31 protein-coding genes and 2 pseudogenes (1 of these 33 running past the window's edge) are annotated in these 57,671 nt (G+C 34.5%); 22 read left to right on the top strand and 11 right to left on the bottom strand.

From position 1 onward, the window contains the following. The 3 genes from ACMX9J_RS25590 to ACMX9J_RS25580 form a co-directional block, all read left to right on the top strand. Nucleotides 1-108 carry the final stretch of a replication initiation protein gene (locus ACMX9J_RS25590; protein ID WP_416226393.1) on the top strand. The gene continues 1,281 nt to the left of window position 1, outside the view, so only the last 108 of its 1,389 coding nucleotides appear in the window; its start codon lies off the left edge, out of view; the stop codon is at nt 106-108. Between the two features lie 184 nt (nt 109-292). Further along, the gene (locus tag ACMX9J_RS25585; RefSeq protein ID WP_416226392.1) at nt 293-1,225 is read left to right on the top strand and encodes a tyrosine-type recombinase/integrase; all 933 of its coding nucleotides are present in this window, start codon (nt 293-295) and stop codon (nt 1,223-1,225) included. Between the two features lie 1,028 nt (nt 1,226-2,253). Continuing rightward, entirely contained in the window at nt 2,254-2,829 is a 576-nt protein-coding gene (locus ACMX9J_RS25580; RefSeq protein ID WP_377559084.1) for a MerR family transcriptional regulator, read from the top strand. 128 nt (nt 2,830-2,957) lie between these two features. Here the strand turns inward: ACMX9J_RS25580 and ACMX9J_RS25575 are convergent, their stop codons facing one another. After that, a complete protein-coding gene (locus tag ACMX9J_RS25575; RefSeq protein WP_416226391.1) occupies nt 2,958-3,662 on the bottom strand; it encodes a hypothetical protein in 705 nt (234 codons plus the stop codon). 53 nt (nt 3,663-3,715) lie between these two features. Continuing rightward, complete coding sequence (locus ACMX9J_RS25570; protein ID WP_411242999.1) at nt 3,716-4,396, bottom strand: hypothetical protein; 681 nt, start codon at nt 4,394-4,396, stop codon at nt 3,716-3,718. Nucleotides 4,397-4,769: 373 nt separating this feature from the next. On the opposite strand from ACMX9J_RS25570, the gene galE reads away from it, so the two are divergent. The 5 genes from galE (at nt 4,770) to ACMX9J_RS25545 (ending at nt 30,499) form a co-directional block, all read left to right on the top strand. Continuing rightward, nucleotides 4,770-5,783 carry a UDP-glucose 4-epimerase GalE gene (gene galE, locus ACMX9J_RS25565; RefSeq protein ID WP_416226390.1) on the top strand — a complete coding sequence of 338 codons (1,014 nt, stop codon included), beginning with the start codon at nt 4,770-4,772 and terminating at the stop codon, nt 5,781-5,783. A gap of 258 nt (nt 5,784-6,041) precedes the next feature. Then, complete coding sequence (locus ACMX9J_RS25560) at nt 6,042-27,296, top strand: carboxypeptidase regulatory-like domain-containing protein (protein WP_416226389.1); 21,255 nt, start codon at nt 6,042-6,044, stop codon at nt 27,294-27,296. Nucleotides 27,297-28,133: 837 nt separating this feature from the next. Then, nucleotides 28,134-29,231 (top strand): polysaccharide pyruvyl transferase family protein, encoded by a 1,098-nt coding sequence (locus ACMX9J_RS25555; protein WP_416226388.1) that lies wholly within the window; start codon nt 28,134-28,136, stop codon nt 29,229-29,231. A gap of 1 nt (nt 29,232) precedes the next feature. Further along, nucleotides 29,233-30,216, top strand: coding sequence for a CgeB family protein (locus tag ACMX9J_RS25550; protein ID WP_416226387.1), 984 nt, complete (start codon nt 29,233-29,235; stop codon nt 30,214-30,216). Nucleotides 30,217-30,364: 148 nt separating this feature from the next. Continuing rightward, the gene (locus ACMX9J_RS25545) at nt 30,365-30,499 is read left to right on the top strand and encodes a hypothetical protein (protein ID WP_416226386.1); all 135 of its coding nucleotides are present in this window, start codon (nt 30,365-30,367) and stop codon (nt 30,497-30,499) included. A gap of 1,583 nt (nt 30,500-32,082) precedes the next feature. On the opposite strand, the gene ACMX9J_RS25540 is transcribed toward ACMX9J_RS25545, so the two are convergent. The 3 genes from ACMX9J_RS25540 to ACMX9J_RS25530 all read right to left on the bottom strand — a co-directional run bounded on the left by ACMX9J_RS25540 (nt 32,083) and on the right by ACMX9J_RS25530 (nt 36,201). After that, entirely contained in the window at nt 32,083-33,057 is a 975-nt protein-coding gene (locus ACMX9J_RS25540; protein ID WP_416226385.1) for a CgeB family protein, read from the bottom strand. Nucleotides 33,058-33,061: 4 nt separating this feature from the next. Next, entirely contained in the window at nt 33,062-34,210 is a 1,149-nt protein-coding gene (locus ACMX9J_RS25535) for a polysaccharide pyruvyl transferase family protein (RefSeq protein WP_416226384.1), read from the bottom strand. Between the two features lie 215 nt (nt 34,211-34,425). After that, on the bottom strand, nt 34,426-36,201 hold the full coding sequence (locus ACMX9J_RS25530; RefSeq protein ID WP_416226383.1) for an FAD-dependent oxidoreductase: 1,776 nt from the start codon (nt 36,199-36,201) through the stop codon (nt 34,426-34,428). 1,224 nt (nt 36,202-37,425) lie between these two features. Between ACMX9J_RS25530 and ACMX9J_RS25525 the strand changes: the two genes are divergently transcribed. The 4 genes from ACMX9J_RS25525 to ACMX9J_RS25510 all read left to right on the top strand — a co-directional run bounded on the left by ACMX9J_RS25525 (nt 37,426) and on the right by ACMX9J_RS25510 (nt 43,637). Continuing rightward, complete coding sequence (locus ACMX9J_RS25525) at nt 37,426-38,391, top strand: CgeB family protein (protein ID WP_416226382.1); 966 nt, start codon at nt 37,426-37,428, stop codon at nt 38,389-38,391. Nucleotides 38,392-40,034: 1,643 nt separating this feature from the next. Continuing rightward, entirely contained in the window at nt 40,035-41,036 is a 1,002-nt protein-coding gene (locus ACMX9J_RS25520; protein WP_416226381.1) for a polysaccharide pyruvyl transferase family protein, read from the top strand. Between the two features lie 342 nt (nt 41,037-41,378). Further along, nucleotides 41,379-42,491, top strand: coding sequence for a non-hydrolyzing UDP-N-acetylglucosamine 2-epimerase (gene wecB / locus ACMX9J_RS25515; RefSeq protein ID WP_416226380.1), 1,113 nt, complete (start codon nt 41,379-41,381; stop codon nt 42,489-42,491). Nucleotides 42,492-42,749: 258 nt separating this feature from the next. Then, entirely contained in the window at nt 42,750-43,637 is an 888-nt protein-coding gene (locus tag ACMX9J_RS25510; protein WP_416226379.1) for a glycosyltransferase family protein, read from the top strand. A gap of 386 nt (nt 43,638-44,023) precedes the next feature. On the opposite strand, the gene ACMX9J_RS25505 is transcribed toward ACMX9J_RS25510, so the two are convergent. After that, nucleotides 44,024-45,085, bottom strand: coding sequence for a polysaccharide pyruvyl transferase family protein (locus ACMX9J_RS25505; protein WP_416226378.1), 1,062 nt, complete (start codon nt 45,083-45,085; stop codon nt 44,024-44,026). Nucleotides 45,086-45,407: 322 nt separating this feature from the next. On the opposite strand from ACMX9J_RS25505, the pseudogene ACMX9J_RS25500 reads away from it, so the two are divergent. The 3 genes and pseudogenes from ACMX9J_RS25500 to ACMX9J_RS25490 all read left to right on the top strand — a co-directional run. Continuing rightward, nucleotides 45,408-46,126 (top strand): annotated as a pseudogene (locus ACMX9J_RS25500) (transposase); the annotation flags it as partial. Between the two features lie 350 nt (nt 46,127-46,476). Beyond that, nucleotides 46,477-46,842: a hypothetical protein gene (locus ACMX9J_RS25495; RefSeq protein ID WP_416226377.1), complete on the top strand. Its 366-nt coding sequence runs from the start codon at nt 46,477-46,479 to the stop codon at nt 46,840-46,842. A 15-nt stretch (nt 46,843-46,857) separates the two neighbouring features. Beyond that, nucleotides 46,858-47,070, top strand: coding sequence for a hypothetical protein (locus ACMX9J_RS25490; RefSeq protein WP_416226376.1), 213 nt, complete (start codon nt 46,858-46,860; stop codon nt 47,068-47,070). Here the strand turns inward: ACMX9J_RS25490 and ACMX9J_RS25485 are convergent. From ACMX9J_RS25485 to ACMX9J_RS25470, 4 genes are all read right to left on the bottom strand, one after another. Next, nucleotides 47,067-48,341: a glycosyltransferase family 2 protein gene (locus ACMX9J_RS25485; protein WP_416226375.1), complete on the bottom strand. Its 1,275-nt coding sequence runs from the start codon at nt 48,339-48,341 to the stop codon at nt 47,067-47,069. The genes ACMX9J_RS25490 and ACMX9J_RS25485 overlap by 4 nt on opposite strands. Before the next feature lie 501 nt (nt 48,342-48,842). Then, a complete protein-coding gene (locus ACMX9J_RS25480) occupies nt 48,843-49,271 on the bottom strand; it encodes a spore coat protein (protein ID WP_043978855.1) in 429 nt (142 codons plus the stop codon). Nucleotides 49,272-49,297: 26 nt separating this feature from the next. Next, nucleotides 49,298-49,849, bottom strand: a complete 552-nt coding sequence (locus ACMX9J_RS25475; protein WP_416226374.1) for a spore coat protein — start codon at nt 49,847-49,849, stop codon at nt 49,298-49,300. 138 nt (nt 49,850-49,987) lie between these two features. Further along, the gene (locus ACMX9J_RS25470; protein ID WP_043978849.1) at nt 49,988-50,203 is read right to left on the bottom strand and encodes a spore coat protein; all 216 of its coding nucleotides are present in this window, start codon (nt 50,201-50,203) and stop codon (nt 49,988-49,990) included. A 302-nt stretch (nt 50,204-50,505) separates the two neighbouring features. On the opposite strand from ACMX9J_RS25470, the gene ACMX9J_RS25465 reads away from it, so the two are divergent. Then, nucleotides 50,506-51,327 carry a YncE family protein gene (locus tag ACMX9J_RS25465; RefSeq protein ID WP_367077632.1) on the top strand — a complete coding sequence of 274 codons (822 nt, stop codon included), beginning with the start codon at nt 50,506-50,508 and terminating at the stop codon, nt 51,325-51,327. A gap of 141 nt (nt 51,328-51,468) precedes the next feature. Here ACMX9J_RS25465 and ACMX9J_RS25460 read toward each other — a convergent pair whose 3' ends face one another. Beyond that, nucleotides 51,469-52,221 carry a hypothetical protein gene (locus ACMX9J_RS25460; protein ID WP_367077633.1) on the bottom strand — a complete coding sequence of 251 codons (753 nt, stop codon included), beginning with the start codon at nt 52,219-52,221 and terminating at the stop codon, nt 51,469-51,471. A 173-nt stretch (nt 52,222-52,394) separates the two neighbouring features. Here ACMX9J_RS25460 and ACMX9J_RS25455 point away from each other — a divergent pair, with 173 nt between their 5' ends. The 6 genes and pseudogenes from ACMX9J_RS25455 to ACMX9J_RS25430 all read left to right on the top strand — a co-directional run. Then, on the top strand, nt 52,395-52,592 hold the full coding sequence (locus ACMX9J_RS25455; protein ID WP_162213331.1) for a hypothetical protein: 198 nt from the start codon (nt 52,395-52,397) through the stop codon (nt 52,590-52,592). Between the two features lie 353 nt (nt 52,593-52,945). Then, nucleotides 52,946-53,602, top strand: coding sequence for a PIG-L deacetylase family protein (locus ACMX9J_RS25450; protein WP_367077634.1), 657 nt, complete (start codon nt 52,946-52,948; stop codon nt 53,600-53,602). Continuing rightward, nucleotides 53,599-54,903 carry a glycosyltransferase family 4 protein gene (locus tag ACMX9J_RS25445; RefSeq protein ID WP_416226373.1) on the top strand — a complete coding sequence of 435 codons (1,305 nt, stop codon included), beginning with the start codon at nt 53,599-53,601 and terminating at the stop codon, nt 54,901-54,903. The genes ACMX9J_RS25450 and ACMX9J_RS25445 overlap by 4 nt, the downstream gene beginning before the upstream one ends. 3 nt (nt 54,904-54,906) lie before the next feature. Further along, on the top strand, nt 54,907-56,082 hold the full coding sequence (locus ACMX9J_RS25440; RefSeq protein ID WP_416226372.1) for a carbamoyl-phosphate synthase: 1,176 nt from the start codon (nt 54,907-54,909) through the stop codon (nt 56,080-56,082). Nucleotides 56,083-56,087: 5 nt separating this feature from the next. After that, nucleotides 56,088-57,143 carry a phosphotransferase gene (locus ACMX9J_RS25435; protein ID WP_286171467.1) on the top strand — a complete coding sequence of 352 codons (1,056 nt, stop codon included), beginning with the start codon at nt 56,088-56,090 and terminating at the stop codon, nt 57,141-57,143. Between the two features lie 271 nt (nt 57,144-57,414). Further along, nucleotides 57,415-57,671: pseudogene (locus ACMX9J_RS25430) on the top strand (hypothetical protein); the annotation flags it as partial.

Raw genomic sequence — 57,671 nt, 5'->3', positions numbered from 1 at the left:
CATGAAGAATTGGGCCTAGAGCCAAGACTTGTTAAGGATTTTAAAAATAAAGAACTAAAGAAAATCTATAAAGAATTTTTGCAAAGTAAAATTTCAAATAAAACTTAGATCAAATATAGAAGAAATCAAAAAGCATGCCTTAAAGGGTATGTTTTTTTTGTTTATTTAAAAAAAAAACGGTAAATTTAATATATCGAATGTAATAAAAGAACTTTCCATTTAGTGAGCGGGTTAATTATTTTTATTATAATAATAGTATATTAAATTTACCTAAAGGAAGGACGTGTTTTATTTGGATAGGTTTCTTCTCCTTCAGAAATTCCTTTGTCATTTGAACGAATCTAAAAAAAAATCTTCCACAATTTCGATGTATAAACATGATTTAAAAAGTTTTTTTGAATGGTTAAGTCATTATCATCCTAATATCCCCCCGGAAAGCTTGCCGCAGGACAAAAAATATTACGATGAGTACTTTAGCTATCTAAAAGAAAAAAACTTATCAGAAGCCAATCTGAGGCGTGTGGCATCACATTTGAATGGATTGTTAAAATATTATAAACTCACAAGTTATATTGGTCTTTTACAAGGAACAAACAAAAAACAACGTGAATTAACGGATACTGACTTTATAACTGAAGCTGACACGTTGCTTCTTTTAGATTCTGTTATAAGCCATAAACACCTGAGTGATATTCAATCCCAAATACACAAATATATAGGGCCTCGTAATCATTCCATGTTTGTCCTTATGATTCGTTACGGCCTAACTGTTAATGAGGTTGTATCTCTCAATATAAAAGACATTAATTTTGGACAAAATACATTAATGGTTAAAAATAGTAAAACAAATCGTATATTAGAGCTTTCTAAAGATGATAAAAAAATCATATATAATTACCTATCAACAATACCTTTGCTATTTAGACCTAAAGACTATACAGATGATCCATTATTTATTTCTTTTCATCCTCAAAAAATGGTTTATTGGTATGATTACAGTTCAGATAAACCTAAAAGGATTAGTGTAATTGGCACAAAACGTATGATTGAAAGAGAAGTTAAACGTTCAGGTATAAAATCAAATGTAAGATCTACTCACTTCCGAAACAGCTGTATTCTTAACAAGATTCATGAGGGATATTCCAACGAACACATTATTTACTACTTTGGATTGTCTAGCCGCCATGCTTTATATCGATTCAAGCGATATTTAAGAGTGAAATAAAAAATAAGTTAAACTTATTTTTTATTTAAATCCTTTTATATCAATAATTATAATTTAACAAGTTAAACTTAAATGCGGATTTTATTCAGCGGATTATAGAAAATAAAACCAAGTTCAACTTTAGTTGAACTTGGTGGTTTACACTTTTAAAATTCACTTATTCGAAAATTAAATTATTATGGCATTGGTTTGCCCGATTAGTATAAATCATTAGCTTAACAGCCATACATCAACATTATAATAACCAAATTTATTTACTATTATCTAGAATGTAATTAGATTTATTAATCTTGATTAAACACTAGAGAAAGTACATTCCAGATTCGGTGTGAATCCTTGATAATCAAAGGTTTGTTGTATTTCTAGATTTCGTTGTGAAATTTAAAAACCTTGAAAATAAACTATAAAAAAGTTAATGTTAGTTTTAACCTAAGAAGATATTTATATAAGGGTTGTTGCACAATCCAAAGAGTATTTCCATTAAATCACTACATTAGAGTAAAATTCTTAAGGATCCATCACTGATATTATTTTATAAAAAACACTTATATAAATCTTGACTTTAAACTAGAGAAAGTACATCCTAGATTCGTCTAAATCCTTTTTGTATCAAGGTTTTAGATGTTCTAGTTTTTGAATTCTAAGAAAAGAATATGTATATTTTTTAATGACAAAAGGAACCTGCTAAGTTATCAAATACATTTATTTGGAGACGCTTGTAAAATAAAGTTAACGTATTTTCTTACATTAATTTTTTGAACTCCATATAACTTGTCTATTATGAAAAAAATCGCTTTACTCTTGCAAAGTTCATCATTTCATCTAGAATTAAAAAGAGAATAAGAGTTGACGTAAAAGAAAAAATATACATAAAAGAACAGGAATTTAAAGTGATTAATAGAATTTTACTAGAAATATAAAACTTGAATAACATCTGGTACAACTACGTTCTAGAATCGCAATTAACATTGATATAACAACTTTAAAGTTTATCTAGATTTTTGTATAGAAAGGAGAAACCTAGAAAAATGTCTAAAAAAAATGAAGATGAAATTGTTTACACGCTGAAGGACACCGTAAAGCTAACTGGTTTAAGTATAGATCTTATTCGTTTATACGAGAAAGAATTCAACCTCCAAATTCAACGCACAGAAGGCGGACATAGAAGATATAACAAACAAAACATTGATTTATTAACCGAAATAAAAAAAAGAATTCAAGAACAAAATTGGAGCTATAAGATGATAAACCAATGGCTTCAAGGTGAAATTGTGCCCGAAGCAGTTGAAGTTCAATCGAATCTTGAGAAGAAAATAGAATCTCTTGAAGATAAAGTTCAAGAATTGCTTAATCGCTCTGAAAAAGATGAGCAATTTCAACTGGCACTTATCCAACGATTAGATGAACAAGGGAGTCTTATAAAGAAACTTACAGAAAAGCTAGACCACCAAGACAAATATATTGAAAACAACCTAGAAAAACGAGACGAAAAATTGACTAGTGCCATACGTGAAATTAGCGATACAAAAAAACTAATCGCGGCCGCTCAAGAAAATCTAGATTCAAAACCAAAAGGATTCTGGAGTAAGATTTTTGGCGGTTAATATGTAAATTAAACTATAAAAGCAGCAGGATTTTTTGTACATTACAGAAAATCCTGCTGCTTTTATAATTTATTTTTAGTGATTAAATATTGAATTTCGAAACTTTATGGTTAGTTGCCAGAAAAAATTTATGATTGGTAAACAATTCTATAAGGTCTCGAAGGGGAATTTACAGGTGAGGCAGCTTTTACTAATACAGTTTGTCCATTTGATGGAATCCTATTTTTAAACACATAAACTCTGGTTTCTCCGCCTGGGGCACCACGTCCTCTAGAAGCTTTTCTTGGAACGATATTTCTTTCGTTATTTGGATCAAGTATCCAATGAGAATACCATAGCTGTCGTAGAAACTGTCTATTGGTACTTTGAGGGCGTTCATCAAATACACAGTGATTAATTTGTCCTGTCCAATATAAGTATCGACCATTAGAAATTCTCCATTCGTTACCTGATCGGTATCTAATTCCTACACATTCTCCAGGATAAATAATATTAGGGATGTTATAATGATTAGCCCTTTGGCAATTAGGGTCGTTATATCCATTATAAGGTGTGACCCTGACCATTTGTATCTGATTCCTTCTAAAATAAAGATATTGTTGAGTTACTTGTCCTGTAGAACTATCAACAGCCAAATGACTAAGAAGAATACCATAATAAGATTGAAGTTTTGTAGTATCTATACTTGTAGTGACATTTAGCGTATTAGAATTAGCATTTACAACGCCACCTACCAACCTTCCGTTATGAACACAATATCCATTTCTACATGAAGCGCCACTGCTTGCTCTATATAAAACTCCTACACAAGATCCACGGGTTATTATTGCCAATTGTTATCACCTCCACTATAAGAGATTTTATGATTTCTTTGAAATTATCATCTCTACATATCTCTAGGACCATAGCGATACTGCGGTTCTGTTTGGTAATAATATCCACTTCTCACTTGAGCAATCCAATTTTGAAATATCTCTCTCCATTCAACTCGATTAAAGAACTCATCAAGTGGTTTGGTAGAGTCCCATTCGATGATCTGGAATGGAGTGACAGCTGGATTCCATACACCTACGCTATTGACTCCTTTTTCTTTGATGAGAAGGAGAGGTAATCCTCTTTGATAACTCATACTAGGTTCTATTTGTAAAAAAGGAGCGCCTTCCCATGACGGTTGGGGTAGATTTTCTCCTGTATTTGTTTGTGTATAATTAGCAAAAACTTGCTGCATATTGACTGCAATTAATCCATAACTTGAGAGCACCAACCGTCGTACGCTTGTCAATGTTTTTTCAGGATATTGCTCTGTATCGGGTAAAGTACGTGGAAAAAGTAAAACATTCTCAATTTCTCGAATGAGACGTCGGAGAAATCTCGATTGAATAGTATTAAGAGAGGAGGGGTGGCTCAGAAATACAGGTATTCTAAAAGCCATGTCAGCTGCATTATCGATTCCATTTTCCTCTTGTGCCTCCCTATATTCCTTTTGGGAGTTAGGGTAACGCTCATTTAAATAATAATTGCCATCTCTAGAATTGTAGTGGGTGTAATATTTTTTGATTGTAATCATCCTTTCTTCATGAACTCTCTATATTTTATTCATTTTTATAAAAAAGAAATGTGTGCTTGTCCAAGGTCTTTAGTAACATTTTCACTTAGCTTTTTCAGAGTTAATATTATAGGTTAAAAATTTATAGATAAAGCAAGCCATAATAACGGTTAAATTATCTTGAAAGTGTAGTAAGTTTGTCCAAGCAAAAATACATAATTTAGCATTTAATATACTAGAGAATTCAACGCATAAAAGATAAAGATACACCAGTCTTTTAGAACCTGATATTATAAACAATCAGCACTAATCCTGTTTGTAATAATCTAAGATTGTTAGGTTTACAAACTCTCTTATAACATAAAAAATCAAAGGAGCATACGGAGGAATATCTGTGAGTATATTGGTAACCGGAGGAGCTGGATACATCGGGAGTCACACTTGTCTTGAACTCCTCAATGCCGGCTATGAGATTGTAGTAATAGATAATCTGTCTAATAGTAAACCTGAATCCTTGAAACGGGTATCCGAATTAGCTAAAAAAGATTTCAAATTCTACAATGGAGATTTACTTGATGAAAAAACTGTAGAGAAGGTTTTCTCTGAAAATAAGATTGACGCCGTTATTCATTTTGCTGCACTAAAAGCTGTTAATGAATCAATAGAAATTCCCCTTCATTATTATCATAATAACGTCACTGGGACCTTAATTCTTTGTCAAATAATGAAAAAACACAATGTTAAAAAACTGATATTTAGCTCATCTGCAAACGTTTATGGAATACCAAAACATGTACCAGTTACAGAGGATTCTTCATTAGGACCAATAAACCCTTACGGACGAACAAAATTGATTATTGAGGGAATTTTAAGCGATTTATATATTTCAGATCATAATTGGAGTATTAGCCTTTTGAGATACTTCAATCCAATTGGAGCGCATGAAAGCGGAAGGATAGGGGAAGATCCCTCCGCCATCCCAAATAATCTAATGCCCTATATTAATCAAGTTGCGATAGGAAAAAGAGAAAAGGTTACTGTATTCGGCAAAGACTATAATACGCATGATGGGACAGGGATAAGGGATTACATTCATGTTGTAGATTTGGCTAAGGGGCATATAAAAGCTTTAGAGAGGGTTCTTCGAACTACAGGTATTGATGTATTCAACCTCGGAACAGGAGTTGGATATAGTGTAATCGACCTGATTAAGAGTTACGAAAATATAACGTCTCAAAAAATTTCGTATAATTTCACCCACCGGAGAGCTGGAGATATTGATAAATGTTATGCAGATACGACTAAAGCTAAAGAAATACTAGAGTGGCTACCAACCAAAAATCTCAGCGATATGTGTCGAGACTCCTGGAATTGGCAGAAGAACAACCCCAATGGCTATATAGAATAACACCTTTAACTAACAATTAAAAATATAATTCAAATTATTTCCTGACTTCATTTACAAGAATTTGTATTTTGAAGTCATTTTTTATTTATACATATCTCAATAATTGTTTTAAAGAAAACATCTTCCTGTTAAAAATTGATTTTTGTAAAATCAAGTCTACTTATGCACGGAATTAACATTATATCCTGTTCTAAATTGTAACACCTTAGTTGTTAGCCTAATAAAATGTAAGGTTAATTTATGTAAGGAGGTAATACAATGGCTTTTCCCTCAAACGGCCAATTTCAGCCCATATTAATAGGGGATCAACCTATATTTGATATGGTAGGGGACCAATCTCCTGCTGCAACTGACCTTGTAGGCAACACGCAATTTCCTGCAGCATTCTTTGCATATGATGCAACAAATGTTTATTTTAGAATTCGTGTTAATGAGGATCCGAGAAACTCCAAATTAACCGGATTTGCGAATTATGGTTGGGGAATACTTATTAATACTTCAGGAGATCCTGGAGTTTATGACTGGCTAGCTAATATTAACGGGCTGGATAATACTATAAATTTAATTAAAAATACGACACGGGTTTATAATTCATGGAATGATCCCGCAGAAGGAACAGATGGACGTGGAGCCCCCAATTTTTCACGTCCAATTGTCAATTTTGATGTAGCTCGAGCTACATTAACCAATGATGGATCAAATTTTGGTGGAAACCCTGATTATTTTATAGATTTTCAATTCCCAGTTGCAAACTTTTTCTCACTTCTTGGAATTACCGCTTCAACTCCCATTGGATTAGTCATTTTCACTTCTGCAAATGCAAATAATTACAATAAAGATTCTTTACAAGCTGGTGAGAATTTTCAATTTGTTCAATCAATAACAAATCCAACTCCCCCAACAGCTGTAGATGTTCGAGCAGCTTTGACTGCCACTAAAACAATTACCTCCGGTCCAACCTCTCTCTTAACAGGTTCCTTAACAACATGGACACAAAGGATAACAGTAACAAATACAGGTCGAGACATAGCAAAAAGCGTAGTCGCAAACGATGTCTTTGGTATCGATCAGCTATCAAGTGTAAGTAATATTACACCTTCAAGTGGTTCTGCTACTCTTAATACGACTAATAAGACATTGACATGGAATATCGGCAACCTCACTGCGGGACAGAGTGTTACGCTAACTTATACAGTGGTAGGGACATTTTCTACAGCGGTCACAAGAAGGCTAAACACAGTTACTGTTTCTGCCACTGACAACTTTACCGGCTCTCAACTAACTCCGGTTACGGCTGCTAATGACGTAACGGTAGCTGCAGCTGCAGCAATCACGGGAAAGGTAACCTCTGGGCAGACTGGTTTACCTCTTAGCGGAGTTACTATAGAACTTCGCAACCAAAGCAATGTATTAATATCTACAACTACAACTAACACGGAAGGAAATTATAGCTTTACCCAACTTGCTGCAGCTACCTACAATCTAAATTTTGCAGCTTCAAGCTTTATTACAGCAACCCGTACAACAACGATTACTGCTGGACAAACGCAAGGTTTAAACGTGATTTTACAGCCTCAACCTGGAAATGTTACAGGCACCGTATTATCTCAAGATGGGACGCCAATAAATGGAGCAACAATTAGATTAATTGATCAATTTAACACTGTTATTACGACAGTTACAACTAATACTCAAGGACAATATACAATTCCCAATGTTACTCCAGGACAGTATTCAATAACAGTAAGCGTGTCAAACTTCCAATCACAAAGCCGAGGGGTCACTATTAATTCTGGGCAAACAACTGTTTCAAACTTTACTTTAATCCCTTCACCAGGAACAGTGACAGGAACAATTACAAGTTCTGCAGGTACGCCAATTGAAGGTGCTGTTATAGAAGTACTTGATTCAGGCAGTAATGTGATTTCGACCGCAACTTCAAACGCCCAAGGACAGTATACAATCAACCAACTTGCTCCTGGCACGCTTCGATTAAGAGCGACCGCTCAAAACTTCCAAACTTCATTACTAGGTTTTACTATTCAAGCAGGACAGACGACAACTCAAAATATCGTCCTTCAAGCATCTCCTGGCACTCTGACAGGTACTTTAACTGATGCCCAAACAGGTAATCCTCTTATAGCGGCATCTGTAAACGTGGTGAATCAAGCTGGCGTTACTATTGCAACAGCCACAACCAATGCTCAAGGACAATATACTATTGCAAATCTACCTCCAGGAACCTACACCGTAACATTTGGTCAGCAGGGGTATGCTAGTCAGACCGTTGGTACAGTTATTAAGGCTAACACAACAACAACACTTTCCACAGCTTTAAACCAAAATGTAGGTGTTATCAATGGAACAGTAACAGATAATCAAGGTAATCCTCTTGCTGGTACAGTTATCAGTGTATTCTTAAATAACAACTTAGTAGCATCTGTTAACACCAATGAAGCAGGGACGTATGCTATTCCTAATTTGGCTCCAGGCAATTATACAGTAAATGCACTCGCTCAAAGCTTTCATTCTCAAGTAAAGGGAGCGCAGGTTTCTGCCTTTCAAACAACGACTGTCAATTTTGCTCTTATTCCTGATCCAGGTATTTTAACAGGAACAATTATTGATACAAATGGTAATACAGTTTCTGGGGCAATTATTAACGTACGAACCAACACTGGGGGAGCAGTAATCGGAAATGCGATAAGTGATCAAGGCGGTCTATATACTGTCCCTATTTTAGCTCCTGGAACCTATATAGTAACTGCAACAGCTCCTAATCTTCAAACTGCAAGTCAAGGTACTACTATTCAATCTAATCAAACGACTACTTTGAATTTCACGCTTGTATTTAATCCTGTTACTATTACTGGAATAATTCTCAACCAACAAACAGGAGAATCAATTGCAGGTGCACAAATACAGGTGCGAGTTTTAGATGCAAATGGTGCTGTTATTGCAAATGTATTAGCTAACCAGCAAGGTATTTTTGAAGTTCCTCAACTTGCTCCAGGTATCTATACTATTTTTGCAACGGCTCCTAATTTCCAAACAAACTTTGCATCGGTGAACGTGCCTCCGGGAAGTCAGCCTAACATTCAGATTTCGCTTACCCCAAGTCCTGGCTATATCGTTGGGCAAGTCGTAAATATAATAACAGGTGATCCTATTGGTGGTGCCTCAATAAGTGTTGTTAATCAGAATAACGTCCAATTACAGACTGTTTTAACAGATAGTCAAGGAAATTACACAATTGAAGGCCTTCCACCTGGAAGCTATAACATTGTAGTAAGTGCAACAGACTTTCAATCTAATGTTACAGGTGCAATTATTTTAGCAAATGCTACAACAACTGCAAACGTAGCTTTAGCACTTTCACCTGGGGCTATCGTTGGAAACATTTCTCCAAATCAACCTAATACGGTCGTTGAGCTTTACAATACAAACAATATCTTTATACAAAGTACGGTGGCAGATAATAATGGAAATTATCAGTTTCTAAATCTTGCTCCCGGTAGTTATATTGTGAAAGCACAGAGTCCTAATTTTATAACTCAATCAACTGGAGCTGTGGTTACTCCAAATGTAGCAACTACGGTAAATCTTATACTCCCTCCGAGCCCTGCATCTATTCAAGGTGTTGTTCTAGATGTAAATGAAAATCCTATTCCAAATGCAATAGTTCAAGTGCTAAATGCAAATGAAGTCATTGTTGGAACAGCTGGAACAGATAATAATGGAAATTATTCGATTGGAAATCTCTCTCCTGGTTCTTTTACTACTGTGGTGACAGCTCCAAATTTTGGTACTCAAATTGGCGGCGTTACCCTGCAACCAGGTGATTTCATTAGTGGTGTAGACTTTAGTCTTGTTCCCAATCCTGGCGGAATCAGCGGCCTTGTTACAAACGAGACAAGTGGTGAACCTCTAACAGATGTAGCCGTTATAATTCGACAAACTATTGGCTCAAGTGCTGCAATTGCTACTGTTACTACAGATTCTTCAGGGAACTTTTTAGTTCAAGGGCTTGCACCTGGTAGCTATACAGTAACAGCTTCTTCTCCAGGATTTGGCACGAAAACTGTTGGTGCTATTGTTACTAGTGATTCCACATCAACAGCTAACATCGCACTAAATGAACTGTCTGGTTCAATACGTGGGCAACTCACCGATCCCGAAGGAAATCCAATTAACGGGCAAAACTTACAAATTCGGCTTCTTGATCAAAATGGCGTGCTATTGCTGACAGAACTTGCTCAAAATGATGGAACATTTATATTCTCAAATATTTCTCCTGGTAATTACATTCTTAATGCAACAGCTCCCGAATTTCAATCAAATACAGTTGGTATTCAAGTTTTCAGGGACCAAGAAACTACCACGCTAGTTCCACTTGAACCTTCTCCAGCAACCTTAACGGGCCTAGTGATTAATGAACAAACGCACACAGGTATATCTGGAAGCATTATATCTGTTATTAATTCAAATACTGGGCTACTAGTAGGAAAAGCAACATCCGGTCAAGATGGAACATTTATTCTAGAAAATTTGCCAGCAGGTTCTTTTATAGTAACGGCAAATGCACAAAATTTTGGAACTGACTCCAAAGCCATTATTTTAAATGCAGGGCAATCAACAACTACAACCCTTACGCTTACCCCTAACCCTGGAAGTGTTTCGGGTTTTATCGTTAATCGTATTAATGGAGAACAACTACCAGCTGCAAGTATTCAAATAATTGATCAGACTGGAGCAGCTGTCGTTTCAGTTGTATCTGATCCAACAGGGGAATTTCTTGTTTCTAGTTTGGCACCCGGCCAGTATACAGCAATAGCCACTTCACAAGGGTTTACAAGTGGCATTGTCAGCTTTGCAATTATTGCTGATACACAGTCTATCGCAAGCTTTGCTTTAGAACCAAATCCATCGTCTATTACAGGGCAGGTCATTGATATAGCAACTGGCCAACCAATAGTTGGTGCTGATGTTATCGTTCGTCAGTTCACTTCTACAGGTCCTATTATCTCTACCACACAAACTGATTCTAATGGATCTTATGTTCTTTCAAATCTTCCACAAGGTACTCTTACCGTCATTGTTATTGATCCGGATTACGGTTCCCAGTCATCGTCCGTCACACTTACACCTGGAGAAACGAGTAACCTTAATTTCAACTTGCAACAATTACCTTCAAGCGTTCAAGGAAATATTATTAATCAAGACACCAGTGAGCCATTAATTAACACTCTTGTTCAACTCATTGACAATAATGGAATTCTTATTACACAGGCTCAAACAGACATTAATGGTTTCTATCGAATAACTGGTTTTAATGCTGGACAATATACACTATCCTTTATTAATCCACTATTACAATCCCAGACAGTAAGTTTTATTTCTGAACCGGGTGAAACGTCTGTGGTTAATGTAGAATTAGTTAGCAATCCTGGAGGGATAACAGGGCAAATATATGATTCTCAAACATTAGCTCCATTGATTGGTGCATCAGTTCGTGTTTTCCCTGCTTCAAGCTTAATTCCTATTGCTACATTAGTAACGGATGGTACAGGTCAATACTTTTTAACGGGTTTATCTCCTGGTACCTATACTCTCACTGCGTCATTTGAGACCTATGCCTCTTCGTCTACTGGTGTCACTGTGCTTTCCAACCAAACAATTTCATCAGATATTATTTTGACTCCAGATCCATCAACCGTTTCGGGAACTATTACATCCGACACTGGATCTCCTATTCCAAATGCTACTGTAAGGATACTTGATCAAAATGAAACCGTACTTGCCACAGTCGTTACAGATGAACTTGGAAACTATTCTGTTACTGATTTACCACAAGGAAATCAAAAGATTATTGTTACTGCTCCAGGATTCGCCACTCAACTTGGAGGAGTCATTTTGACTCCAGGTCAAGTAGCAACAGGCACTGATTTTATCTTAACAGCTAATCCTGGTAGTATTACTGGGCAAATAGTAAATGCTTCCACAGGGACGCCAATTGTAGGAGCAATTGCCATTGTCAGAACTGTTGCTGCCATCCCTGTAATTGTAGCCTCAACGGCAACCGATGAAGTTGGAAATTATACCGTAGCAGGTTTACAACCCGGCTCTTACACAATCACTGGATCTGCTACTGACTTTGCCCTTAATACCGTTGGAGCGATCGTAGTCAGTGATCAAGTCACACAAGCAGATATAAGCTTATCTCCTCTGGTAGGAACGATTTCTGGAAGTATAATTGATATTCAAGGAAGCCCTGTCACAGGTCCTAATATTCAAATTCGGGTATTTGATCAAAGCGGTCTATTGCTTCAAACATTAGTCGCACAGTCTGATGGTTCTTTCTTAATAAATAATTTACCGTCTGGATCATACCAATTTACCATCTTAGCACCAAACTTTGAAGCTACTACGGTTGGAGCCGTTGTGACTGCTGACCAAATTACAACGCTTACTGTTCCTCTAACTCCGAATCCAGGAACGATACGCGGTCAAATCATTAACGAAGTAACAGGTAACGCGGTTGCTAACGCAATAGTATCTATTACCAACATTAATGGTCTTCCAATTGGCAGCGCAGTGACAGATAGCAATGGAAACTTTTCTATTCCAAATTTACCGCCTACTACTGTTACTGTTTCAGCATTGGCGCCTGATTTCGGTTCATCCTCGCGTTCTGTTATTTTAACTTCAGGAGAGACTGTAATTACTATATTAAGCCTGGCACCAAATCCTGGTACCATAAACGGCCTGATTACAAGCGAGCAAACTGGCGAAGTCATTGTCGGCGCAACTATCCAGATATTTGATTTCACTTCTGGACTTGTAGCCACTGTTGTTTTAGATAGTAATGGCTTTTACCAATTTGCAAGTCTTACCCCGGGTCTTTATCAAGTAGTTTCCAGTGCTGACAATTTTGGCAGCAGCGTACAAGACGCTCAAGTTTTCTCAAATCAAACAACTGCTGTTAATTTTAGTCTAACTCCAAATCCTGGTTCTATTTTTGGTACAGTAGTGAATGAGCAAACAGGAGAATTTATCGTTGGAGCAACTATTGTTGTTCGACAATTTTCGCCGAATGGACCTATTGTGCAAACAATAGCAACGGATAGTAGCGGCCAATTTACCGTTTTAAATCTTGAGCCTGGCAGTTATACAGTGACGGCATACACGCCAAATTTCGGAACAGAGAGTACTACCCTATTAGTTCAATCCAATTTACTTTCATCTGTTTCACTTGCTTTAACACCGAATCCAGGAACGATAGAAGGGCAGATTACTTCTATCCAAACCGGTACACCGCTTGTCGATACACAAGTTCGCGTTATTAATAATAAAGGAGCTTTAGTAGCAGTGATTCAAACAGATATTAATGGAAACTATAGCCTTCAAGGATTAAAACCAGGCACATATACAATTGTATTTTTAAATGCTGACTTTCAAAGTCAAACATTTGGTTTTACGGTAGGAGCAGGGGATATATATATGCTTAACGCTGCCTTAGAACCAAATCCTGGATTTATTACAGGGACAATTTTTGATAGTCAATCTGGTACCACTTTAACGGGGGCAGCAGTGCAAGTTTTCCCTTCACAAAGTTTGATTCCAATTGCGAGTGCAGTGACAGACCAAACTGGTTCTTATACCATACTTGGCTTGGAGCCAGGAGAGTACACTGTCGTTGCCAATGTTACAAATTACGCAAGAGCAGTGGTAGGAGCTACCGTATTTTTAAATGAAACAACAGTCGCAAATCTTTTTCTCCTGCCTAACCCGGCAACAGTAAGCGGGACTATTAGTACAACTGACGGAACTCCTATCCCCGGAGCTATAATTCGAATTGTTGATCAAAATGAAAATTTACTCGGGACCGGTATTACTGATCGAAATGGCCTTTTCACAATTGGCAACACCCCTCCAGGATTCCAAAATGTTATTATCTCTGCTGACGGATTTAGTAATCAATTAATTGGCATTACTCTTACTCCAGGTGAACTAATAACGGATTTCAGCTCGCAACTTATACCAGATCCAGGATCCCTTGATGGAATAATTACTAATGAACAGACAGGAGAACCAATTGTAGGTGCCAATGTTATCATTCGGCGTGCAGGTGCAACCTCTATTATCGTTGCTAACACAACGACAGATTTGCAAGGAAACTACCGTTTAGATAATCTTTCGCCCGGCTCCTATCTAGTAACAGCTACTGAGTCAGGCTTTGGAACAAACACAGTGGGAGTAATAATTATTAGCGATACTGTAGCTACTGCAAATGTTTTATTAACTCCACTCACTGGTTCCGTTACCGGTACAGTGGTTGATCCACAAGGCAATCCAATTACGGGTAACAATATTCAAATTCAAGTATTTGATCAAAATGGAACACTTCTTAAATCTCTAACAGCGAATAATACCGGTTCATTTACAATATTAGATCTGGCGCCAGGTTCGTACGGATTGACGATTACTGCACCTAACTTTGAAACTAATACATTAAGTGCAAATATAGCGTCTGAACAAACTACAGATGTGACTGCTGTTTTACAACCAAATCCAGCTTCAATATTTGGGCAAATTATTAACCAAACTACAGGAGAGCCTGTCAGCGGAGCCATAGTAACAGTTACTTTACCGAATGGAATTGTTGTTGGAGGCACAGTTACGGATCAAAATGGTTCATTTGTTGTGAATAATTTACCACCTCAAACGCTTGTTATTTCAATTACGGCTGATAATTATGGCAGCAGTTCTCAATCTATTATTCTTACTCCCGGTCAATCAACCGAAACAAATATTGGTTTATTACCTTCTGTAGGCGTACTGAGAGGAACTGTATTTAACGAACAGACAGAACAACCTATTGCCGGAGTAACCCTTGAAGTTTTTGATTTTACAAGAGGGATGATTGCCACAGTTGTGACTGATACGTTTGGATTTTATGAAGTTCCTAATCTTTTGCCAGGTTTATATCGTTTGATTGCAACAGCTAAGGGTTATGGTGCTATTGTTCAAGAGGTAACTATAAGTGTAAATCAAGAAACAGTTTTAAACTTCTTCTTGCCACCTGACCCAGGTACAATTCAAGGAACAATTATCAACCGTCAAACAGGGGAAGCTCTTTTAGGCGTCTCTATCATTATTCGCCAGTTTTCACCTACTGGACCAATTATTGCATCCCTGTCAACAGATCAAAACGGGCAATTTGTTATAAATAACCTAGCACCCGGATCATACGCGGTAGTTGCTCTCAATCCTGATTTTGGAAGTCAAGCTGCTTCCGTTTTTGTGGAGTCAGATGCTGTTTCAGCGGTTTCTATTTCTTTAGTTCCCAATCCCGGTATTGTTCAAGGAATAATTAGCAATGAGCAAACGGGTGAGCCTCTAACTAATGCATTTGTACGGGTTTTAGATAATAACAGAGTGATTATACAGGAGGTTCAAACTGATACAACAGGAGCCTATAGAGTAGAAGGGTTATCACCGGGAGAATATTTATTGGTTGCTGTCTCGCCTAATTTTCAAAGGGAAAGTGTAGGATTTATCATTGCGTCAGGAGATATTAATGAAGTTAATGTAGCCCTCCAACCAAATCCTGGTTTTATCAGTGGAAGAGTTACTGATAATCAAACAGCATTGCCATTAGACGGAGCTACAGTTCAGGTTTTCCCTGCTCAAAGTCTTATTCCTATTGCCAATGCAGTTACCGATCAGATTGGTACGTATCAAATTCCTGGTCTTGCACCAGGTGAATATATTGTAGTTGCCACTGCACGTGACTATACGCGTGCTGCCGTGGGAGCAATTGTGTCCGCTGATCAAACGACGAGGGCAGACCTTCAACTATCATTGAACCCTGCCACTATTAGTGGAACAATAACGGATTCACAAGGAAATCCCATTGAAAATGCCACTGTAAGAGTCATTGACCAAAATGAAACAGTATTAGGAACAGCCTTGACGGATCAAAATGGAAATTATGTAATTAGTAATTTACCACCTGGTTCTCAAACTATTATTGTCACTGCTCCTACCTTTTCAAGTCAAGTTAGTGGAGTCAATCTTGGCGCTGGTGGCTTAGAAAATGTAAGCCTTGGACTCACTGAAAATCCAGGAATTATAACAGGCCAAATTACTAACGGACAAACGGGAAATCCTATAGTAGGTTCGATTGTTCTCCTTCGTACTAGTGGAGGGATTGGCTTAATTGTCGGATTTGATATTACCAATGAAAATGGTAGGTATTTTATTACCGGTGTAGCTCCTGGAATATATACCGTATTGGCAACTGCAAATGGATTTGGTATTTCAAACGTTGGAGCAATTGTCCAAAGCGATATCACAACTAATGCTGATGTTCCTCTAGTACCAAATGTGGGGGCAATCACAGGTGTCATTACAGACTTACAGGGTAGTCCTATTTTAGGAACAAACACGCAAATTGAGGTATTTGATCAGGGAGGGACTTTATTAAAGACATTACTTGCCCAGTCGGATGGGACATTTGCAGTACTGGATTTACCTCCAGGCAGCTATAACTTATTAGTGACAGCCCCTAATTTTGCAGCTCAAACGACTAGTATAGTGATTGTTTCCGATCAAACAAATGAGTTAAATATTTTACTAACACCTAACCTAGCATCTATTACGGGGCAAGTCCTTAATGTTGCGACAGGCTTGCCAATCAACGGTGCGATTTTAACAGTAACGGACTCTAATGGCATCGTTGTTGGATCTGGAACAAGTGGCTTAGATGGCAATTTCACAATTAATAATTTGCCCCCCAATACTTTAATTATTTCAGCAGTAGCTCAAACCTTTGGAAGTGATTCAAAAGCCGTCATCCTTACACCAGGAGGAGCAGGAACAACGACACTTACTTTAACGCCAAATCCCGGAATTCTTCAGGGAACAGTTATCAATCAAAGAACAGGGCAAGTAATACCTGGAACTACTTTACAAATTTTCGATTCAACAAGAGCTCTTGTTGCTACCGTACAAACAGATCAGAATGGATTTTATCAAATTCAGACGTTATCACCAGGTTCATATCGAGTGATTGCAACTATACAAAGTTTTGGTTCAGTATTAGGAGACACTCAAGTAAATCCAGAGGCTGTAACGGAGTTAAATTTCACACTTGTGCCTAATCCTGGAACAATTACAGGGGTAATCTATAATGAGCAAACTGGTTCGCCTATTGCAGGGGCAAGTATTGCAGTACGCCAATTCTCTCCGGTAGGTCCTATTATAGCTACCACTACAACTGATTCTCGAGGCCAATTCACTGTCCTTAACCTCACGCCAGGGGCTTATACTATTGTTGTCTCTGAACCAAACTTTGGATCGCAGGCCTCCTCAACCTTAGTGCAGTCAGATCAGGTATCCACTGTCTTAGTAAATTTACCTCCAAATCCTGGAATCATTCAAGGGGTCGTTACGAGTGAGCAAACGGGGCAACCTATAGTAAATACACTTATACGAGTAGTTGATGTTAATGGGATTACGATTGCTGTTACCCAGACAGACATTAGCGGAAATTTCCAAGCTCAAGGATTGGCACCTGGAACATATAGCCTTATAACTACAAATCCTGAATTCCAAGGAGAAACAGTTGGCTTCTCAATTGGACCGAATCAGACCATTACTCAAAATATTTCATTAGCCCCTAACCCTGGAATACTTACTGGAACGGTAAGTGATTTACAAACAGGTGTGGCATTGTCTGGAGCAGTTGTACAAATATTCTCTGCAGGAAATCTTATTCCTATTGAAAATGCAATTACCAATCAAAATGGAAGTTTCATTGTAAGAGGTTTAGAACCTGGAGAATATAACGTGTTAGCCAGAGCTACAAACTTTGGTTCTGTAGTCGTAGGAGCTACAATAACACCTGAAGATACTACAAATATTACAATATCATTAGCTCCTCTATCTGGGTCTATTTCCGGGCAAGTTACTAATTTTTCAGGAAATCCCCTCTCTAATGCTACATTACGCTTACTTGACAGAAACCAGAATGTTGTTGGAATTGGAGCAACGAATATCAGTGGTGCTTATACAATTAGTAATATTGCGCCTGGGACATATATCCTTGTGGCATCAGCGCCTGGATTTGGAACAAGTAACCAGGGAATTACCGTTGGACCAGAACAATTTTTAACAGGTATAAATATTCCCCTAGAGGAAAATACAGGTAACATTACAGGGCAAGTTGTCAGTGTCGTTACTGGCAATCCTGTTATTGGAGCCACTGTAACAGTTCGTAGTCTTCAAGCTGTTGGTGGAATAGCAGTGCAAGTCGCAAATACAGACCAACAAGGGAACTATGTGGTTTCAAATCTTAGTCCAGGATCTTACTCTGTCACAATTAACCAACTAGGATTTGGACTACAAACAAAAGTAGTTACAGTATTTAGTAACCAAACAACAAATGCAGATTTCACCCTTGTTTTGGATACAGGAAATATTTCAGGTTTGGTAAGCGATACGAGTGGAAATCCGATTACAGGATCGAATATCTTTGTCCGTTTATTTGACGAGAATCAACTCCTGATACAATCAATAACAGCGTTACCTAACGGTACATTTACCATTTCAAATTTAGCACCAGGAGCTTATTTCATCAGTGCAGAAGCTCCTAACTTTGGAGTGAACACTGTTTCTACCGTAGTTGTAGCTAAGCAAACTGCCAATGTTACCATTCCATTAACTCCAAATCCTGCTACAGTAACTGGGCAGGTATCAAACCAGCAAACAAGTACGGCACTTCAAGGTGTTTCAGTTACAGCAGTAGTACATGGGCAGGTCGCGGCAAATACTGTAACAGACCTTAATGGAAATTTTCAGCTTACCAATCTATCATCAGGGGAAGTTACTATTATAATATCAACACCAAATTTCGCAACGGAGACACAAACATTAACTCTTACACCAGGAGAAACAGTATCTACTAATGTGTCTCTTACTCCTCTTCCAGGCACAATTACAGGTATCATTACTAATGAGCAAACAGGCGACCCAGTTCAAGGTGCCATCATTACAGTTCGCCAATTCTCACCAGCTGGCCCTATAGTGACAAATACAACAACTGATAATCAAGGACAATTTTCAACGATTAATTTACCACCTGGAACCTATACAATCATTGCCGAAGCAACTAATTTAGGCACTACATCAGCTACAACTGTTGTCGTTCCTAATACATCTTCAACAGTGAATATTGGGCTTGCACCTAACCCTGGAACTATTCAAGGTACAATAACGGCTACGGGCACTGGATCGCCTATTCCAGAGTCCAGAGTACAAGTGATTCGAAAAGATGGAACAATTGTTAATGAGGTAATAACAAACGAAGCTGGTTCCTTTAATATCACAGGTCTCACACCGGATTTTTATACGTTAGTAGTTACAAATCCTAGCTTTCAAGGAAAGACTGTAGGATTTCAAATTTTTTCTGATCAAATTACCACTGTTAACGTTCTTCTTCAACCGAACCCTGGCACATTGACAGGAAGTGTTACCGACTCATTTACAGGTAGACCAATTTCTAATGCATCTATTCTTGTCTTCCCGTCCCAGAGCCTAACACCTATTGCGCAACCAGTAACCGACCAAGCTGGTTTATATACAATCGCAGGGTTAGCTCCGGGCGAGTACGAAGTTGTAGCTGCAGCTACGAATTTTGCTAGACGCGGCACTGGGGCTTTAATTCTTTCAGGTAAGTCAACAGTCGCAAATATTCAATTGTTTCCAAATCCTGCTACAGTTTCAGGAACAGTCTCAAACCCTGAAGGTGCACCAATTTCTAATGCATCTATTCAAGTTCTTGATCAAAATGAAACAGTCTTAGGAACCGGTATTACTGATCGTAATGGAAATTATGCTATTTCAAATTTACCTGAAGGTACACTAACAATCATTGCCTCATCCTCAGGTTTCGCAACTCAACTTACGGCAGCAACAGTAACAGCTGGACAGATATTATCAAATGTAAATATACAACTGAGTCCTCTTTCCGGAAATCTTTCCGGAAAAATAATTAATAGTGTGACAAGGGAACCAATCATCGGAGCAATTGCTATAGTACGTACGATTGGTGGAACAAATATCGTAGTCTCAACTGATACTACCGACACAGAGGGAAATTACTTTATTGCGGGACTTTCTCCTGGAACCTATTCTGTGGTTGGATCAAGTACAGGTTTTGGAACAGTGACGATAGGAGCAATTGTTCAAGCAGATCAAACGGCTACTGCAAATCTAAACCTTCCTCCTCTAACAGGATCAGTAAGTGGAACTATAACGGATTTAAGAGGTAACGCTATTACGGGTTCAAATACTCAGATTCAAGTATTTGATATAAGCGGTATTTTACTAAAAACACTTCTTGCGAATGCAGATGGAAATTTTAATGTTATTGATTTAATTCCTGGAACGTATTTAATTCAAGTAACAGCCCTAAATTTTGCCACAGCTATTGTCAGTGCCAGTGTAGCAGCTGAACAAACTACAAATATTACCGTGCCACTCACTCCCAATCCTGCAACCGTTACGGGGCACATTATTAACAAACAAACTGGGGCATCTTTGTCTGGTGTAATTGTAACTATAACGGATCTTAACGGTCTTATTCTTGGTAATGCTGTAAGTGATATTAACGGTCAATTCATTATTCGGAACCTTCCTCCAAATACAGCAGTAATTACAGCTACGGCGACGCATCCTGGTTTAGGCTCAGCTTCTACATCTGTCCAGCTTGGCCCTGGTTCTACTAATAATGTGACACTTTTCTTAACTCCAGAAGTAGGCAGTTTAACAGGTACCATTCGGAACATCCAGACCAGCGAAACAATTGCAGGGGCTACTGTTCAGGTATTTGATTTCACAAGAGCTCTTGTAGCTACACTCGTAACAGATCAAAATGGCCAGTATCTTTTAGAAAATATTACACCTGGAACTTACAGAGTTCTTGTATCTAATCAAGGTTTTGGAACAATTGCCCAAGAAGCAGTCGTTATCGTTAATCAAGAAATCATTTTAAACTTCAGTTTAACACCTAACCCTGGAATCATATTGGGAACAGTCCTCAATCAACAAAACGGCCAGCCACTCGGTGGAGTAGGCGTCGTTGTACGACAATTCTCTCCGGCAGGACCAGTAGTTGCTAATTCAGCAACAGATGGAAATGGACTATTTACAATCCCTAACCTTGCTCCTGGCACTTATACTGTAATTGCAACACTTCCTAATTTCGGAACTAGCGCAGCATCAGTTGAGGTAATTACTAACTCTTCATCAACCGTTAAGCTTGCATTAACGCCTAATCCGGGTGCTGTTCAAGGAGTAGTAACAAATGCAGCATCAGGTGCGCCTTTACCAAATACGTTTGTTCGTGTGATTAATAACAATGGAGTTATTGTAGCGGTTATGCAGACTGATCCTAATGGTCAATATAGAGTACAAAATCTCGAGCCAGGAACGTATACAATGATTGTTATTAACTCATCCTTCCAAAGACAAACAATAGGATTTATGGTAGCTGCGGGGCAAACAAATATAATTAATGTACCGTTAGAGCTAAATCCCGGATCAATAAATGGTACTATTACAAATACACAAACAGGACTCCCTCTCGCTGGTGCTACTGTTCAATTATTCCTTTCTCAGAGTTTAATACCAGTAGCAAATACCGTAGCGGATGAAGACGGTGTGTATCGCTTTAATGGTCTTGAACCAGGTGACTATATTGTGACAGCTAACTCCCCAAGTTTTGCACGCGGTGTACTTGGTGCAACAGTCTTGCCAAACATTCAAACAACAGCAAATATCTCGTTACAACCCAATCCCGCCTCGGTTTCGGGAACAGTTACGGATCAAAATGGTAATCCTCTATCGAACGCGACAATAAGAGTCGTAAATGAAAATGAAACAGTCTTAGGCACAGGTGTTTCGGGTTTAGATGGAGCTTATGCAGTAGGTGGATTGCCACCTGGAACGTATGGAATTATTGCTACTAAAACTGGATTTTCAACTACTACAAGCGGTTTAACGTTGGTTCCAGGGGAGGTTCAAGCAGAAGTTAACTTTATCCTTATAGCTAATTCAGGCACACTAACTGGAATTGTCACTGATTCGTCAACTGGAACTCCTCTACCTGGCGTAACAGTTACTATCCGAAATATTCTAGGGTTAGTAGTAGCTACCGCCTTTACCAATGTAGACGGCCGTTATATGATTCAAAACCTTGCTCCAGGGGAGTATAACGTTTCCTTCTTTGAAACTGGATTTGGCAACTTTGTGCTAGGAGCACAAATCACTACTAATATAACAACAGTCCTAAATACGGCTCTTTCACCTCTAGTAGGAACCATTCAGGGTAAGATATTAAGTGAACAAGGAACACCAGTTACAGGAGAAAACATTCAAGTAAAAATCTATAACGAAAATTTAGTATTGATTCGAACAATCCTTTCTAATTATGATGGAACATTTAATGCCCTTGACTTATCACCGGGAACCTATTTAGTGAATGTAACAGCCCCTGGGTTTGCTTCTAATACTGTGTCTGCTATTGTTCGTGCTAATGAACAAACATTAACTACAATTAGATTGGGGGCATTGCCGGCAACATTAACAGGTAAAGTCGTTAATGCAGAAAATGGAGAAGGAATAGCTGGATCCCTGATTGTGGTTACACGTTCAAATGGTGTGGTTATAGGAACTGCCATAAGCGGAGAAAACGGAAGCTTTTCAATTTCAAACCTACCAGCCGGCTCGTTTATTGTTACAGCTCAAAATCAAAAATTCGGAACTTCTTCTATCGGAGTTACTTTAGCTGCTGGGGATACAACGACAACACTTTTATCATTGTCGCCTAACCCGGGACGCTTACTAGGGCAAGTAACAAATGAATCAACTACAGTACCAATCCTAGGTGCTATTATTCAAATTTTTGATCAAAGCCTTTCTTTCGTAACTTCAGTTGTAACAGATGGTCAAGGTAATTTTATCGTGTCAAATCTTTCCCCAGGACAATATACAGCCGTTATAAATGCTGTTGATTTTGGAAGTGAGTTTAGAGAATTTATGATTAATGCTGGAGAAGATACAGTCATTTCAGCAAACCTTTCACCAAATCCTGGAATAATCCAAGGAACGGTAACTTCCGTAGAAAGCAGCCAACCAATTTCGAGTGTCAGTGTTGTGATACGCGCTTTAAGTCCTGCGGGTCCAATTGTTGCTACTACGGTAACTGATCAAAATGGGTTTTACCAGCTAACAGGTATCGCGCCTGGTTCATATACAGTTATTATTAGTGGACCTCCTACATTTGGTTCTGAAACCATTTCAATACTGCTTGATTCAGGAGAGGTTGAAACTGTGAACCTTACACTCAAGGCTCTTCCAGGGTCCGTTCGAGGTAAAATTACCGATGAAGCAGGTATTAGTCTTACTAACGTTCTAGTACAGTTATTCGATGAACAAGGTTCGCTAGTACGTCGAGTCCAAACAGATAATAACGGAAACTACTTTATTAGGGGCTTTACACCAGGAACTTATAAAATTACAGCAAGCCAACAAAACTTCCAAAATGCATTCACTAATTTTAACGTTGATCCTGACGAGGTAGCTACTGTGAACCTTGTACTAGTATCAAAACCAGGGAACATCAACGGCACTATACGCAATGCTGTTACAAATCAATCCATTCCTGGTGCAATTGTTCAGCTTTTTCCAAATCAAAGTTTAACCCCTATTGCAACCACAGTAACTGATCAACAAGGGAACTATCAATTTGTTGGATTGCAGCCAGGGAACTATACAATCGTAAGCTCGGAATTTAATTTTGCAAGTGCTTCATCTGGAAGCACCGTTATTTCAGAACAAACAACTACTACAAATCTATTTTTACAACCAAATCCTGCTTCTATTTCAGGTATTGTTACAACCACTGAAGGCACACCAATTAATGATGCTTCTGTTCGCATCTTAGATCAAAATGAGACTATTATTGGGTTTGGTGTAACGGGTCCCGATGGACGGTATGCAATTAGCAATATTCCAGCAGGAACGTTTACAATTATTATTTCTGCTCAACTATTCCAATCACAGTTGTCCAGTATTACCTTAAACCAAGGGGAATCTCGACAGGATGTTAATTTCACTTTACTTTCAAACCCTGGATCAATAACAGGTACAGTCACAAATATAAATGGAAATCCTTTAGCTGGTGCCGTCATTACCGTCCGAATTTTAGGGTCTACAGGTATTATTATAGGATCAACTGTAACTGATCAAGGAGGTCATTATCAGGTTAGTAGCTTAGCTCCAGGCTCATACGCTGTAACAGTCAATTTACTAGGATTCGAAACAAAAACAGCAGGAGCTCTCGCACAATCTAATACAATAACTACTACAGATTTTGTATTAACAGGCCTCACAGGTTCAATAAGCGGTGTTATTTTAAATAATTTATCAAAACCTATTATCGGATCTAATGTTTCAGTTTCATTGCTTAATGAAAATGGCATTCTAATTTTCACAAACACTGCGAATTCTGATGGAACTTTCTCCTTCTTAAACGTTGAACCTGGAGACTATATTATCGTTGCCTCTGCCTCCGGTTTTATTAATGGTACAGTGGGAATTAATGTCGAAGTTGATAGAAACGCGTTTACCACACTTTTATTAGAACCGAGTCCAGCTAGAGTTACTGGGCAAGTAATTAACGCAGTTACGAGTGAGGGAATACAAGGAGCAACTGTTACTGCTACCTCCAATGATGGGAAAGTTATTGCTGTGACAACCACTAGCGAAGATGGCTTCTTTACTATTCAGAACCTTCCTCCGGGATCTATAGTTATTACAGCTAACTCAGTAGGCTTTGGCGCTGATTCTAAAGGAATTATTTTAGAATCAAATATTACGAGTACTACTACATTGTCCTTAAACCCATCGCCTGGTTCTCTAATAGGTTCCGTCATTGGTGAAAATGGGCAGCCCATTGTAAGAGCAACAGTTCAAGTATTTGACATCACAAACGGTCTTGTTAGTACAGTAATAACAAACAATTTTGGTCAATATGCTATCTCGGGACTTACTCCAGGAAATTATCGAGTCGTATTTAGTGCTCCTGGATTTGAACGTTTAGCTGCTGGTTCTACAATCATTGCAAATGAGACGACTATACTAGATGTTCAATTGGATTCATTATTTGCAACGATTTCAGGAACAGTTATAAATGCTCAAACTAGCACACCTATCGCTGGAGCCTCCGTAACGGTTCGCTATCAAAGTGCTTCTGGTCCTTTAGTGGTGACCGCACTTACTAACTCGTTAGGTCAATTTGTGATCCAAGGTATCACTGAAGGTGAAGTTTCTGCAGTGGCTACTGCATCGGGTTTTGGAGCACAAGGTCTAAGTGGAGTTGTAGTTGCTGGCCAAACACTCACATTTAACTTCCAGCTTCTGCAGCAATCGGCAATAATTCAAGGAAATGTAACAAATAACGCTACAGGGGAAGATTTAACTAATACTAGAATTCGCGTTATTAATAACTTAGGAGTAGTCATTGCCACAACACAAACGGATATTAACGGTAATTATTTCATTCCAGATCTTTCACCTGGATTCTATCAAGTAGTTGCACTCAACGTGAATTTTGAAGCACAAACACAAGGTATCACCCTTGTACCAAATCAAGTAGGAATTGTAAATTTCTCATTATTAGGAAATCCAGCAACATTGAGTGGAAGAGTTATAGACACCGAGACAGGATCACCTATTGTCGGGGCACTTGTTGAAGTATTTGATGCTTCTGGAGTACCGATTGCATTTGGATTAACGAATCAAAACGGTCAATATATTATTGAAGGGTTACCTCAAGGCTTATTAACAGTTACTGCATCAGCACCTGGATATACTTCAATAACTGAACAGATTGAATTTGCGCCTAATCAAAAAGTCGAAAAAGATTTCTCCTTAACACGTCCTTCTCCATTTTTAGGTACGATCGCAGGTCAAGTCGTAGATGCTTTAACAAATACACCTATTTCAAATGCCCGTATTGACATTGTAAATAGCCAAGGCCAACTTGTTACTTTCGTATTTACAAACGAAAATGGCCAGTATGTGGTTCAAGGATTACCGTCAGACACTTATACAGTATTTTCCAGCGCTACTAATTATGTAGATCAGCAGCAAACAGCTCTTATTAGAGAAGGTGAATTTGTATTTGTTCCTGTGAATTTCCAACTTGTCCGCGTTAATCAGTTTGGAACAATCACCGGCCAGGTAACCAACTCGGAGAATCAGCAACCAATACAAGGAGCCTTAGTGGAAGTTTTGAATACTCAAAGAAAAGTTATTGCCACCATCCGTACCGATAAAGATGGGAACTTTACCATTAGAGGGTTGTTACCGGACAATTACGCACTTCGTGTATCTGCTGAAGGATTTGCTCCATCTATTAAGCAAGTAGTTGTAATGGCAGGAGATATAACTCCAGTCTTAATTTTACTAACGCCTACATCAAATGTTGGCAGTGTTTTTGGGAGAGTAATTAATAAAGAAACCGAGCAATCAATACAAGGAGCTCTAGTCGAAGTTTTAAACGGTCAAGGAGATGTAGTTGCAACTGATCGTACAGACAGTTTTGGTAATTTTACTGTTAGAGGATTGCCGCCAGGCACTTATACACTCCGTGTATCCTCTAAAGGCTTCATACCACAGACTCAACAAATAACTATAGTAGCAAATAAAACTACAGAAGTTAACGTATATTTAACTCCGAACCTAATTAGTATTATTGGAACTGTTCTGGATAAAAAACTTGGAATACCGCTAGCTAATATTCTTATTGAAGTGTTTAATGATCAAGGGGATCTTATTGCTAGTGCCCTAACTGATGCTAAAGGTAAATACACAATATTTAACTTACCAGCAGGTGTATTTACGGTGAAGGCTAGTTCTAATAATTACCTTTCAGAATCGAAGGTTGTCAACCTAACATCAGGAGAGACTGCAGTAGTCAATTTTACTCTTATCAGAAAACAAAGATTTCCTTGGCCAATACCCATTGATCCTCAACTAGAAAATCCGATTCAAAAAACACCTCAACAAAGAAGTGTGGTTCAAGAAATATTAGATCAATTATTTGAGATAAGTACAAATATAACTTCAATCTGGATAAAAGATTCCTACAGAGTTAAAATTCAATTAACAGAGACACAAACTGCTGCTTCACTCCACCTAAGCTTGCAATTAGTAATTTCACTCGTGATCAACTCCATATTTGATGATATAAATGTTAACGACTATTCTAGAGGAAACAGCGAAAGTAAAAGATCTAGTATAGAGCAAATAAATAATAAAGAGATTACTATCGACAACTCTAAGGATGTTACAATACTAATTACAGACACAGAATTTATATTAAGTATTGAAATTTTGCTACAAATACTTTTAGCGTTGCTAGTACAACTTGATGTTTTATAATCTGTAGGAAAATGTTTAAAAATTATAATCTTAAACATGGGTAAAAAAAGCTAACAAATTTAGTTAGCTTTTTTTACTTTTCAATTAGATAGCGACATTTATGTAATCAGTGACTGTAAAATAGTGTTGTCGTCTTTTTGGTTGAAGCTCCTACATGAAATTATAATTCATATAGGAGGGATTTACAGTCATTTTTTAAGGATTGAACCCTATTATCCTTAAAAAATGACTGATTCTGATATTCAACTTTATCTTAAATCTAATCAATCTTCTAACAATTGCCCACCTTTTTATAAACTCTCTTCTCATATTCACAGTCGTTACTGGGGAACCATTAAAGATATATCTATATTCTCTTTATCTGTCCATTTACATGTTCAATTACGATACAAGGAATTGTGTAAAAAAGCCGATGTAATAACATAATTCTCAATGCATCAAAAAACATTGAATAAATACTTACAATTAACATGCCCGCCTAATTTCATAAGAGCACGTTTTTATAGTCTATATTCTTACCGTTCTATTATAGTGAACCTTTTCAAAAACTTGCAACCATTCCTCATTTCAATAATACTTTCTAAAAAACGTTAGATACCATCAATATTCCTCCTTAAGAACTTTCACCAAAATTAGCAGAGACCTATTTTATAGTTACTGATTATAAATGTGTAAGTTTAAATAAAAAAATATTTGCAGTTAGACATTATAAATTTATCAAAAAAAGTAGTGAAATTTAAATGCGAGTAATATACTATATAGTCTAAAAATTCAAACGAAGGGGTTTGGTATCATATTTTGAAAATCTTAATACATGGATATTATGGGGCAGGTAACTTGGGTGATGATGCTATCTTAGAAAATATAATTGAGTCAATATATAGACAAATTTCCTCTGCTCAGTTTTGTGTTATATCAAGAGGACTCTTTCCTGCTTACCGAGGTTCTAGGAATATAGAGGTTATAAAAATTGATTCCTTTTCCTTAGTAAGGGAAAAAATAAGGATGGCTGATGTTGTTATCGTTGGCGGGGGAGGGATTTTACAGGACTATTCGGGATGGACACCTCAAAAAGAGGTTGGAAGAAAAGCAAAAGGAATGAATTATTATGGCCAAGTAATTGATATTGCCCATAAATACAGAAAAAAAATTTATTACTATAGTATTGGAATAGGTCCGTTTTTCTCTTCTGAATCCATCAACTATGCTTGTTCACTTTTATCGACAGCAACCCGTGTAACAGTAAGAGATACAGAATCATATCAATTTATTACTAAGAATTTGCCCAAAATGAATGTTATTCAAACTGCGGATCCCGCACTCAACCTGCAAAGTATATCTCCTACTAAATCCCGCGAATTATTAAAACTAGCGAATATTCCTCTTGAAAAAAAACTAGTTGGCATTTGTTTACGTTCATGGAGATTTAAAGAAAATGAAGAGATAGAATTATTAGACAATATAGCTAGACTGGGCGATTTATTATCTAAAACAAAAAATGTCCATTTAGTTTTGCTTTCTTTAAGCCAATATACAGGAGACAAAAAAATTATTCGAATGCTGGCAAAACAGCTTCCTAAGAGGAGTTATACACTAATTAGAACAAATTATCCTCCTAAAATCTTAAAAGGAATTCTAGGTGAATTCTCTTTAATGATTGGTATGAGACTACACTCTCTTATATTAAGTGCGAGCATGGGCGTTCCTGTGATTGGCATCTCTTATGATCCAAAAGTTGATTACTTTACTCATCTCTTAAAACCAAATATATTTTCATTTCCTTATCAAGCGCTACATCCCCAGAACCTATATAATTTATCAATTGAACTACTTAATATGTCAAATCAAGAAAAAAATATTTTTCAAAAGTCAGTACTTCACCTAAAGGAAACTGAAAAATTAAATACTGAGTTTTTATTTGGAGGAGAAAACTAATATGAATCAAAGAAACAAATTAAGAATAGCTCATTTTGGAAGATATGGGGAAGGTAGTACAGATATAGTAAAGAGCATGCTCTTATCTCTACGTGAAATGGGACATATTGTTCAAGAGTGGGATACAGGTACTCATCCAGAATGGGTATCTAATCCATATAAGCGCCATGGTGGTAATGGTCCTGTCTATATTCTACTGGATCTAATTCGTAACGAATTGATGGATTTTAAACCAGATTTAATCATTTGCAATGCTGGCGGCCACACTTTTACTCTCAGAGATATGAATTGGTTAAAAAGCAGGAAAATACAAATACTTGGAATCACTCTGAGTGATCCTGATGTTATGAATACAGTTTCGAAATACTCAAAAAATTTCACTTGGCACGCTACTAATTCTTTAGTAGCTTATGAAGAATATAAAAAGCGGAAATTCACAAATATATACTATATGCCTTTTGGTATTGATTACCGTTTTTTCAAGGAAAGGTCCCCTATTTCTAAATATAAAACAGATGTAGCTATAATTGGACATGGACGTAAGGACCGTTATCCTATTGTAGAAGCTTTATGTAAAAACTTTGATGTCCGATTATATGGTAATGAATGGCCATATTCTCATTATAGTATGGGACCAGTCAGAGGCGACGAATGGTTTAAAGCTGCTTATTCAGCTAAAATATTAATTAATTTTCCTCGTACAATAAAAGGATATACAAATGTTAAAGTTGGAATACTAGAAGCAGCTGCTACGGGAAAACTTCTTTTTACAGAATACTTTGATGAGATGCAAGGACTTTTTGAATACGGTCATGAAATAATTGGTTATAACTCAAAAAAAGATTTAATTGAAAAGATTAAACATTATTTACTGCATTCTGAAGAGGCTGAAAGGATAGGACAAAATGCAAAAGCACGTTGTTTAAGAGATCACACGTGGGTACAAAGATTTAATAAACTGTTTTTAGAGTTGAATATATTCTAGATTTATTTTATCTAACTTAGAATAATAAATACATACACTAGACATATTGGTTGATGTTTTTGGAGAATGTAAAACATTGGAGTTAGTATAGTTTCATGGACACCAGTTAATTAAGTCCTTACAATTTTTTTGAGAGGGTGCGTCCGAAATGGACCGTAAACTTGCCGGTGAAAAATACAATGATGATTTTAAGAAAACTACTGCGGATTTATATCATGAGGGAAACTCTCTTAAATATTTAAGCAGTGAATATGGCGTATCAAAAGTAACAATCTATAAATAGGTGAAGGATCAGTTTAGAAGAAGGCTCTCTAACACCGAAAGAATTAGCTGAATTTCAGAAGGAAAACCTTCTGTTAAAACAAGAGTTAGATATTCTAAAAATGCTATGACCATATTCGCGAAAAAGTAACAGAAGCAGAGCTCAACCATTTTATCGAGAAATATAAAGAACAATATAGCATTCAGAAAATATGCGAAGTGTTGGGGATTCCAATAAGTAGGTACTACCACTCGTTTAAAAAAACGGTATCGAACCGCGAACAAGGAAATTAGAATCTGACAAAAGAAATCCAACGAATTGATGCGAAAAGTAAAGCACTTTACCAAGCTTCAAAAATTTATACGATTTTAGTAAACAACGGTTGTTATCTAAGGCTAAAGCGCGTTCAGCTGCCAAAGTAGCCATGTTTCAGTTTATAAAAGGAGAGTATAACCGAAACAGAATCCATAGTAGCCTCGGTTATGAAACCCCTCGAACAATTGAGGATCACATAAGAAAAACGGCTTAAGGTTTAGCTTTTTGTGTACAAGTCATTTATTCAAATCCACATCTTGTGTTTGTTTAAATGAATGAATAAATAAAGGAATTCCTTTTCTTATAGAATTAAGTCACCATAACTACTCTGAAGAAATAAGATCTTCCTACGAATCAGTTACAATAGCTCTTATTCAAGACCTAGTCCTAAAAGAAAACGTGAGTAAAATTATCTGTTCTTATTTAAAAAGTGTGACTAACCTGATCTTAACCAGAGAGTTTACAGTTTTCGTAGATTAGGAAAACTATGCTTTTAGTAGGATTAATACGGGGAATTCACGAAATATTTTTCAAGAACGGACGCTGGACACAGGATTTAGATAAATTTATCATAATGTTTCTCATAATAGACGTGACGATTTCCAGCAGAAGATCTCTCCATACAAAAAGATTCACAATACGCTTAAAATATTTATTATTCATATATTCCTAAAGGTATAATAACTACTGAAATTACCCATTTAATTAAGTTCTTGTATGGTCTCATTACTCCATGCCTTAAAAGATAGAGCCTTTCCAAAACCAAGCTTGTGTAAGCTACTATATTAATCTAAATAAAACGCAATAAAATATTTAAAGAACCTCTATATTGTTGTCGGAATTTGCAATGAAAGTAAAAAAATCCTTGGAAATACAATCATACCTAATGAAGCTGACTTTGTATGAGAGAAGCTTTTAGAAAACGTCAAATTTCGTGGCGGAGAAGATATTTAATTACTTATCTCTAATAGCATTTCTGCTATTTACTTAGACACTCATTATCAAACTTTTTATGTCCCACTTTCACTTTCCCTTTGCTCATATGGTTCTTATAACTGATGGAGCTGTAATCTGTAAAAGCCTTAAATTTGTGTCCCTTACAGGCACAGAAAGACTTAAAGTTCCCTCTCAGGTCCTGCATTCATTTATCAAAAAATGGAGATACGCGTATTCAAAAGTGAAAAAACCACTATTTAATGACCCCTATTTTTCCACATTTGATAGCATTTCTAAGTCTATTTGACGTAGTATTAAATCTACCAATCTTGTTGATTCGCTTAATAAAAAAATCAATAAATTCCTACTTCATCAAAAAAATCAGCTAACCTTTTTTTCCACGTATGTTCGGAAGCAGTTCTTATTTGACCCGCCTTTGCAATAATTTCAGCTTCTTCTTTATGATTAATATAATATCTTACTTTGCTGATCAGGTCTTCTTCATTTCTATATCCAATAATTTCTTTATCATACTCATAAAACATTTTCATCTCATCGAAATATTCTGTAAAAAGCAATCTTCCCGTTGCTATAGCTTCAAATACACCAACCTTTACATTTGTATATCCAGCCCCGGTCTTTGGGAAGTTAATTAAGATGTTTGAAGAGTATGCTGCTTTAAACCATTCCTCTCCATATACCGGTCCCAGTGATTTAAATGGCCAGTTTCTCCCATAAACTTTTGCATCAAACTCTTTTATTAACCTTTTAACTGTATTTATTCGATTCTCTCTCGCATGCCCAATTATAGAAACATCGGATTTAAACTTGGAATCTATGGAACGAGGGACAAAAAAACGAGAATCGATAGCAAATGGCATCAGAATTGTATTATTTATTCCTTTCTGTTTATATAATTCTAAAGCCTTAACAGAATTAGTTGTATGATAATCAAATAAACTAGCATATTGGCTTATTGTTGGAAACACATCCGGATCACTTAATGTAAATGCTACAACTGTATATCTTTTTTTAAGGCGCTTTATAACTTCAGGTTCAAAGGTTAATCCCCCTGCACAAAATATAATTACATCCGGTTTAAATATTTCAATCTCTTCTTTAACCAACTCCCAACGAATATATATAGGCCCATGCCCACCTTGACGTCGATAAGGATTAAATAATAGTCGAGGTCTTGCCGTAACATTTATTTCATAAATCGTATGCCCTAACTCATGAAGTCCCATGAAGATACTTCTGACAATTCCTGTAGAACCTTCCGTATATCGTCCAAAGAACATAATTCTTAACGAGGGATCTTTACTCATAATTTCACTTCCTATTAGAGGATCTGTTTAAATGTTCTTCTATCAATCTAATATTTATTTGTTCACGATTTTTTAATTCATTTAATCCTGTATTAACTTTCTTTATCCAGATATGTTGATTTCTCAGGATATTATCAGCTATACTTTTCACCTTTTGTACAGAAGCTTTTTCTAACGGTATGGATAATTCATCTAATTTCAATTCCTTGAAAAATTCTGTAACCTTCGGATCGTAAGCAATTCCAATACTCGGAGTTCCTTCGCTCATAGCAAAAATTGAGGCATGAAGTCTCATTGCAATCATTAGATCTAGTTGTGAACATAACCCCTTAAACTCTGCTGGAGAATAATTGTAATAAACTATATCCGCGCAACCCTTGGGGAGTTCCTTTGTTAATTTTTCCATAATTTCAATTTCTTTCAAGCTTTTATTAAATGGTAAAACTAATATGTGAGCATTATGGTTAGATATTAAATACTTACTTACTTCTAATAACATTTTATATGTGTTTGATGTAGCATTTTCAGTAAAGTTCCACAAACGGAGATTTATACCCACTAATTTTTTTTTGTTTATATCTGATTTCTTTGATAAAAAGTATTCTAAAGGATGAATAATAGAGTTTAAATTTACTGCAGGATCCGCTGATAAAATAGCTTTATTTGAACGATAATTTTTCAATAATTCAATTGATTGTTTATCACGTACTGTTACTATATCTGCTAATTCGATTAACCATGAACTTGCAGAAGCCGCTTCTTCAGTAGAGAAAGGACCTACACCTATTGCATAAAACATTGTTTTCTTTCCTAGCATTTTTGCAAAAAGTAAAGGGATAGAGTAGTAATTAATAGAGCCTTGCTTTCCATTAAAGAGATTAACTGGATTAAAACCTGCATAATCTTGAAACAAGCCACCTCCGCCTATAATTATTAAATCACTACGACCAACTTCTTTATATACCTCATCCAAGTCGCTTCCTAATATAGTACGAATGTTTCTTTTTCCATAATATGCCTTTGTTTTTTTACTCCTTACAGTTACTACAATTTCAAGCTTCTTCAAATGATTAAATTGTTCAATAATTGAGTGTAAGATTCCATCATCACCAGCATTACCGGCACCATAGAAACCATGTATTAAAATTTGCATATAGCGATTCATCCTCCTTTCGATAATTCAAAATAAATTGCTCACTTAACTGGATTTAGAGATTGGGAATAGATATGATACTTTTAATTAATAAAGATATAAACCGTAGCTTGAAAATGAAAATTTTTTATATTATTCTCTGGCATTAAAGGTTGTTTAGTAAACATTAAGGGTTAAACTATTTATCAGAAAAGCACACTGTACAAAACCTTTATTTACCTATTTTTATCACGGATTATTTCAAAGAGGTGTTGAGCAAATTGACTTCTATTTAGTTTCTTAGCCTTTTCCTTTAACTCATCTATGACTTTAGGAGAGAAACGTATACGACGATTACCTATAATCCAAAAATCTACATCTTTTTCATTTAATTTTTTATCTGGGTGAAAATACAGGTCAGTTGTTGAATAAGAAATAATTCCTTCTAACGCTAAATATTGAACAGCAATGAAATTTTCATGATTTAAAGGTAAATCCCTAAACCAAAAAAGAGGTATGCCTGTTGAGAGTAATTCTAATTGGAACTCACGCAAATAACTTTTATTCTCATATATTTGGATAGGTTTCTTCTGTTCCTTTAGAGAATAAGCAGCTATACTACCCGCAGCTTCACCTATATTCCATTCGATTGGATGAAGTCGGCAGGTTCCATTAGTAATATGAGTAGAACCAATATTTTTAGCCCCTGCGATGAAGTTACTTACTTCGTCTGTTAGCAATGCACCTAATGGAATCTGAAAAGGACGAATGGGTTGACCTGAACCACTTCTCTCCTTAGTGTAGCTGCAAGGATGTATATCAACATAAAAATATGTTCCTAAACCAATAGAATCGTGTTTTACCCTACTTCTGGAACCGGCATTATAATTAAATACTATGTCTTGTTCTTTAATGGTATTCATACTCATAATACGACGAGCTTCTCTTATATAAGGATAATGGGATAAACCATCCTTTGTGCCCATAACATCAGCCCTTAACTTTAATTCCGGATAACCATATCCACCTTCATCCCTTGGAGCCTCTGTTTGAAGCCAATAAAGAAAACTTAGGGACAATTGCTTAGCTCTATATAAATGTTTTTCTTTTATTTCTTGGGGTTGATCAATAATTGTTTCCTCATGATAATCATTGCTTTTCCAATTTATAATAGATACATCTCTCTTAATTTTGGAATCATTAAAATTTTGAGCGTCCAATATACGTCTGTATGCCCAAAAAGTGTTCTTAAACCTCCCCGCTTCAAACATCTTTAAACCATTAAAAGTAAAGGGATATTTTTCTTTCATCTCCTCATATAACTCTGGTTTAGAAATGGTATGACTTTCACCTGGGCACCATTCGACAGCAAATGGGAAAGTAAAACCTTGATTTGCTTTGGGAATTGATTGATTTGGAGCACTGGGCTCACGTGTTTCTACAAAGGATTCTACTCCCGTCCTATAAGGTACTTGGGCTAGAGGGAGTAAATCTCCTAGCTCAGTGGCGTCAATCACATATTTAGGTAATATTTTAATCTTTTTTTGCGTTTCTAAGAATAATATAGTCACAGCTTCTATTTCATCCTGCCGTCTATATACTTCTATAGGAATCGAAAGATAATATATTTCCAAGAGGCCTTTTTCTATGGACGGCTTTAGCATATCATTAAGAATTTCAACTCCCACTTTAGGTTCAAAACAGATACGTTTCCCACTAGAACCCGGATTGAAAAACTCATCATCTTTTGCTTTACCAGATAAAATATAATTAGTTTGATAAAATTGACGAATTCTACTCCTCATATCATAATAACTAGAAGTACCACCGAAAATTTCAATTATAGGGTGTTCATCTAAGCAAGAAACACCTTGTGAAGTCATTTGTCCTCCTACCCACAAAGTTTCTTCAGTCATAATCACTTTTGCCCCCTTAGATGTAGCTTTAAGAGCCGCTGCTACTCCGCCTAAACCCCCGCCAATTATCAAAATGTCACATTGTTGCTCTAACATTTATATCTCTCCACTTCAATTAGTCTTTAAAAATCCAAATAAATTAAATAGTTTTTTTAATTTGTTAGAACACTCCTTACACAATACATTAACTCAACTATTGTATTTAGAATAATCTTATAAGCACCTTTATTTATTTCATAATAATTTGAAGTTGATATCTTTATTTAATCTTCTCTCTCAAGCCCCATTGGTTCCTACTACGGTAAATCTTTTTGCTCCGCAAACAATTGAGGTGAATAATGTTATTAACTTGTTGTGGCTATTGTTAGCTCCAAATCATCGTATTGCTAAATTACCTATAAAACATAATATGTTTATTATTGTTCCCCCATCTAAACGTAAACTTAAAAGAAAGCTCTTATTTTCTTTCTATTGATCATAAACAAATTAATTAGATAAATAAAAAAATTCTTTTATGACTTTATCATATAAATCATTACAATCATTTATATGTATATGCGAATCAAGCTATTTAGGAACAGCTAATTGTTCATTAATTTAATTGTAAATTGTGTTTTCATATGACAAATCATTCAATCATTAAAATGTTGCAAATGATATAATTAATGATTACGAAAAATGAGATTTTATACTTCTTATTTAATAAACTAAAAATACAAGGCAATAGTAGAATTTTAAAATAACATTTAAAGAAGAAAAAGCGCACATGAATCAGCTTCAAGATAAAACCAAGAACCTGAACCCCGACGGGAATTATTGGATTATTGCCTAGATTGAAGCCTAATGTCTTTTCAGTACAGCACAAAGCCAACGTTGACTCTTAGAATGTTACCCTGATTTAGTTGTTGGAGAGTATATTAAGAGTATGCTTAGAAGAGATACATGAACTTTATCAGGTACAGAAAAAAGGAATGATCTGGAAATATGGAGCGATCTAGAGATGCTGAACTGTTCATTGTAATTGATTCAATGTACATAACAATAGATTAGAGAGAATTAAATTTATTTTTCATTTAATAAATCACGAGGATGAATGAAGTTCAATCATTCTCATATACAATAAAAATTCTGAATAGGGAGTATTAGGGATTTACCACTGCAAAATTAAGTGGTTTACTTCATTATGTAGAAGTGATTGATATCAATGGAGATAATTATCGCATAAAATACAGAAAAAACGATTTAGACGTCTTTTTCATTCCCTTAATAAGATTGGAGCATAAAATAAAAGGATAGTTTAAAACATTTGGAGGAATGATTATGAAAGTTACATCAATAGGAAATTCACCTTTAATGAAGCATGGACTTATCCCTGCTTTTAAAAACATGGGGTATGAGACAGACTATTTTCCATTTCGATCGTGGCATACCTTTGATGAAGATGTAGGTAAGGATCTACTTACCAAAGACTTTCTCAATAAAAAAACAGACGTATTAATTTTTGGTGGCTATGCACCTAAATATTTTGATATACTTCCTGAACTATGTAAACAACATGGTGTAGGTTTTATTTATTGGGCAATCGAAGATCCCCTCGGTTTTAATAAAACCTTACCTTTAGCTAAAAAAGCTGATTATGTATTTACTACTACTAAGGAAAGTATTGATGAATACGCTAAAGAAGGAATACAAGCTGCGCTTTTACTCTTTGCTTGTAATCCCAATTATCACAAATCCGGAGAGTACAAAAAAGCTTATGATTTAGATTTAGCATTAGTAGCCAGTCATTATCGATGGGAAGCAAGGCGAAAAGGTTACAAAACTATACTCGAAGCTGCGATTGACAGCCAAAAAAGTTTTAAAGTCTGGGGAGCAGGCTGGGATACTAGTTTAGGCAAGCAAACACTCACTAATCCCAATTTATTCCATGGTTATTTTCCTAATGGCCAATTACCTAACCTTTGTGCCAGTGCAAAGATAGTTTTAGGTATTCAATGCGATGATAGTTCTTTTACTCAAACATCAATGCGTCCCTATGAGACACTTGGATGTGGAGGCTTTCATTTAACTCAAAGAACTAAAGCTACTATTAATATTTTTGAAGAAGGTAAACATTTAGTAACAGCTGACTCTAAAGAGGAAGCTTTAGAAAAAATATTATACTATATTAACCATGCACAGGAGCGTGAAAGAATTTCCCGTCTCGGCCAACAATTTGTCTATAAATATCACACTTATGAACAAAGAGTTAAGGAAATAATACTTCCTAAAATTGGAATCTTGTAATAGTCTCTTAGATAAGTTTTCTATAAACTAAATCAATAAAAGTTTTTATATAAAAAGAAATAAAAAGCTCTTTTCCTCACCTTAATTATCTCGTTGCTTTTACTCTCACCTTTCTAATCAAATTTCTAGCCATTGAAGCTTGTTTATAACCCCCACATATAACTATATATATACAGCAATGTTTTTTAAAATATTATATTTTATTTTTTAATATTTCAAAAAGGAATAATCAGAAATTCTAAAACATATACCTGTCTTTGATTCTTATTACTATTACTAATATTCAGCTACATTTTATACTGTAAGTATTTAATTAAAGTAAACACTTTTAGAATCCGGTGGATTTGAGTTAATAAGTTGAACGCAAAAATGTTGAATCTTAAGTTGTTTTTCCCATTCGTCCTCAATTATTTGAGGGATTTGCTAGCTGAAACTACTATGAATTCTGTTTTGGGCATACCAACTATCCCTTCATACAATAGAACATAACTAAGTTTGTAGCTAAATAGTATGATACATTTCCTCCTTTCTTAATATGTCCTGAACCGACTCTATACAGATATTACCATAAGGGTAACCTTTCTTCTTGGCTAACAGACTGTTTAATTTCTTATTTGTGTATATTCTGAGTAAGCTCACTACTGGTGTATTGTGAGTCAAGGTACTTATAGAGAATTAAGTAATTTCGGGACATTTGAAGTGTGTCAATGATCCGTTTGAATATCATTGAATGAGAAAAAGAGTAGCCAACGATTAAAATAATAGGTTAGATAAAGATGATAAATGATACCAATTACTCCTTATTGTAAGAATATACGTCGTACCTGGCTCCTATCCATCATTAATCGCCTGTGTAGAGAAATCTCATTTCAACAAATTATTCAGCTCAACGTTTTCATTTAAAGGATAGGGATGGTGTTTTCCTTCGTAATAAAACCGTTCCTTCCTTTTTCATTGAATTCGAAACACGTTTTAGACACAAATACTCCCTTATTTGGTAAGGTCTTATGGGATGAACCTTAACAAACTCTATTTTCCAAATAAATTTTTCAGGTTTCTTTCGTCAGCTCTTTAATTTTCACTTTATGATTTAACATCGTATTTTTGAAATAATTATATTAGCTAATTTATGGAACATTTATACACTTAACACATTTTTTAGACATCACATTACTCTTTATATTTCTAAATAAAATGGTTGAGCTTTATTTCTGTTACTTTTTTACGAATATCGCCATAGCTTTTTTAGAATGTCTAATTCTTATTTTAACTAAATGTTTTCCTTTTAAACCCAAGTTAATTATTTCCATATTAGAGAGAGTTTTTTGAACTGATAAACATACGTAACTTTACTCATTTATAGGTTTTTATTTCATAATAAGCTATATTCGCTGCTTAATTCTTTAACAGAATTTCCCACATGATACAAATTGACAATCATTTTTTAAAACTCATCATTCATTATTGTATTTTTCACTGCACGTTTATATTTCATTTTGGCCACATCCTCTCAAAACTTTAAAGCTTTAATGAAATGGTGTCCATGAAACTATAATAACTCCATTAACATGGATTCACGTAGATATTAATAGAACAAATATACATTTATTACATATAAATATATATAAGGTGGCGATTTAAATATGAAGATTGCAATTGTTGGATACTATGGTTATAACAATTTTGGCGATGAAATTAATTTATTAGAAATGATTAAAAATATTAAAAAATATTATCCATTATCTGATGTTACTGTCTATAGTCGATCATTATGGCATACCTTTATGAAACCTAATTATAATTTAGTAAAAGCAGCTGGCATATCTGTTAATGATTTTAGAGATATGTTAAATCAGCATGATTTAATCATTATTGGCGGGGGTGGACTAATATACCTAGGAGCTCATTTTTTTAATTTTTTAGATGAAGGAATTAAAAAACCCTACATTTTCAGCAGAATAGGTGTAGATGATCGGTTAGTTTTGAAAGATGTTTGTTCACAAATAAAACATGTTTTAGAAAATGCCGAAGACGTTACGGTTAGAACTAGTGGTGATCAACTTTTATTAAATAAACATTTAGGTATTGGTTGCGATATTGTACCAGAAGCAATATGGAATTTCCAAGCAGAAAAGTACCCTCTTCCAGCAAGTAAAAAAAGAATATTAATATCCCTCAATGCTTACTCCACGAAGTTCATAAGTAGTATAAAGGAATCCTTATCCGATTTAAAGAATCAAGTAACAGAATACACAGTTTCTATGCAAGATACAACAGTAGATTCATATTATAATATCAAAGCTACGAATCAAAAAAATAGAAGACTAATTCCTGATTCCATTGGATTAGAAGGAAAAGGATCTTGCCTTGCAGGAGGAGATTTAACTATAACAAGTAGATTACATGCTGGGTTAGTATCTATTAGTCACGGTGTTCCAGTTATAATGTTACAAAGTACTCCTAAAGTGAAATTTTTAATGGAAGATCTTCAATTAAAAGATTGGTATTTCTCTAATAATCTAACTCCTGATTGTATAGAAAAAGTAATGGCTGAAAAGAAAGAAAAGATACAAACCCTTAATCAATTAACAAATGAAATGAGAAAAAAAGCTAGTGTATCAATCATTCCAAGTTATTTCAAATAAATTACCCGACAGTTTAGAAGTGTAAATAATCTAATTACGATATCTTATATTAGCAAACACTAAAAACACATTATATACCTATTACATGAACAATACTCAAACAAATTAAAATAGTGAAATTAGATAATTTAATTATCTTAGCTTTTAGAATTAGAATAGAGCATTTCTGAATGTAAAGCAATTGAATTGAGCTCCTTTCAAGTAGTTAATTCCAATTTGAATTATAATGTTATAACAAAATGCATATCGTACTTTGAAGTAAGCAAGTTTCTTGGTCACATGAACAGAGAAAGGTGATATTTTTAAATGCATATTAAATAAAATATACAAGGAGTTAATTATATGTTTCAAAAAAAGAAAATTATGGTCGTTTTTGGAACTAGACCCGAAGCCATTAAAATGGCCCCTTTAATATATGAATTAAGAAGAAACAATAAATTAGAGATTTCGGTTTGTTTAACCGCACAACACAGAGAAATGGTGGACCAAGTATTAACAGATTTTAATATTAAGCCAGATTATGATTTGAATATTATGCAACAAAATCAAACACTTGTAGATTTATCTGTTCGATTGCTAACAAATTTAGATGAACTATTTAAAAATGTAAGACCTGACCTACTCCTAGTACATGGTGACACGACGACAACGTTTATTGCTAGTTTAGCTGCGTATTACAATAAAATCCCGATTGGACACGTGGAAGCTGGATTACGTACCTGGAATAAGTTTTCTCCCTACCCAGAAGAGTTGAATAGGCAATTCACAGGTATTATGGCAGATTTACATTTTGCCCCTACTGAACAGGCCGCTCTAAATCTAAGGAGAGAAAACAAATTAAAAAGCTCGATATTTATAACTGGAAATACAGTAATTGATGCCGTGAAAATGACGGTTAAAGAGAATTATCACCATACTGTTTTGAATCTTTTAGAGAAGAAAAAACTTATTCTTTTAACAATTCATCGGCGAGAAAACTTAGAGAAAATTGAAGAGATCTTTAATGCAATACGTACAATAGCTGATAAATTCAAAGACATAGTCTTTTTATACCCTGTTCACCTTAACCCTGTAATTAGAAAAACGGCAGATCAATTACTTAACAATCATGAGCAGATTATCTTAGTAGATCCTCTTTCTACCTATGACTTCCACAACTTAATGGCTCGTTCTTATTTGATATTAACAGATTCAGGTGGGATCCAAGAAGAAGCACCTAGCCTAGGGATTCCTGTCGTAGTACTTAGGGAATCAACTGAAAGACCAGAAGGGGTAGAAGCAGGAACACTTGTGCTAGCTGGCACTGACTTTGAAACAATTTGTCATACTGTTAATGATTTATTAACTAGTCCTAACTCATATAAAAAAATGGCTAACGCCGTTAATCCATATGGTGACGGAAATGCTTCAAAAAAAATCGTTAATGCCATTTTGGAGTACTTTAAAATTGATTAAAAGAAAAAGGAACTCATTTAAATTTCTATTAAAGAAGGAATTTTTCTTTAATAGAAATTTAAATTTAATACTCTTTTTATTAAAGTGAATTTTAGTTTCAATAATAGTAAATTCACAATTTTATCTAAATGAAAAATTAGAAAATACATATTATTCATTTTGAAAGTTTATTAACCAAATAAATTTATGCTATAAAAAATAACGTTTATAAAGGCTGGCTTAAAAATTCTATCATAACAAAATAGGAGCGGATTATATTTGATAGTAAAAAATAAGATTATTATGTGCTATGGTAAAACCGATTATACTCCTGGACGGTATTTAGAATCTGGATTGAAGTCAATTGGCTTAAAGGTTGACTTATTTCAAAATAAAATTGATTTTAGTAAAGTTAATCTTGATGAATATTTAGCTGTATTGTTTGTGGAGAGTCCATCCAAACCCCCTATAGAGACTAAGAACATAAATTTAGTGAAAATCCCTAAGCTTTTTTGGATTCACCATGGTGAAAATCGTTTGCAAACAAATTTACAACTCGCTAAAAGATATCAACCAGATGTTATACTAATGGCCCATTCATTACACTTAGCTAATAAATTTTCTGTACCTGTCCATTTTTTCCCTTTTGCCATGGCAATAGATATTTTTAATTGTACAAGAAACTTAAGTGAAAGGGAGCATGATATATCTTTTGTAGGAAGTAAAAATGCACTCTATTATAAAAATCGTAATAAAAGTTTAAAGGCTATCCATAAATACTTTGGGGATAAATACGATTTGTCTCTTAATTCAACTATATTTGTAAATGACTTAGCTGAGAAATATAGCAAAACAAAAATTGTAATTAATCATACTGCAGATCGGATAAAAAGTTTAAATATGCGCATTTTTGAAGGGATGGGATGCGGTTCTCTATTAATTACAGATTATGTCCCTGGACAAGAAAAATTATTTATTGATGAAAAGCACTACATTATTTATAAGAACCATAAGGATCTATTAGAAAAAATAGATTATTATTTAATTCACCTTGACGAAGCCCAAAAAATTGCAACGTCAGGCTACTACCATCTTCTCTCTACCCACACATATATCCATAGAGCAAACGAAATAGTTGAAATTATCAGAAATATAAATAGTATATAAGATAGACAGTTGTAACATTGAATGTAAAACGACTCTCTGTCATTTTGTTGAAACCTTCTCCATAATAGTATAGTAGTAATCATCCATGTGAGAGAGGTTTATTTGCATTTATAGTTATTTTGTAAAAGATTTCATTTTCGAATATAGACAATTCTGATATCTTGATTTACCTTTAAGATAATCAATCTTCTAAACAGTATTTATCTCATCATAAACTGGGATTAACGTATTTTTATCAAAAAGCAGGAAAGATGATAGCTTCCCTACGATAGGCACACCAATCTACTTATTTCTTTTCTCAACTCCTATCTGTTTTTTAATCAGTGTTTCCACTGATTAAAAAACACAAGCATAAAGTAATTTTATTTTTCATAATAAAGCTGATTTCATGTATATAAATTTTCATTGAATGGTTTAATTAGTAAAGGATTATATATTTGTTGTACTTCTCTATATTTACTAAGAATACTTTCCTTATTTTCCTCAATTAAATTTACTCGGTTTAATATCTCCCCTTCTAGATTAGGAGAATCTGTTGATAGAACATAATCTTCTAACCCTAACAAATAAGCAAGATCGAACACCTTAAAACGATAGCCAAGAGCAATAAAAGGAACATTAGCAGCAAGTGATATTATATTAGGATGTAGTTTAAAGTTAATGGTTAAACTACAAGAAGATAAGATCACCATAAGCTCTTGTTCCGTATATAATTTTTTTTCAAAAATTACATTTCTTTGGTCATTAATTTTGTTAAATAATCTTTGACAGGAGCTAAAATCTCTATCCCAAACTGTATAAATCAATATTTTATAACCCTTTTTTATAAGCTTTTTGGCAATAACCACAAGTTTATTTTCTAAGCCAACTTCATTCTTACCATAAAGTTGTTTGTACGTTGTTCCCCAGTTTAACCCAACTATTTTTTCTTTTTTATTTACCTCTAAAATATTAGAAGGCTTTAACAATAGACCTGGATCGCCAATTATTTGTATATCATCGCTGTTAACCCCTATTATCTCTAAGATCTTTTTAGTTAATGGACCTCTAACCCCTGCAAATTTAGCCTTCGAAAAAATATGTTTTAGCATAGTAACATCTTCAGCTTTAAACTCTTTTATTAAGGCAGGGAACTTCCCTGCAACTATTTTATCTAATTGATGTTTATTTATCCTATCTATCCCACTACCCCAAATTATAACATTCTTCCCACTTTCAAGAGAGTTATACAGTATAGGAATGTAGCTTGGCATTATTAAGGAACCTCCGCCTAGAACAATTGTATCGTAACTTCCTATATCGTTAATATTTATATTAGGTAAAGACGGGATTACTTTTATTTTAGCTTTGTCTAGATAATGTACACCAAGGTTTTTGAATATGTTCCACAATAGATCATCACCTAAATTTTTATATCCAATCCACCCTATATACAGTACTTTTTGCATAAACGATTCCCCTCCTTTACAATTAGAGGCTTACAGGCTCACTTTATCAGTAAACTATATTTTCTATTACACTTTTTAATCTACAAAGATAATAAAGGGATAATTTCTTATTTTTAAATAAACACACAAATAAGGTAATTATTATTTAATCCGTATCCATCCCTCCTCCTTCTAAAATATATGTATAAACAATTCAAACATTAAAAATTTATATATTTTTCTGACGATTATCACGAAAACATTTTTTTCTTTTTGAGACCTTACAATACCTTGTGTAAATGAATAAATACAAAAAGGAAAACCTTTTCTTGTAGAATTAAGTCACCACTATGTTCCTCAGACCATTTCAAATATGACGAAAGTGAGGTCTGAACAGGTAGAAGGAGTCCGAGATTAAGCTTTGTGTACATGCTATGGGTGCGTTTATTTAGAAGCTAAACATATTGTTTAAAACGAGATAAAGTATCTAAAGAAACTGTCTAAATTGCCGTTGGTATTCGCGAAGACGTTTTAAAAGGAGTGTTTGGCTATACAATCGCTCCTTTTGAACCATCTTTTCTAGAAAGAATTTTTAGAAGAAATTCTATTGTTTTATTGCCGAAGGGTTAAAAAGCATTTCAGACAGTGTTTTTTCTATCTATCCAGCTTCTTATCAAATATGCTACGTCCATCTTTCACGTACGATTGCCCATAAATTTCGTGTATCCCATTGATTTAAAATCTGTGAAGAGTTTAAATCTGTGTACCGGCAGCAAGCCTTGAAATAAGCCAAAAAGCCCTGCATTCATTTGTAAAAAACCGGAAACATATGTATCTAAAAGTGAAAAACCATTATTTGTTCACTTTTTATAGCTTTCCTAAGCCTATTTGTGTAGCATTTATTTTACTAATCTTATTGAGCTGTTTAATAAATAGATCAACAAATATAGTAAACGTAAAGAACAATTCCCTAACGCAGAGTCACTTTAACGCTTCCTCGTTTCTCAGTTTGACCAGCATAATCAGCGCATTGCGACAAAATGTCATATTGGTTTCGATTAAACTCGTGCAGAGCTGCAAATGATGTTTAAAGTAAACTAGTGGGTAACGGTCATAGGAAAAGGAAACTTCCATTTCCACAAAATTATTGACGGTCCCTTCTCCTTTAAAGTAAACCTTTAAAAGAACGAACGATGCTACTTTTATAATATTTCGTTTATTAAAAAAGAAAACAAAATTTATCATAATAACATCTGTGAACAACTGACTATCACCTAAAATATTGAAACTATAATATAAAATGGTTGATATGCTTAGTACACTCACAACCGGGCAAGCATATTATGTAACATAGCTAGTAATGTAAAATAGCCAGTAATATAAAACCAACATTATATGAAAGGATGATTTCCTTGGCACCTTTAACAAAACAGGCTAAGTTAGAGTTATTAAGAAATCTTTTTGCTACTACTGAAAACTCCGTGAGTAACAACTCAACTGCTAACGCCAACCTTAGTATAGATCTACCTGGCATAGATGTAGATATCAATCTAGGTAGAGAAAACTCTACTACTGGGGTCACTTCTACTTCTATTAGAAAAATTTTATTAAGTAAATTAGATCAAGAAGTCAGCATATTAACCACTTCTGAAGAAACTGTAGTAGGGGTATTAATTGCTGTTGAACTTAATTATGTTGTTTTGGTTGATAATACTACAGGTACTCTAGTTTTCGTAAGAATAGCAAAAATTAACGAAGTCAACGAAACTAATATTTAAGAGGGGGGTTCTTATATGTTTGCACCAGACTTTGTTACTGAATTATCTAAGCGTGTTGGCACGCTTGTAGTAGAAGTTCAAACAGATGGTGGAGAATTTTCAGGTACTCTTGCAAGGGTATCAGCAGAGGTTATTGTTGTAGTACCATTTGGCGTATATCCTACCAATAATAGTCCGCAATATATCTCCGTTTCGTCTATTAACTTTGTAAGATTTTTACCATTTTAATCGAAATATCTTTTAAAATCACTCCATTTAGAGTGGTTTTTTTTTTCTTTTCTCGTAAAACTTAGTTTATGTTCTCTAACATTATAAACACTAAAGTCCTGATATAATAAAAGGTTTTTTTTTATTATATTATTTAATATAGCAACATCTTCAAATTCAAATATAGGAAATCCATTAACCTCTTTTAAAGAAGAGGTACGATAAATACGAGGACCAAGAGGGAATTTATAACTTAGTAATTCCCTTTTATTATCTACTTGTTTTCCTTTCTTGAGCCTACCAAAATGGATATGTCCTTCCCTTGTTTGTTTCCATGTTTTTAGATTTCCATATAATACAGAAACTTCTTTGGGTAACGAGGTTATATTATTGCTAATAACTGAAAAGGCATTAGGATCGAGCCAATCATCTGCGTCTAACTCCATAACAAATTCTGTGTTGATATGCGGGATAACCTTGTTTAGTGCACTTGCCTTCCCTTCATTTACACTTCGTAGTAACTGAAAATTAGATTGGTTTTTCCATTTTTCTAATTGTTCATACGAATTATCAGTAGAACCATCATCAATTACACATATTTGATCAAAAGTACCATTTTGTAAATAACAAGAGTTAATTGCTATATCTACATAATCAGCCATATTATAATTAGCAATCATAATTGCTATAGAAGATCCCTGTGAAGAAATTGTATCCGTACAAAAATATTTTTTTATAAATTTATTTTTTTCCAATTGATCTATCGAATGTTTTCTATGTTCTCTATTAATAAATTCACACGGCATATTTATTATATTCGATTGCCTAATTTGCGATAACCAAGCAGGTAATACAGCTTCCTTAAAAGGAACTTGATATTTTGATAACAGTTTAGTTTGTTTTAAAAAAGTATTTCTAACCATAAATATTTTTTTAAAATTTAAACCAAAATCATTATCATCATACGTCACTACATGTTTACCATTTTCCAATTCTAAAAGAAGATTTTTTATATCTATGCTAAAGTATTGCCCATCGTAAAGAAATAATGTATATTCGGCAGATGAAACTTCCACTAATTTGTTTAGAGTTTCGCCTAAATCTTCATTTACTAAGTTTTCATGTGTTACTTCTGAAAAGTAACATGCAGAACTTTGATAAGAGAAAGAAGTGTTTTCTTTTAAAAGAATAACTTTTTGAATTTTTTTAGAAATAAAGTTTAAAGAAATCAAAGCTTGCTTCAAAACTTTTAGGTTAGTATACCCAATAAGAACGACTTGAATTCCGCCCATTTCCTACCTCCTAGATAACAATCTGGAACTATGTATTAATTTATGCAAGAAAAGAACATTATAATAGCTTTAAGCCCCTCCTATCTAATTTATATTTTAATAACAACACTCATATGAAGTTATTTTATGAATTTCAAACTAATTTAATTTATTGAAAAACACAAAAAAATTAGGTTCACTTTATAGAAAGCCTTTAGGCACTATTCCACCTACCCAAAAAATGTTACTGTTACAACGTAAAAAGAGCTTCTCTTTTTTAATGAGAGGCTCTTTTATTCTTCAGTTTTATAAGGGTAACAAATAAATTTAGCTAAATGCATTCATTAAGCAACAGGTATATAATAACTCTTTAAAAGATTTTCCCAAAAATTCTTGACAGCAATTTTAAAGTTGATTTTTTATCTAATTTCTAGTCAATCATTTTTTAACTGATATAATGAAATATTTACACTTCCTAATTACCTCCCTGCTTTTTACGCTCAGAAGATAATTAAAGAAATATTAAAGAATATCTAGTGAAACTAAGATGGCAACTAATACTTGAAGTAACAATTGGAGATTTACAGCAACATCTGTATCAGTAGTTTTAACTCTAACATTTGTAGAATTTTCAACAATTGTTTTTTGTGCATTTTTTTGTTTGATGCTAGAAACTTGCTTTAACTCTTGAATAACAGCATTTCCTTGTTCATTATCGCCGATTGAAATACGAACTACTACTGCAATAGCTATCTGTAAAGCAGCTTGAATAGTAGCTGCGACTTGAGTATCTGTAGATTGTACTTTAACGTTTTCTGAATCTTTAACAATAATTTTTTCAAAAGATTGTTGTTCTGCTTTAGCAATTTGATCTGCTTCTTGCCAAACATCTTTACCACTAAAGCGTTTATTTTCACAATGATCTAATGCTCTCCATTTTCTTTCAGTCATGTTTTTTCACCTCTTTTAGTTTTTTATTAAAGAACATCGATAAGCACGATAATAGCAACTAGTACCTGTAATAGTACTTGGACATTAAGTGCAACATCTGTATCAGTAGTTGTAATTTCTACATCTTTAGAGTTTTCAATATAAATTTTTTGCTTATTTGTTTGCTCTATATCAGATAGTTGCAATAGGTCTTGAAGGATACCATCGTTTTGTACTGAATCGGCAATAGTAAGACGAAGTACTACTGCAATGGCTACTTGGATAGCTACTTGAATACCAATAGCAGCTTGAGTATCTGTTGTAGTGACCATAATATCGCAAGAATCTTTAATCCAAATTAATTCATTCGATTCTTGATCAATTAAAGAAAGTTGATCTGCATCTTGGACTACTTCTGCATCAAAAAACTCAGGGCTTTCAAAACTCTCACGACTATTATAGTATTCGTACTCTGTAGATTCACTTTCATAGTGATCTACTTTACAGCCATCTTTACAATGCTTCTTAGAATCATCTTTTTTATGTCTGTTTTTGCACTTTTTCTTTACATCGTAAGAATAATACTTTTTAGATGACATAACTAACACTCCTTTTTCATGGTATGTATTAATATATGAGCATACCAATCAATAGGATTGGGCCAATCGACTAATGAGTTCAACCATTTTCAAAAACAACAAAAACGCCTATTGAATGGCGTTTGGAAGTGTTACAGTTTATCTTTTTTTATTATTATCCTTTGTTTGCTGAACAAATTCATCTACTCGTTTTGATAAATCTTCAACCATTTCTTTCAGCATTTGTTTTTTTTCTTCAGATAGTCTTCCTTTGATTTGCTCTTTATCTATACCATGTTTAGAAAAAACATCGTTTACTAATAAATCCATTAGCTTATTTGGCACAATTTCCGGATTTTTTTGTGAATCGCTCATATATATCGCTCCTTTTTATAAGGTTTTGTTTCATAACAACATATGCAACGCTATCTTAAAAGGAAACAATTCCTCTACCTATTTTTAAATATCATTTAAAAATACACGATATTCATTAATAACATACAGTTTATTTTAATTAACAAAAGATCCCCATTAGGCATTAATCATAAAATGGATCTCTAGCTTTTAAAAAAATTAAGATAATAAAATAAATTTAACATCATATATTTGTACATAAGGTAAGTACCTTATGTTTTCAACAATTTTCTTAACAGTATTTATGAAAAGAGTTGAGTAAAATGGGAAAAAAAGCGAAGGCTGTACATGTTGCGGTTGATTTTCCATCTTCGCAAGGAAAATCATCTAATAATCAAATTTATATAACAAACGAGGACAATAATACGGTTTCTGTTGTTGATGGGGTAACAGATGAGTTAATTACGACTATAAATGTAGGTCGTCAGCCAGTAAACGTAAATGGTAACTCATCTACCAATAGAATTTACGTGACTAATAAAGGTGACGATACAGTTTCCGTCATTGATGCTGGTACAAATACAGTTATTGGAATTATCCCAGTTGGAAGGCAACCATCAGGTGTAGGAATTAATCCCTATATGGATAGGGTTTATATAACCAACGCAGGCAGTGACACAGTTTCCGTCATCGATGGTTCAACAAATATTGTTGTTGCTACAATTCCTGTAGAAACCCATCCAATTAACGTAGATGTTCATCCTTATATTAATCGGATTTATGTCGCCAATAAGTTTAAAAACACAGTTTCCGTCATTGATGGATTAACGAATACAATAATGGCTACAGTGCCAGTAGGTGACCAACCTACCGACGTAGGGACTAACTTATCTAACAATCGAATTTACGTAGCTAATAAAAACAGTCATACTGTTTCAGTGATTGATGCAGGAACAAACACTGTTATCGGAATAGTACCTGTAATGGAACAGCCATCTGTGATTGATATTAATAAAGGTAATAACCAAATCCACGTTACGAACGAAGAAAATAGTATAGTATCCGTAATTGACGGGGCAACCAATATTGTTATTGCTACCCTTCCAGTAGGTGATCAGTCACCTTACACAATAACTGATGCCTAATATAAGACATACCACTACTATTTATGTTTTATAAGAGGTGGCATAACAATGATTTTATATTACAACCTGTAGCAACAATAACTTTGTCTTAATGTGCTTATTGTTGCTACACTTAATGATGTTAACTGCTGATTGGAAAATTTACTTCTCATCAAATTTTCTCCATTTTTGATAAAGAGATGGACAAATATCTTTAACATAGGATAAAAATTCTTTTGATAACTTTAATTCCTTCAATTCAGTTAGTAATTTAATAGGAATAGGGCGATTAGAACTAAAGGCTCTTTTGAGATCAATTACTTTCAAATTTCCCTGTTCATTCATTAGAACATGGCGTAATTCCGTATCTTGTCTACTAAAGTTTAATTTTTTCAATTCATCAATAAGATTTATAAGTTGCATAACTAAAGACTTTGTTATATACCTATTCTTCTTTAGATGTTTTGCCAAGGAAATTCCTTCTATATACTCCATGACTATGTAATTTGATCCATAACCGTAGAGACGAGGAATAATAGAAGAAGACTGCCCAACTTGTATAGCTTTTAACTCCTTTTTATATACTTCTTCCTTAAAAAATACTTTTACACATCGATTAGAAGTCACTTGATAAATAACTCCATCTTTTCCTTGCCCAACTACCGCATACCTTTTAAAATCCATAAATACGTTCTCTTCTTTTCTTAATGATACCTCCGAAGAACCTTCCAAGACTTTTTCAATTAAAAAATGACTTTTTTTTACCCTATTAGATGAAATAAATTGAGCATTGTTACTTATTTCAAAATCAGGAAACAGACTCTTTTTTTGATTGTATCTTTTAAAGAAAGTTATTTCTGGTAATCTATAATCTTCGCTATCATCACTACGATAATGAAAATAAGGTTTCCCCACAGCTAACCTCCTCCTTTCCACGTTTGTTATTATATTCCTTTAAAATTAAAGTGCTTGTATAGTTATCTATTTACAGATAAGTTTGCAAAAAATTTTTGATAAAATCCAAGACAGGCACCCTCTCCTGCTACTTCCAGTTACATATTATAGTAAGAGAGAGAGGTGATATCAGTATGAAATATAAAGAAGATTGGGATTATGCAGAAGAGGCTCATAAAAAACCTTGCAAAAAGAACGAAAAACATGATGAGCATAGTTCTTGTAAAGAGGCTTGTAAAAAGCAGGAGAAACATGATGACTACAGCGATTGCAACGATACTTGTAAAAAAATCAGGGTTATAAACTTATGGAAATCAAGTTCCAAGCATTAATAGTATAAACCCTAATAAATTAATAAGATCTGTTAGCATCTGGTAACAGGTCTTATTCCTATGAAATAAATTCTTTTGATTCCAATTAACTTTTAATATTAATTATTGCTGACGACAAATGACTTAGAAGTGACCTCAAAAATTGGTATTGTAGCATTACTGTAAGGGTTATTTCTATCCCCTTATTGACTGCTTTACATAATAAAATTATTGATGTATAGATCCTTTATAAGTAACTAGTATGTAACTACTTAATTTTCAATTCTCCGCCAATGACGGTTTCTAATATCTGGATAAATTCATATATTGTTTATAGTACAAGTATAGAAGAAGAAGCTACAGGAGGAACGAATATGAGCAATTGTATACTAGTAATTGGGGCTCATCCTGATGACGAACTATTAGGAACTGCGGGAACCTTAAAAAAGTTGGTAGACGAAGGTTATAAAGTAATTTCAGTAATTACTGCTTTAGGAAGAAAGGAAGAAGCACATCATATCCAGCAATTCGGACGGCTTGCTAATAAAGAAATTGGCATTGATGAAGTAATATTCCTCGAGCATGCCAATTTAGAGTTAGAAATGATTCCTCTTCACGAGTTAACGAAAGAAATTGAGCAGCTTATCCAAAAATACAAACCGGTGAAAATCTTTACACACCATTACGGTGATCTAAATAAAGATCACCAAATTACTTTTCAAGCGGTACTAACTGCAGCTAGACCTCTTCCTAATACCCCGCCTATAGAGTTAATTACATTTGAAACGGTATCATCTAGTGAATGGAATGCTTCCACTCCTGATAAAATATTCAAGCCAAATTATTTCGTAGATGTTACAGCACATATGGAGTGTAAACTCAATGCTCTTAGACATTATGATATTGAAATGAGAGATTTTCCTCATCCTCGTTCTTATGAAGGTATTGAGTACTTAGGAAGGCTACGGGGCATGAGCGTTGGCGTGCCTTATGCTGAAGCTTTCGAAATTATACGGAGGGTTTGGAAATGAACAATGAAATTACTTTTCCCTATCCTTATATAGTTGAAAGATTAGACCACTATTATGGACTTAAATCACATTTTCCAAAAAAAGTTATTCCGACGGAACAACCTAAAAAAAGAAACCCTTTCACAAAAGGGTCAAAAAAGAAATTTTCTATTTTAATTGCTACATTTTGGAGCTATCCTCATGTAGGAGGTCTTTCTAATTATATTACTACTCTAAGTAAAGGTTTAAAGAGTCAAGGACATAAAGTAGATATTATTTCTCCCAATCAATTCTCGAGTTCTAAAGTAAAAAAGTTTCGAGAAAGCGTTACGCCCAATTTAAAAAGTTTCTTTACAAAGCGCTATGGAAGTTATAGTGATCGAATCTTAAATCATAAAAGACTTATATATGTATATGAAAAAATGCTTGAAACTATAGATTTAGAAAAATATGATATCCTTCATGCTCAAGATTTATTTACAGCAAATATCTTAGGAAGATTTAATGAAATCTACGGAAAACCCTTATTTTATACACCTCATGGTATGTTTACATTTAACAGAATAAAATTTAACATAATTAAAAAAGATTCTGTTGAAGAATCATATTTTAAAGAACTTGAAAGTAAAGCGATAGAATATGCAAGTCATATTATTGTTCTTAGTGATTCATTTCGTGAACCATTAATAAAATTAGGTGCAAAAAATAGAAATATAACTACAGTCATTACAGGTATTGATTATCCAATGAGTCAAAGGCAAGAAAAAGAAACACCTTCACACAAACTTACTATTACATGCGTAGCTAGACTTGGACCGCGAAAAGGACACAACCATTTATTTGAAGCGTTATCATACATTAAAAAATATACCACAAATATCGAAGTGTTAATTGTTGGCGATGGACAAATGAGGGAAACATTAGAAAGACAGAAAAAAGCTCTAGGTTTATCCATGGTCAAATTCTTAGGATCTAGAGATGATGTACCCTTAATCTTAAGTAAAACCGATATCTTTGTACTCCCAACAATCAACGATAGCTTACCTCTTTCTATAATTGAAGCTATGCATAGTGGAACTGCCGTAATTTCCACAAATTGCGGCGGCATCCCTGAGCTCATAAAGAATAATAAAACAGGGATTGTTTTAGAACCTGGAAATTCTGAACAATTGGCTCATGCATTAAAATTTCTGATTACGAATAAAGAAGCTCGAAATACAATGAGTACAAATGCTAAAAATTTCGCTAAAAAACATTTAACTATAGACAGTATGGTAGGAAAAATAAAACATTTGTACACCGATTTTTGGGAGATGAATTAAGGTATGAAACATGAACATCCTGCAGTTATACTTGACCTTAGCGCCAATGGCGTTGGCATTATTAGAAGTTTAGCAAGAAAAGGCATAAAGGTGTACGCTTTTGATACGAAAAAGCCATATAAAATAGGAAAATCACGTCTCGCTACTTGTGGTATATGCCCTAGTCCTTTAACTGAAGAAGAAAACCTATTAGATTTCTTAATCAACTTATCTAAAAAGGTTGGTTCAAAGCCTATCTTATACACAGGAGCAGATGACTATGTACAATTCATCTCGAAAAATCGAGATGAATTGCTAAAATATTTTTTATTTTTATTTCCTGATGATTCTTTAATTGAACAAGTTCTTGATAAAAACAAAACTTATGAACTCGCCATCAAGCATAATATTCCATGCCCGAGAACATATGTAATAGATAATAAAGAAGAACTTGAAGATGCTATTTCAACTCTTGATTTCCCCTGTATTTTAAAACCTGTTCTCGGCCATGAGTTCAGAAAAAAAATCAATAAAAAAGCGATTGTATTTGAAACTCCTGAGAAGCTAAGAAGTGAATACCCTTTCTATAGGGAATGCGGGCAATTAATTATTCAAGAACTGATTCCAGGAGACAACCAGCGTTTTTATAAAGTGGCTACCTTCTATGATGACAACATGAAGTTACTTGCATTATTTTCCTTACAAAAAAATCATCAATTTCCTGCAGAATTTGGAACAGGTGCTCATATTGTCAGTAAAAAAGTGCCTGAACTTATCGATATATGTATTCCTTTTTTTGAAGAAATAAAGCTCAAAGGTATTGGTATGGCTGAATTCAAGAAAGACCCGAGAGATGGAATTTATAAATTCATTGAAATAAATCCTCGTTTTTGGCTCACTCATAGCCTCACAGGCCCTTCAGGCGTTGATTTTGTCTACATGTATTATTTACATCTAACTAATCAAAATCCAGAACCTAGATTACATCAAATAGACGGTATTAAATGGATTTATCTTGTGAGATATTATCTTACTTTTCTTCAAAAGAAAAAGAATTCAGAGATGACTTTTAAGGATTTTTACCAGGGATTACAAGGACAAAAAGAGTTTGCATTATTTGCATGGAATGATCCAATGCCATTTTTCAGAAGCGCATGGTCTCATCTGATTAATGCTTGGAAATCCAAGAGAAAGGACTAAATAGTGTGTATGACCTAAAAACTCTACCTCATCTGCTTAAAGATTTAAAAATAGCTGAAAAACTTTCTTATTCTATTGGTGAGAAAGTTACAATCGTCCCTTCAGAAATCAAGTGTTTAAAATCAACAAAACGAAGTGGTATATATAAACTGCTGATTCAAAAACAGAATGGTTATCATCCAATTATCTTTAAAGTTTACAATTCTAAAGCCTACAAAAACGAAGTAGAAATTAATATCTATAAAAAAGCTTATCCAATTTTAAAAGAGTTTTTGCCTCGTATTTACCTCATAGAAACGGTTAAAAATGAAACATGGGTATTCATGGAATTCGTGAACCAGATACGTGGACAATTGACCTTCTCTCCTTCTCACTTTCAATATATTATTCCCAGCATAGCTAAACTTCATGGTCAGACTTTTGAAAGTAGATTCAAAAAGGATACAACTATTTGGAAAGATTGGCTTCCTGTTTATACTTCTATGAAAAAGAATAGAATGAAATATATTAATCAAACAATTGATCTACTAGATGCTGCAATGAAAGACAACCGCACTAGTCATCTAATAAAACCTTATTACCCATCGTTAATCAAGTTATACAATAAAGGACCCGATTTCTTTCCGGAATTAATTGAAAATGGATCGTCTATTACGCATGGAGATCTTCATATGCAAAATATATGTAGCAAAAATGTTACTCAAAATACACCATGGAATATTCAATTAATCGATTGGGAATCAGCCAAATACTCTCCAGTATGGTTCGACATGGTTGTATTAGTAGAACTATTGTTGGGATTTAGAAAAGATTGGCAGCCAAACGCAGAGGAAATACGAACTCAGTGTGTACAAATATATGTAGGTGAAATGAAAAAATACGGAATTACTTTTAAAACAAATCCAATGACCCTTTATAAAATGGCCTATCTCCAGCGAACGTTAGAAAGAGGGCTTCACACTCAACTAAGGAGGCTTGCTGATAATCGTGAAGGTGAGCTCTTAAGTTACCATCTTGAAAAGATTTCAACCTGGGGTAAAGAGTTGGGAATATATAAATAAATTTATTTTCAAGCCGTTTTTCTGCCACATGTGGGAGTTTAATGAACTATTAATCTATAACTTCCTAATTTTGTCCTTCATCTTTTCCTGATCTTTAAACTCGTAAATTTTCTTTTGTTTACTAATTTCTGCTCAATTCTTCCTCAATCATTTTTAACAATTAAGTTAAAAATAGTTTAAAAGCCACTTTTTTCCGAATGTACAAGCAATTTTTCTATTCAAAAATAGAATATATAGAAACACCAATTTTAAATAAAGGTAGGGAATTCATTTGACTAAAATTTATTATGATCAAAATGATGAAAGTAAGCACTGCTTAAAAGCCATGTATGACCTTCGTAAAAATAAAGATGAGAAAAAACATGATAAAGACAAACACGAAAAAGATCATGGCAAAGATAAATGCAAAGACAAACACGAAAAAGATCATGGCAAAGATAAATGCAAAGACAAACACGAAAAAGATTATGGCAAAGATAAATGCAAAGATAAACACGAAAAAGATTATGGCAAAGATAAATGCAAAGA

This window comes from Priestia sp. RMT2NF4 (assembly GCF_047872835.1).
Lineage (GTDB): Bacteria > Bacillota > Bacilli > Bacillales > Bacillaceae_H > Priestia > Priestia zanthoxyli.
The sequence above is the reverse complement of the archived record's forward strand: the minus strand, read 5'-3'. Positions and strand labels throughout refer to the sequence as shown.

Bases quoted from the DNA above. Each gene is read 5' to 3' on its own strand.
- ACMX9J_RS25465 (WP_367077632.1), top strand. From the start codon at position 50,506: ATGGGAAAAAAAGCGAAGGCTGTACATGTTGCGGTTGATTTTCCATCT.
- ACMX9J_RS25545 (WP_416226386.1), top strand. From the start codon at position 30,365: ATGGACCGTAAACTTGCCGGTGAAAAATACAATGATGATTTTAAGAAA.
- ACMX9J_RS25520 (WP_416226381.1), top strand. From the start codon at position 40,035: ATGAAGATTGCAATTGTTGGATACTATGGTTATAACAATTTTGGCGAT.
- ACMX9J_RS25470 (WP_043978849.1), bottom strand. From the start codon at position 50,203: ATGAGCGATTCACAAAAAAATCCGGAAATTGTGCCAAATAAGCTAATG.
- ACMX9J_RS25440 (WP_416226372.1), top strand. From the start codon at position 54,907: ATGAAACATGAACATCCTGCAGTTATACTTGACCTTAGCGCCAATGGC.
- ACMX9J_RS25505 (WP_416226378.1), bottom strand. From the start codon at position 45,085: ATGCAAAAAGTACTGTATATAGGGTGGATTGGATATAAAAATTTAGGT.
- ACMX9J_RS25560 (WP_416226389.1), top strand. From the start codon at position 6,042: ATGGCTTTTCCCTCAAACGGCCAATTTCAGCCCATATTAATAGGGGAT.
- ACMX9J_RS25530 (WP_416226383.1), bottom strand. From the start codon at position 36,201: ATGTTAGAGCAACAATGTGACATTTTGATAATTGGCGGGGGTTTAGGC.
- ACMX9J_RS25475 (WP_416226374.1), bottom strand. From the start codon at position 49,849: ATGTCATCTAAAAAGTATTATTCTTACGATGTAAAGAAAAAGTGCAAA.
- ACMX9J_RS25490 (WP_416226376.1), top strand. From the start codon at position 46,858: ATGTTTGCACCAGACTTTGTTACTGAATTATCTAAGCGTGTTGGCACG.
- wecB (WP_416226380.1), top strand. From the start codon at position 41,379: ATGTTTCAAAAAAAGAAAATTATGGTCGTTTTTGGAACTAGACCCGAA.
- ACMX9J_RS25455 (WP_162213331.1), top strand. From the start codon at position 52,395: ATGAAATATAAAGAAGATTGGGATTATGCAGAAGAGGCTCATAAAAAA.
- ACMX9J_RS25580 (WP_377559084.1), top strand. From the start codon at position 2,254: ATGTCTAAAAAAAATGAAGATGAAATTGTTTACACGCTGAAGGACACC.
- ACMX9J_RS25525 (WP_416226382.1), top strand. From the start codon at position 37,426: ATGAAAGTTACATCAATAGGAAATTCACCTTTAATGAAGCATGGACTT.
- ACMX9J_RS25445 (WP_416226373.1), top strand. From the start codon at position 53,599: ATGAACAATGAAATTACTTTTCCCTATCCTTATATAGTTGAAAGATTA.
- ACMX9J_RS25540 (WP_416226385.1), bottom strand. From the start codon at position 33,057: ATGAGTAAAGATCCCTCGTTAAGAATTATGTTCTTTGGACGATATACG.
- ACMX9J_RS25480 (WP_043978855.1), bottom strand. From the start codon at position 49,271: ATGACTGAAAGAAAATGGAGAGCATTAGATCATTGTGAAAATAAACGC.
- ACMX9J_RS25450 (WP_367077634.1), top strand. From the start codon at position 52,946: ATGAGCAATTGTATACTAGTAATTGGGGCTCATCCTGATGACGAACTA.
- ACMX9J_RS25550 (WP_416226387.1), top strand. From the start codon at position 29,233: ATGAATCAAAGAAACAAATTAAGAATAGCTCATTTTGGAAGATATGGG.
- ACMX9J_RS25535 (WP_416226384.1), bottom strand. From the start codon at position 34,210: ATGCAAATTTTAATACATGGTTTCTATGGTGCCGGTAATGCTGGTGAT.
- ACMX9J_RS25570 (WP_411242999.1), bottom strand. From the start codon at position 4,396: ATGATTACAATCAAAAAATATTACACCCACTACAATTCTAGAGATGGC.
- ACMX9J_RS25485 (WP_416226375.1), bottom strand. From the start codon at position 48,341: ATGGGCGGAATTCAAGTCGTTCTTATTGGGTATACTAACCTAAAAGTT.